Here is a 56,609-nt window from a genome sequence, read left to right on the forward strand (position 1 = left end):
CAGTTCCGCGAATCCATCGTTGCTCTTTGCTGCTGGCATCGCCTTATCTCCCGACGCGGTTGGTTCGTCTCTCGAAGAACACAACAGCCGGGTCTCGCGATCTATTCCTTCTTCGTGAAGTAAAAAAATCGGCGCGCGCGGCGGGGGACGCTGGTTGTATGTGGGCGACTTGCGGCTCGAGCGTCAAAGCCAGTCGTGGAAGTAGCTGTCTCTGACCTTGTACATGGGGAAATACCAGTTGTCGCGCATGAAGATCTTGTTCTCCAGACTCTGCTCTGGAAGCTGCGAGCGGGCCTGGTCCTCAAACATCCGGTCGCGCAGTTTCGTGAAGCCCGAACTCTCGGCCGCGGCCGTGGGGCCGGTCATCCTGATCGTGCTGCGGCGCACGTCCTCCATGTACTCGGTGCGCAGCTCGTCGTTGGTTTTCAGCGAACGGAACCTGCTGTGTATCAGCGCTTTATACGACTTCAGGCCATTGCTGCCGGCGTGGCTTGCAATGATCGAGTTGCTGATGGGAGGCGGTTGATCTCCGCGAATATTCGCTTGCCACCAGTCCGCGCTGGTCCAGTCGTTTTCGCTTACGCCGTTGTGCCACACGGGATTCACGGCGGAAAACCGCGGATAAGACTGATGGCAGACGATGTCGCCGAGCGGACTCACGCAACTGACGTCCGTATCCGCATAAATGCCGCCGTACTGAAGAAGAATCTCGATGCGCAGAATGTCGCTGGCCGAACCGAAGTTGGCGCCGCGATTGACGAGTTCCCTGCGATAAATCGCTGCGTTCTTGCCCATTTTCAGGTCGCGCTGCACTTCGCGAAGCTTGATCCTGTTCTCCTCGCAAAAGTTGATGATCGAGTTGACCTGCGTCGCGCGCATGCCTCGGAGGGTCTCGCCGCGCTGATTCAGATACTCTTCCAGATAGCGGATCGTGGCTGCATCGCCTCCTTTTTTTCCCAGCACCTGTGCGACTTCCTGCCATTGCGCCGCGGAAACGCGCCCAAGGCCTTGCGCTCCGTTCTGGTCGCTGATCTGCCGGCGGCGTTCGCCGGTCAGCAACTGGTTGGCGTCGATCCAGAGATTGACTTCCCAGTCGGGATTCAACCTTGGAAACGTGACGATGCAATCGCGATTCCGTTGCGGGATATCGCCGCCGATCCAGATGATATGAATGACCTTTGGAATGGTTCTCAACTTTCAAACCTCCTCATAGAGACCAGGTTGATCGAGGCGCGCAGCGGAGTCGAACGAATACGCAAAATCCCCCTGCTCCACGCTCACGCGAACCTGCCGCACTTCGCCGCCGTCGATCAACCGCGCAAGGAACTCGCGGCTGATTGCGGGCAGCATCGTGTTGGTGAGAATTGCGTCGATCATCCGGCCGCCGGATTCGCTCTCGGTACAGCGTCCGACGATCAGGCGAACGACCGCGTCGTCATAGTCGAACGGCACGCGGTAGCGCTCCTCCACGCGCCGCTTGATGCGGTTCAACTGCAGCGTGACGATTCGCGCCAGCATGTCCGCGCTGAGCGGGAAGTACGGAATGGCCACGAGCCGGCCGAGCAGCGCGGGGGGAAACGCGTCCAGTAACGGCTCGCGCAGCGCCTTCGCGAGCCCGTCGGCATCCGGCATGGCGGCCGGGCGGCTGCAGAGTTGCGCTATCAGTTCGGTGCCGATGTTCGTCGTCAGCAGAATCAGCGTGTTGCGGAAGTTGATCGAGCGGCCCTCGCCGTCTTCCATCACGCCCTTGTCGAAAACCTGAAAGAACACTTCGTGCACGTCGGGATGCGCCTTCTCGATCTCGTCGAGCAGCACGACCGAATACGGCTTGCGACGCACCGCTTCTGTCAGCACGCCGCCCTCGCCATAGCCGACATAGCCCGGCGGCGCACCCTTGAGCGTGGATACCGTATGCGCCTCCTGGAACTCGCTCATGTTGATCGTGATGAGGTTCTGCTCGCCGCCGTACAGCGCTTCGGCCAGTGCCAGCGCGGTCTCGGTCTTGCCGACGCCCGAGGTGCCCGCGAGCATGAACACGCCAACCGGACGATCGGGATTGTCGAGGCCGGCGCGCGAGGTTTGAATCCGCTTCGCGATCGCTTCCATCGCATGATCCTGGCCGATCACGCGCTCGCCCAGCACGGTCGCCAGATTCATCACGGTCTTCAGTTCGCTGCGCACCATGCGCCCCACGGGAATGCCCGTCCAATCGGAGACGACCGACGCGACCGCTTGGTAGTCGACGCTCGGCAGGATCAACGGAGCCTCGCCCTGGAGTTCGGCGAGTTCGGCTTGCAGGCGCTTGAGACGCCCAAGCATGTCCGCGCGCGCGGAAGGGTCGGGCGCAGAGGCCGCGCCCGTCTGCGTCATCCGATCCGGCTCGGCCTCTGCCGGCTGCGCGACGTCGTCACTCGCCCCATCGACCACCGCGCTATCGCCACGCAGTTGCGCACGCAGCGTCAGAATCCGCTCAACCAGCGCTTTCTCTCTCGCCCACTCCGACTCGCGTTGCGAGCGGCGCGCGCGTGCCGTGTCGAGCGAAACAGCGACCCGCGCTTCGCGGGCCGTCACGTCGATGCCCACGCTCTTTTCGCGCTCGATGATGTTCCGTTCGGTCTCCAGCGCCTCGATCCGCTTCGACATGTCGTCGATTTCAGCGGGCGTCGCATGCTGGCTGATCGCCACCCGCGCGCAAGCGGTGTCGAGCAGGCTCACCGACTTGTCCGGCAACTGGCGCGCAGGGATATAACGATGCGACAGCCTGACGGCCGTTTCGAGCGCCTCGTCGAGAATCTGCACGCGGTGATGCTGCTCCATCACGCTCGCGACACCGCGCATCATCAGAATGGCCTTTTCTTCATCCGGTTCGTCGACGGGCACCGTCTGGAACCGCCGCGTCAATGCCGGGTCCTTTTCGATGTGCTTGCGATACTCGGCCCACGTCGTCGCGCCGATCGTGCGCAGCGTGCCTCGCGCGAGCGCCGGCTTGAGCAGGTTTGCGGCGTCTCCGGTGCCGGCCGCGCCGCCCGCGCCAACCAGTGTGTGAGCCTCGTCGATAAAGAGAATCACCGGCCTGGGCGACGCCTGCACTTCGTCGATCACCTGGCGCAGCCGGTTCTCGAATTCGCCTTTCATGCTGGCGCCGGCCTGCAACAGACCGACATCCAGCGTGCGCACCACCACGTCCTTCAGCGCCGGAGGCACATCGCCGCGCGCGATCCGCAGCGCAAAGCCCTCGACGACGGCGGTCTTGCCGACGCCCGCCTCGCCGACCAGCATCGGATTGTTCTGCCGGCGGCGCATGAGTATGTCGACGACCTGGCGAATCTCGCCGTCGCGGCCAACGATAGGATCGAGACTGCCGTCGCGAGCCTGCGCCGTCAGATCGACCGTGAATTGCTGCAACGCCTGCTGTCTTCCCATCTGCGCCGGCGCAATGGAGCCGCTGCTTTCGCCAGGCGCGGGCGCCGCGCCCAACCGGAAGCCGTCGGTCGCCTCCAGGCGGTCTTCCGGCGATCCCGCGACGATCTCACCGAACGCGTCGGCAAGCGCCTCCGCCTTCACTTTCGCAAACTCAGCCGACAACGCGAGCAACGCGTTACGCAGATGGCGCGTGCGCAGCGCGCCGACGAGCAGATACCCCGTGCGAACCTGGGCCTCGCCGAACATCAGCGTGGCGAAGACCCAGGCGCGCTCGACCATTTCCTCGACGTCGGCCGACAGATCGCTGATCGTCGTATTGCCGGGCGGCAGACGCTCGAGCGCTGCGGTGAGATCGCGAGCGAGACTCGACGGGTTGACGTCGAAGCGCCTGACGATCCGGTGCAGATCGGAGTCCTGCAATTGCAGGATCTGATGCACCCAATGCGCGATTTCGACGTACGGGTTGCCGCGCAGTTTGCAAAACACGGTGGCGCTTTCGATGCTCCGGTAGGCAAGCGAATTGAGCTTGCCGAACAGCGCGCCGCGACTGATCTCGGCCATGATGGCGATCCTTTGAAATGGGGTGATCGGCGTGATGCCGCCGGTTGGAATTCAGGACGCGAGCGCGTCGGTGCGATGCATTCGCATGGCCTCAGTCGACTGGCGTCAGCACGACGTCGTCGGCATCGACGGGCTTCGTGTAGTGACCCATCCATGTACTGAAACCCATGCGACCCATCTGGCCGAGATGCGTCGCCGGCACTTCTTCTTTCATGAGCACGATCTGCACGTCCCAGCGTTTTTCTCCGCCCACGTAGAGCTTGACCGCGGCGACCAGTTCGGCGAGCGCATCGCCGCCCGGCAAAAAACGCTTGAACTCGCCAAGCGGCAACGGCCCGATTCGCAAGCGAAAGCGCTGCTGCGCGCCGCGCACGTGCGCACCGAGCGTCGCGTCGCGGCCCAATGACGCCACCGCAATGCCCATTCGCAGATGGGCGTCGCGCGGCAACTGCATCCAGCCGGTCATGAACTCGAGCACCGCCACCGGCACGCCGAAGTAATGCGCGAGAAAGCTCTGAGCCCCTCGGCATTGCGCGCTGCGGCACCAGCCGGCCGGCGAAGAAGCGCTTGTACCGATCCGGCAGCGCATCGCGTCCTTCCAGTTGCGGCGCGGCCATTCCAATCAACGCGCCGACATACGTGCGAAAGCGGTCTTCGTCGGGACGATCGAGTTGAACCGTGGGCTGTGCATCGGCCCACGCGCGGTAAAAAAGGCTTAGCATCCGGTGATGAAAGATGTCGGCGAACGCCACCAGGGACGTGTCCTTCGCGTTGCGCTGACGCTCGACCGCATGCTCGGTCAGATGCAATGGCAACGGACCGTTCGGTCCGAACAGGCCGAGAAACAGCCCGTATAGCTTGCCAGGCGAACCCGCCGCTCCGCGCTCGAAGCGCTCGATGCCGCGCGGCGCAAACTCGAGCGTCGCCGCATGCGCAAGCCGCACGGGATCGTCGGCCGGCTTCGTCGAATGTCCGAGCCGCGGACGGTCCGGATACACGCATTCGAGCCGGCGCATTGCCTCGAAAAACTCGAAGTCGAACGGCCGCTCGCTGAGCGCGGCTTCCAGTGCCAGAGGATCGGGCGCTAGAGGATCGGACGCTTGCCGGGTGTGGCGGGCCATCGGGCTACCTCGTTACGTTCGAAGGTGCGCAAGACGGTCTCCGTGAACGAATTCAGCGAGACGTAGCGCGCGAAAAAATGCTGAAGAACCGACGCGAGCAAAAACGCGCTGCTGCCCTCGAAGGCCGCGTCGCTGCACGTCAGTGTGATTTCGAGCCCGCGCCCGTAGGTGATCGGTCCGGGCACCGGCACGCGGCGCGTGGCGGCTCTCGCGGCGACCTGCTTGATGCCTTCGATTCTCCGCCGCGCCGCCGCGTCGAACTCGTCGCGATAGAGGCCGAGCATCTCGCGCAATGCGGCGGCGTTCTGCTCGCCTTCGTCGTTGCCATCCTTGCTGCCATCGTCGTCGCGGCTCTCGTTGAACAGCGACAGGTAATTCAATTGCAGATGACTGATGAGCCGCCATGCGGTCTCGCCGGTGGCCGTCGGCGCGCGCGGCCGGGTCGGACCGGCGATGCAGCGAATCGATGCGACCGGCGCGTCGGTGTCCAGCGTGAAATCGGTGTACGACTTGCCGACCGGCATATGCAACGGCAGATCGCGATTGGTGCATAACACCCGCAAGCCGAGTTGACGCAGCGTGGTCGGGTACGGCGCGTCGTTTGCGTCGACGAGCGCAATGAACGTCTCGCTGCCCACATAGCTGGAGCGCGCGCCGTTCTGCAATTGCCGGCCCGAAAGAAGACGCGGCTCGCGGCGCAACGTATAGAACGCCGACTGCACGTGATGCCAGGTGCGCGACGTGCCGCCATAGAACGGCAAAAAGCTTTGCTGCGGTTCCTGACTGTCGCCGTAGCCTTGCACGTCGAGCACACTATGCACCTCGAAATCCATCGGACGGGTGCGATCGCCGATCACGTGATACTCGGTCTTGCCTTGCTGAAGATGAATCCGGTCGGCCCGCTGCTCGAACAGATTGACCGCGGGCGTGCAGAACAGCCTGAAGTTGCCGGCGTCGAGCGCGTTATGCAGCCTGGCAGCACCGCGGTCGAGCCACACCACGATCTCGAACTCATTGCCCTGAGCCCGAGCGAGCACGGAGCGCAGTCCTGTGAATTCGACGAAGCGAAAGCGCTCCGGGCACGCGAAATATTCCTGTAGCAGTCTGTAGCCGCTAAACGAACGGTCGCCGTACGGCAGCATCGCCTCTTGTTCGCCGAAGCCGATCGCGCGCAGCGCCGCCGCGTCGTGATGGTCGCTGACGAATTGGCCTTCCTGCGCGCCTCGCGCTCTGACCGTGTAGCCCTCACCGTTTGCGAGCATCTGCTCGTACACGACGTTGGGCAGTTCGTCTGCTCCGGCCAGGTAAACGGGCAGGCTGTCGAGCGCCAGCATGTTCGCCTGCACCCCGGAGAGGGTGGAGAAGCGCAGCCGCAACCCCGCCCGGACCTCGCGCCCTGGCGGCGGCACGAGACCGGCGGCGGCAAGCGCGGCCGGCGTGTCGAAATAGCGCGCCTCGGCGAGTTCGAGCGGCCACAGCGTGACCTCGTGCGCGCTCCGGTACTCACACGCGGTGCGGTCGCCGAAACCCTTCAGGCTGCGCATTACCGTGTGGCGCGCGACCGTGTGGCCGCCAGCGGGCAGATCTTGCGTCGCGTCCGGATGCATCTGCACCACCGCCATCGACGGAATCGGCAGCAGATAGTGCGGATAAATCATTTCCAGCAGATGCTGGGTGAACACCGGGTATTGCGCGTCGAGCTTCAATTGCACGCGTGCGGCGAGAAACGCGAAGCCTTCCAGCAGCCGCTCCACGTAGGGATCGGCGCATTCGAAGCCCTCCATGCCGAGGCGCCCCGCGATCTTCGGATAGGCGCTCGCGAATTCCGCGCCCATCTCGCGAACATGCTGCAGTTCGCGGTTGTAGTAGCTGAGAAGACGTGGGTCCATGATAGTCAACCGAAATGTTGCGAGACCCGGAATTCACCGGTCTCGAGATCGACGTCGGTATGCAGATAGAGCGCAAGCGGCATGGGTTGCGCCCACATCTGCGACTCGATCCGAAAACTCAGCGAGCGTGCGTCCATTACCGCGTCGTCGATATTCACGGCCACTTGCACCGTGTCCGCAATCAGGCGCGGCTCGAAGTCGATGAGCGCTGTGCGGATACGCTCCTGCAACATGCCTGCGTCGATGCCGGACAACGGTGCGCCCGCCAGATCCGGAATACCGAAGTTCAGCACGGAGTTAGCGACGTGATCGAGTCCCGGAAGACCGTCGCTGTCCCACTGCCGCGTGCAGTTCAGCAGCGCGGCAATGTCACGCGTCACATACTCGCGCAGGCGCGCCGCCGTGATCACGCGCTGCTCGCGGCTCTCGTCGGGCTCGTCCGGCGCCATATCGGTGAGCCGGTCGAGCAACGAGGGCTGCAAGCGCTCCTGAGGGGTCAGCTCCGCCATCCGTTCGGTATCCTGATCGTAAGAATCACCTTGTCGTCGCGCACCTCAGCTTGCTTACTGTTTCGCGACCTGCTGGATGTCGAACGTGAAGTCCTTCGTGCCGCCGCTTGCCTTGCCTTCGTCGTCCTGGGGCTGGAACGAATACTTGAACTTGCCGAAGTGCAGCGTGATGTTTTCGGTCAGACGCTCATCGCCGCCGCTGCCGCCGGTCGCCACCGACGTAATCAGCACGCCTTCGCTCAATTCGATTGTCAGGAAGTCCGTTTGCTGACCGGTCGCATTGGTCACGTACAGATAGGCCGTGTCGAGGCGCGCGCCCGTGCAGCAGGCGTTGAGAATCGCGTTCGAACAGCTGTCGACGTATTTGGTGATGGTGATGTCCTGAATGTTCGCCTTGCCGCCGGACGCGTAGCCTGCGCCTGTGTGAAGGTTGCCGGTGTTGCTGACGCCCCAGGACCACGCGATGATCGGCACTTCGTTCTTGTGCTTCGAATGGTTGGACGCGCCCTGGATCGTGACCGAACCAGCGCCGAATTTCAGGTGCATATCGAATGCCATATTGACCTCTTCCCGTTGCTAATGAGTGTGCTCGCCGGTGCGGCGAACGTGGAGCCCGTGGCGTTTGCGCCGCGGACGGGTTTTCTGCATGGTGACGTGGTGCGGGACGCCTACGCCGCGAGCGCGGACGGCAGGCGGGACACGAGCCGCAGCGACACGGTCAGGCCTTCCAACTGGTAATGCGGCTTGAGGAAGAACTTCGACGTGTAGTAGCCGGGATTGCCCTCCACTTCCTCCACCACGACCTGCGCGGCGGCGAGCGGCTTGCGTGCTTTGGTTTCTTCGCTCGAATTCACCGGGTCGCCGTCGACGTAATTCATCACCCAGTTCGACAACCAGCTCTCCATCTGCTCACGCGTGCTGAACGAACCGATCTTGTCGCGCACGATGCACTTCAGGTAGTGCGCAAAGCGGCAGCACGCGAACATGTACGGGAGCCGCGCCGAGAGATTGGAATTCGCGGTCGCCGACGGATCGTCGTACTCTTCCGGCTTCGCCACCGACTGCGCGCCGATGAACGCGGCGACATCCGAGTTCTTGCGGTGCACGAGCGGCATCAAGCCCATCTTGTCGAGTTCGGCCGAGCGCCTGTCGGTGATCGCAATTTCAGTCGGGCACTTCATATCCACGCCGCCGTCGTCGCTCGGGAAAGTGTGAACCGGCAGATTCTCGACCGCACCGCCCGACTCCACGCCACGAATGCGCGTGCACCAGCCATATAGCTTGAATGAGCGGTTGATATTCACCGCCATCGAATACGCCGCGTTCTGCCATGTGTATTTCGACGAATCGGCGCCTTCCGTGTCTTCTTCGAAATCGAACTCGTCGACAGGGTCGGTCTTTGCGCCGTAAGGCAGTCGCGCAAGCGTGCGGGGCATCGTCAGCGCGAGGTAGCGCGCGTCGTCCATTTCACGCAGCGAGCGCCAGCCCGCGTAGTCCGGCGTCGTGAAGATCATCGACAGATCGCGCGGGTTGGCGAGCTCACTCCAGTTCTCCATGCCGAGCAAGGTGGAATCGGCGGCGGAGATAAACGGTGCGTGGGCCGCGGCGGCCACCTGTGAGATGCCGCGCAACAGTTCGATATCCTGCGGACTGTGATCGAAGTAGTAATCGCCGATCAGGCAGCCGTACGGTTCGCCGCCGAGCTGACCATACTCTTCTTCGTAAACGCGCTTGAACACCGGGCTCTGATCCCATGCAACGCCTTTGAAGCGCTTGAGGTTCTTGCCCAACTCCTTCTTCGACACATTCAGCACGCGGATCTTGAGCATCGGATCGGTCTCCGAGTTCGTGACCAGATGATGCAGACCACGCCACGCGCCTTCCAGCTTCTGGAATTCCTCGTGATGCATGATGCGGTTCAACTGCTCGCTGAGCTTGCGGTCGATCTCCGCGACATACGCATTGATGGTTTGCGTGACGTCGTCGGAGACGATGTTCGAATCCTGCAGCACCTGCTCGGCGAGCGTGCGCACCGCCGCCTCGACTTCCTCTCTCGCGCGTTCGTTCTTCGGGCGAAACTCCTTGTTGAGCAGCGCGGCGAAGTCGCTGGTTTCGCTCAGGGTGCCTTGCGCGGCTGTGTCCAACTGCTTCTGACTTTCCATGATCGCGCTCACTCCTGTCCGGGTTCGGTGTCAACGGGCTTCGGAGCGGCGCTTAGCGATTGCAGCAGCGCCGGGTCCTTGAGCGCCTCGGCAATCAGTTTTTCCGCGCCGGCCTTGCCGTCGAGATAAGTGCCCAGGTTCGCCAGTTGCGTGCGTGCCTGCAGCAGCTTGGCGAGCGCATCGACCTTGCGCGCGACTGCCGCGGGCGAAAAGTCGTCCATGCTTTCGAACGTCATGTCCACTTCGAGATTGCCTTCGCCAGTCAGCGTATTCGGAACGTTGAAGTTCACTCGCGGCTTCATCGACTGCATGCGGTTGTCGAAGTTATCGACATCCACCTCCAATGCCTTGCGCTCTTCTATTGGCGGAAGATCGCCGCTGTTCGCGCCGGAGAGGTCCGACATCACGCCCATCACAAACGGTATCTGCACTTTCTTCTGCGCACCGTACAGCTCGACGTCATATTCGATCTGTACGCGCGGCGCACGATTTCGCGCAATGAATTTCTGACTGCTCTGTCTCGTTGCCATACGCTCGTTCCTCTGGATGCATTCAGGTTCGGGATTCGAATGAGCGGGTGCTGGTGCCCGGCCGTCGTCCACGCTCACACAACAGCGCAGACTCGCGATCTATTCCGTGATTTGTGAATCGATCTGCTAGAGCTTTCGTCCATCGACGCAACCGCATTCCGCAACCAGAACATCTGGGCCGGCGTGAATATTCCGTCGCTCGAATGATTGCTTTGAAAATTCGCGGGAACGCACGCGAGCGCGCGACGTCGCGACATTCGTCGTGACGTGCCGGAATAAATCCGGGCAGCCGGCTGTTCAGTCAGCAACAGTGGTTATCGAACAGTGGCTTCAGTACACGGCACGCAATGACATCATCCGAAGATCCCACACGCTTGTGCCCGATCGCAATTGCACCGATGCGGCTCTTACCCCTCTGCCTGCTCGCGCTCGCACCGTATGCGCACGCCGGCTGGACGATCGTGCAAACCGGCGCACCGGTGACGACGATCCACGAAAGCACTGTGTATCGGGCTGGCTCAGGCCAACGGCTCGCGCCAGACGATATCGTCGAAACGCCGCCCGATTCCAATGGCATCGTTCAGATGCAGGACGAAACGGGCAATGTGCTTGCGATGGGAAGTGACACTCGGGTGTTGCTCGCGCGCGATGGCCATGTCGCGCTGCTACGCGGCTGGCTGAAGGTGCAGCATGTTTGCGCCGCGGCCAATTGCGCGGTGCCTGTCGTTGAGACTGAGCGTATGCGTGTCACGCCGGCCGACCCCAGCGCGCTCGTGATTGCCGCGTCCACGCCGGCTTATGCCGGCGACGACGCGCACGCTGTGTTCTGCGAAAGCGGGTCCGCACAACTGGTCACGCTCGGCAAGCCGCATGACAAGCCGGCGCAGACGGCGATATCAACTCATCAGTTCGCGCGGCTTTCCAAAACCAACGCACGCGTTATCGTTTCGGCACGCCTTGACCCCGCATTCGTGGCCGCGATGCCGCTCGCGTTCCGCGACGCATTGCGCCCGCTGCCGCTGCGACCCGAGCCGGCCGCGCCGGCCGCGCCGCGCCCGGCGAGCCCATCGGCAGCCGGCTCCCGCCCCGTGACCTACGCGGACGTGTCCGACTGGCTCGGCAGCGCGCTTGCGGTGCGAACAGACCCGGCCACGCGCTTTACTCAACGCTTCGGCGCACGCCTGTCAGATCCGGCGTTCCGCCGCGACATCCGCCAACACCTGCACGATCTGCCGGACTGGCGGCCGCTCCTGCAGCCACATCCGCGACCTGCGTGGCGGGCCGGCACAGCCGCTCCCGTTTCTGCCTACTCGTCCTACTCATCCGCACGGGCTCGACCATGAAGCTGTCCCTCGCCATCAAGTTCAATCTCGTGTTCATCGCAATCTTCGCGATTGGACTGAGCGCGGCGGGCATCGTCGCAAATCATGTGCTGCAGCAGCAGTCGCTCGACGAAACCCGGCACGACGCCAATGTGCTGATGAGCGCCGCCGAGGCGATGCAGAATTACACGGCTCAGCACATCACGCCGTTACTCTCGACACAGATTCAATACTCGTTCGTGCCCGAGTCCGTGCCCGCGTTCTCCGCGATTGAAATGCTGAATACGTTGCAGGGCGCGTTCCCGAACTTCTCGTATCGTTCGACGATGCTCAATCCGACCAACCTACGCGATCGCCCAACCGATTGGGAAACCGAAGTGATTGCGCATCTGCACGACAAGCCCGCGCTGAAAGAGGTGACTGGCGAGCGGCGCACTCCCGGCGGCGAACATCTGCTGTTTCTGGCGCGTCCCAGCCGGATCACGGACGCCGCCTGCATGCAGTGTCACAGCACGCCGTCGGCGGCGCCGCGCACCATGCTCGACAAGTACGGGCCGGCGAACGGTTTTGGCTGGACCATGAACGACGTGATCGGCGCAGAGTTCGTGTCGGTGCCGATGTCGGAATCGATCGCGCGCGGCCGGGCGCTGTGGCGCAGCTTCATGACCGCCCTGAGCGTCGTGTTCGCGGTCGTGCTGGTGGTCCTGAACGTGATGGTGCATGTGCTCGTCACGCGGCGCCTGCAGGCTCTCTCGCGTGCCGCCGACGAAGTCAGCCTCGGCAAACTCGGCGAAGTGGAATTGCCCACACGCGGTAGCGACGAGATCGCTTCGCTCGCGGTGTCGTTCGGAAGAATGCGCACCAGTCTCGTGACGGCCTTCGAGATACTCGACGAGACCGGTGCGGCCGCAACCGTGCCGCACGGCTTGCAACCATGACCGCGACGAGCGGAGCGCCGCGGCAGATCGGCCGTTATCTGGTCGATGGCGTGCTTGGCCGCGGCGCGATGGGCACCGTTTATCTCGCCACCGACCCGCATATCCAGCGGCAAGTCGCCCTCAAGACGATCAACCCCGAGTTGCTGCGCGACTCGCAGCAAGGGAGCAGCGCGGCCGATGCGGAACTGCCCGCGCGCTTTATCAACGAGGCGCGCGCGGCCGGGCGGCTCGTGCACCCGCATATCGTCGGTGTGTTCGACTATGGCGAGGCCGACGGCGTCCCGTTTATCGCACTCGAATATGTGCGCGGAGAAACGCTCGCCGCGCGGCTCGCGAAAGAGGCCCTGCATGGCACGAGATTGCCGCTCGTGCGCACGCTCGCGTGGTTCGCGCAGTTGCTGGACGCGCTGGCGTATGCGCACGAGGCTGGCGTGATCCATCGCGACATCAAGCCCGCCAATCTGCTGATCGCGCCGCGTGGCGAATGCAAGATCGCCGACTTCGGCATCGCGCAACTGGACACGGGCCGTCTGACGCAGATAGGCGTGATGATCGGCACGCCTGCGTATATGTCGCCCGAGCAGTACACGGGCGCACCGATCGACGCACGCAGCGATCTGTTTTCCGCGGGCGTCGTGCTGTACGAGATGCTGACCGGCAAGTGCCCGTTTTCCGGCTCATCGGCGGCTGTCATGCAACAGGTGTTGAACGGCATGCCGCCCGCGCCGTCGAGCGAAACGCCTGGCCTTCCCGCCTCGCTCGATGCGATGGTGCGCAAGGCGCTTGCAAAAGAGCCCGAGGCACGCTACCTGTCCGCGCAAAGCTGGCGCGCGGAGTTGCTGAGCCTGCTGGATACGCTCGCGGCAGAACGCGATCCGGACCGGACGGTGGTCGCGGCGCCGGTGAATCGCGAGGCGCTTGCACCACCGCTTTCACCAGGGGCCGCCACCGCTACTGCTCACGCGGTATCCGCCGATTCTATCGGCTGGCCTCCGGAATTGCTGGCGCAGCTCGAAGAGCGGCTCGCGCACCACGTTGGGCCGGTTGCGTCGCTGCTCGTGCGGCGGGCGGCGGCACACGCAACGAACCCGCGCATGCTGGCGGCACAACTCGCGCGTCATCTTCCCGACGAAGCGACACGTCATCAATTCGACACGCTGTTGCAACGGCATACTGCCGGGCAGGGAAGCGCGTCTTCGCGGCCGGTGAGCGAGAGCATTCAACCTGCGGCACGCGTCGCTTCCACCCAGGCACGCGTGCCCGATGCCGCGCATATCGAAGCAGCCGCACGGCAGCTTGCAACGCATATTGGGCCCGTCGCCCGCATCGTCGCGCAGCGGGCTGCGCTGGGCGTCGACACCGCGACCTTTCACAACCGGCTCGCCGATGCACTTCCCGCCACCGTCGACAGAACCGCGTTTCTTCGTGCGCTGAGCGAGCGGCTTGCTAACGCTTGCGGGCCGTGAACGGGCGGCGTGGGCATTGGCATTGGCGTTCGTAATCACGTTCGCGCGCAAACGGCTAGAGCACGCGTGTTCAGTCCTTGTCATCCCGCATCGCTTGCCGCGATGGAATAGATCACCGGCTGTGCGTGTTTATGTGATGTCGACTAGCCAGCGCATCCGCATCGTTCCATGGAAACAGACCAGACATCGCAGCCGGCCGCATACGGCACGCACGAATCGAAACGCAGTGCGGCGCGGCCGCGACCCGCAGTGCGAACGAAGATCGCGTGCCTGCCTGAACATACCGCGCGTACGCATGCGCCAGCGGACGGCGGCCGCATGACATCCGGCGATGGACCGATTCGATGACCGCAGCAGATCTGTCCGCCCTGCTTCCGTCGATGCTTCCACGCCTGTGGACATTCGCGCTGCGCATTTCCGGCGACCGGCACGACGCCGAAGACCTCGTGCAGCGCGCCTGCGTGCGGGCGCTCGAACGCGCGCATCAGCTTCAGCCGGACACCGCGCCGCTTAGCTGGATGTTTTCGATCGTGCAGTCCACATGGATAAACGAGTTGCGTGCGCGCAGCGTGCGCAGTCGCTCGGGCATGGATTGGGACGACGAATTTCTCGAAACAGTCGCCGACCCCGCCGCGCGCACGCCTGAACAACACGCGATGGACGGACAGATTGTCGAAGCCGTGCAGCGGCTACCCGACGCGCAACGCGTGGTGATGCTGCTGGTAGCGGTCGAGGGCCTCAGCTATCAGGAAGCGGCGCAAACCCTGGGAGTCCCTATCGGGACCGTCATGAGCCGCCTCTCGCGGGCCCGGCAAACCATCGGGGCCCTGTTCAGCGAAAAACAAAAAAGCGTGGCTCGCGCGAGTAATGAGTAATAGCAGAGACCAGGGGGCTTGACTATGGACGACATCCTGCTCATGGCGTACGTCGACGGCAATTTGCAGCCGCGCGAGCGCAAGGAAGTCGAACGCACAATCGTCGTCTCGGCCGATGTCGCCGAACGCGTCGCATTGCTCAGGGCGTCGGCGTTGCCGTATCGGCGGGCGTTCCAGCATCAGCAACTGCCACCGGTTCCGGAAAGCCTCACGCGCAACGTTGCGCAGTTGATAGAAGCGCAAACGCCGGCTCCTGGCATGAGAGCCGTGGGCAGGAACGATCGTGCCGCGGCGTGGGCTTCGCGCGCCAGCGGCCGCAGCCCGTGGTCCTTGCGTATGCGCGGGCCGTCCGGGGCTTCAGGCTCCGACACAGGTATTCAGTGGGCCCGGCCGGTGCGCGCACGCATTCGCGCCGCGGCTCCGTGGGCCGCGCTCGCATTCGTAAGCGGTGCGTTCTGTTGCGCCGTCGTGCTGCGCCTGGCGGGAAGCAGCGCCCCCGGCGGTGTCGGGCAGACGCTTTCACAACAGGCTATCCCGGCAGGCGTATCGCCGTGGATCATCGCAGCGGTCAATTATCAACGGCTCTATACGCGGGAAACCGTTGCGTCCGACTTGCCGATTACCGGCCTTGCGCACATCGTCGACGACATTCGCCGCGACGACGGACTGTCGATCCACGTGCCGGACCTGCGTTCGCTCGGACTGACGTTCAAGCGCGTGCAACGGCTGCGCTTTAACGACAAGCCGTTGGTGCAGATCGTCTACCTGCCGGAGAAAGGCTTGCCGGTTTCGCTATGCGTGATGACAGATGACAAGCCGGATGCCGCGCTCGCGCAGCAGGACGTCAACACGATGCAGGTGGTGACCTGGAGACAGGCGAAGCAGAGCTACGCGTTGATCGCCACCTCCGGCGACACCGACCTCGCGGCAATCGGCCGGCACATTGCACAAAGCAGGGCCGGCGAGATTCTCGGTCAGGCGCTGGCAGCGTATCAGGCACCGGTAAGCTAACCGACGCATACGCTCGCACAGCCGGCAACCGCCGCCTGTGCGCTTCATGCAAGCCCTGCGATGCCGGCTCAGACGCGCGGCGTAAGCGACGTAAGCGGAGTGACCGGCATAACCGGAGAGAGCGGTGTGCCGCGTGCTTCGATCGCTTCACCCGCGAGCAGACACAAGTCCTCGCGGTAATGCGCGGCCACGATCTGCACACCCACCGGCACGCCGTTCACCAGTTGCGTCGTGACGGCAAGACCCGGCAAACCCATCGCAGGCAGCGCACGCATTGTGAGTTGCGCTTCCCATACGCGGTCGAAGCCCGCCGCGCCTTGCTGATCGAGATCGTCCGGGAACGGAAGCTCCGCCGACACCGGCATCAGCACGACCGCATACTGATCGAGAAACAGCCGCCATTCACGTAGCAAGCTCGTGCGGCGCACCAGCGACCGGCTGATTACGTCGGCCGGCAGGTCTTTCACTTTCAGGCGCGCCGCGTTCACCACCGCTTGCGCGCCGGGGTCGCCGTCGCGCGCCACCGAGTCGGCCAGCGCCTCGAAACCGTCGCCGAGCCACAGACGTTCCTGCAATTGCGCGGCTTCGCGCATCGACGGTGTGTCGTCGATCTCGTCGACGCGCCAGCCTGCGTCGCGAAGGCGTTGGGCCGCGTCCAGCAACGCGTGCTCGACTTCCTTGACGATCTGCAGGCCGCCCGGACGCAGGCAAAGCGCGGCACGCAACGGCACCGCGCGTCCTTCGAGCGGCATCGGCAGATACCAGGGATCGCGCAAGTCGGGCGCGGCCAGTGCAACGAGGCCGAGGCGAAGATCCGGCACCGTGCGCGCCATCGGACCCGTGGCCGACATCAATTGCGCACCGATCGGGCGTTCGGGCGACGACGCGTTGAACGCGGGCACGCGTCCGAACGTCGGCCTGAGTCCGTGGATGCCGCATGCGTAAGCCGGATAGCGTATCGAGCCGCCGATATCCGTGCCGAGCGCAATCTGCCCGATACCCGCGGTGACTGCCGCTGCTCCGCCGCCCGACGACCCGCCCGGCGTGAGCGATGGGTCGCGCGGATTGAGCGTGCGTCCATGAACCTGGTTGGAGGTGAACCAGCGCAGAGCGAAAGTCGGCGAATTGCTGCGGCCGAGCAGCACGGCGCCGGCCTTTTGCAGATTATCGACAGCGGGACTATTCACCTCGGCCACCAGGTTTTCCTGCAAACGCGTGCCGTTGGTGGTGGCGAAACCCGCGTGGTCGGTATTGATCTTGGTCGTGACAGGCACGCCCGCCAGCGGCCCCGGATCTTCACCGCGAGCAATCGCGCGGTCGACGCTGTCCGCCTGCTCCAGCACCCAGTCGGGCCGGTGCGCCACGACCGCGTTGATGAGCGGATTGACCGCATCGAGACGTAGAAGCGCGGACTGCGCCGCTTCGCGAGCGGACACTTCACGCGTTCTCACACGCCTCGCCAGTTCAGTTGCGGACAATTGCCATAGTTCACTCATGTAGCCTCCAGTGTCGATGCCAACCGTATGCAGGCATGCATCCAGTCGCACGTGTAGCGGTTCAAAACGGCCAGCCGGCAGCGCCTTCTATTGGCAGATCGGTGCGCTGTCCGATCGCCTCCGCGAGGATCACCTGATCGCGATTGCCGGGCACCCGCATCTGCCGGATACGCGGGCGGAATATCCGGTCGCCGCGTCTGACTGCGCGGCCTGTCAGCGCGCATACGGAACCGACCCGCGCGAGTCCGCTGCACCATATCTGCTCGGCGTAGCGCCCGATGCACGAGTCGCTCCACGATACGCTGATGGTCGCCGGCGACAACCATTCCACTACCGCAATCCGGGCCGGCCGGCTCGCGCGATGGTGGGATGCGTCGGCCATCGGCGAACGCGTGCCTATGCGGCACCGCTTGAGCGGCAAAGGCTTCTTCCGCGCGCAGGCGTCCAGTTGTTCCGCGGAAGGATCGAGGACATTCAGCAATGTGCGAACCACGATGTCGTCGTCGGATAGCACTCTCATCGACTGATCTCCAGAAGCCGGTATGTTCGTAGCGGGAAGAGCAAAAGCTGGTGCTTAACGCCGCCTTGCTCGCGCAGCGTCGGTTTGCTGCTCATCGACGTGACGCCGCGCACCTGCTTCGCCGCAGCGACTGCGACGCCTTTCGCTGCGCCGTTGCGCCGCTGCGCCGCTGCGAATCAGGGGTGTTTCAATTTGAACTGCGCAATGTATCGGCGGTGTTTCGGCGACGTATCGAAATGTATCCGGCCCATCGAACGCTTGCGGCCATCGTCAGCGATGGTCGCTTCATGCGGCATACCAATCAGCTACAGCAGAAGTCGCGCGGCGCGCCACGAGCAAGCCGAGCTCCGTCACGCATTGGACAACGGCGCAATCGCGTGCCTGTCGCGCATGACCGCGAGGACAAGCGCGCCGACACCGCAGGCCGCCATCAATCCGATCAACGCGGGCGTGCCTATATGAACCAGCACCCAGCTAGCCACTGCCGGGAAACCGAACGTGCCGATGAAGTACGCCACGACGAACCACGTGAGCGCGGGCTGCCGGTGCGTCGCCGCGCAGTCGTTCACGGCCTGCGCCTGGATGGTCGGATAGACGAGCCCGTAGCCGATGCCCAGCAGTACTGCGCTTATCGAATGAAAAGCCGGCTGGTACGGCACGACGAACATGGCCGCGGTGCCGAGCACCATGATCGCCAGCAGAAGCCTGGTCGCGACTCCGTGATATAGCCTGACTACGACGCGCGTGAGCAGCCATCGCGCAACGACGACCGTCACCGCATAGAGGCTGAAGAACGTGCCGGCTTGCGCATGCGTGCCGCGAATGATGGACATCTGAAACGTCATCGACCCCGAAAAGACGCACGCGCACAGCGAAATCATCACGATCGGATACGCGGCGCGCGTTCGCCAGACAGCACCCGACTCGCGCAGCCAGTCCTGCTGCACCGGCGCTTCGTCCCGGTGCGGCGATACCCGCCCGAACGCTTCGAGCATCAGCGCGGCGACCGCGCATAAGCCGCCGACCACGTAGAACACGCTGGTGAGCGGCCAGTGCCACGAACGGATCGCCATTGCGGCCACGGCGGGACAGCCGCCAATGCCCGCCATCTGGATCGTACCGAAGCGCATGAACCAGAATCCGCGATCGGCGTCGCTCGTGCGTTCCGTCAACGACATGGGCGCGGCGAGACAGAACGCTCCCCAGCCGAAGCCCACGAGAAAGCCGGGGAGAATGCCAGGTGCGCTCATCCGGTCGACCGCAGCAAAGCCGATCACGCCGAGGCCAATGCACAGGGCCGCTAGCGCGGTGGTGCGCGCGCTGCCGATACGCCGGGCGAACCGGCCCACCACGAGCACGCCTACCAGTGTGCCAACCGTGGCTTCCGCCAGCGCGAGTCCGGTATCCAGATCGTTGCCCCCGAGAGACCGGAAATGCATCGACAGGAAAAACGTCGCCCCGTACCCGCTCGCCGTGAGCAAGGTGCCGATGAGCACGAAGAAGGCGCTGAATGGGCCCATGGCGAAATCAGGATCGGAGATGAACGACGACGGTGAGCGGTCTCGCGGATCGCGGCCGTATCAATCCGCGCCGCCGGCTTGCGTGGCTTGCGCGACGTGTGCAGTGTCAGCAGGCGGGTATGCAACGGATTCGCTGACCGCGCGCCATTCGGCGTCCTCCTGGGCGCGAAACCTCGCGGCATCGGCGGCTACCGCTACCGCGTCGCTGCCGACCAGCAGGCGCAACGGCGGCGCCGGCACTTCGGCGATATTGAGCAGCACCTGGGCAATGCGCGCCGGGTCGCCCGGCTGATTGCCGTCACTGCGGCGCAGGCGCTCCGCCACCGGACCGATGACCGGCAGGTAGGCTTCGCTGATCTCGGGAATGGTCATCGACGAACCGGCCCAGTTCGTCCGCATCGACCCTGGCTCGATCACCGTGACCTTGATGCCGAAGTCGCGGACCTCTTTGGCGAGCACTTCGGAGAAGCCGCCTACCGCCCACTTCGCCGCCTGATAGGCCGCGAGCCCCGGTCCTCCGACGCGTCCGCCGACAGACGAAATCTGCATGATGTGACCGGCGCGCTGCTTGCGCATCACCGGCAACGCTGCGCGGCTGAGATTGCAAACACCGAAGAAGTTGACGTCCATCTGTTCGCGCAGCGCCTGATCGGTCGCGTCTTCGATTGAAGCCAGGTCGGCGTAGCCCGCGTTGTTCACAAGCACGTCCAGACGGCCGAACTGCTCGACGGCGAGACTGACCGCGTCCCGCGCCGCGACCGGATCGGTCACGTCGAGCGCGATCACGCGAACGCGATCCCCGTACCTGTCGGCCAGAGCCCGCAGCCGTGCCGTGTCCCGCGCCGTAGCGGTGAGCCGATGACCGCTCGCGAGCACGGCTTCGGCAAGCTCGCGCCCCAGCCCCGCGGAACAGCCGGTGATAAACCACACTTTGTCGCCAGTCATTTGCGAGCTTCCTTATCGTTTGCAATTGATCTATCGACGGGACTCTGACGACACGTGTTCAATGTCCTTCAGGCGAGCTGACAACGCTCGCGCCCGGCGCCATGCAGCGATTAGAAGCGCGCTATGTATCCCACGTGTGTCGGCGAGGTATCGGAATGTATCGCGGCCTGGGCGAGGCGTGAAGCGGTGCGGGTTCGACAGGCTTCGTCGGCGGAATCGCAGTAGTCGATTGCGAGCAGATGCTAAGCTATCCGGCCGTTACCACCCACGGCGCAGCTCTTCGGGGGCATAAGACTATGCGGCCGCGTCGAACCAGTCGGTTCGTTCCGACAGCGCCGTGCCCCCGGCAAACAACTACGGAATCGTCATGCTCGATAAGCTGCTAAGCGACATTCGCAGTTGCACGCTTTGCGCGTCGAAGCTGCCCCATGCACCGCGGCCGGTACTGGCCGCGTCGGCACAGGCGCGCATTCTCATCGTGGGTCAGGCGCCCGGTGCACGGGTGCACGCGTCGGGGATACCCTGGAGCGATGCGAGCGGCACGCGCCTGCGCGCATGGCTCGGCGTCGACGACGCCACCTTCTACGACGATTCGAAATTTGCCATCGTTCCCGTGGGGTTCTGCTATCCAGGCCGCGGCCGCAGCGGTGATTTGCCGCCACGGCCAGAGTGCGCGCCCCGGTGGCACCAGGAGCTGCTCCAACACCTCGGTGCGGTCAGGCTCACACTGCTGGTCGGACAATACGCGCAACAATTCGGACTCGGTGACGCACGCGGACCAACCTTGACGGACACGCTCACCCGGTGGCAGGAATACGGGCCGCGCGTGATGCCGCTGCCGCATCCGTCGCCGCGCAACATCGCATGGTTCAAGCGCAATCCCTGGTTCGAAGCCGATGTTTTGCCCGCGTTGCGAGCGCGCGTGTCAACGGCGCTGACGTCGCCCGCTTAGTCCCCGCATACATATCGATGCCACAATTCCTTCGTGGTCGCGACCGCCGCGCTCATCGACAATGATCGAATCGGTCAGCACGTTCGTTGCTGACTTCTCCCGCATTCGACACGACCATGAGAACCGATCCGCCTCGCCAGCTTCATCTGAACGTCAACATCCTCCACTCCGGCTTTGTCCCTTCCGCATGGCGCACGCGCGAGGCCGATCCGCGCGCGTTCGTCGATGTCGCTCACTACGTTCGCGTCGCGCAGATCGCCGAGGCCGCGAAGTTCGATGCGGTGTTTCTCGCGGATAACGCGTCGATTGCCGATCAGATCGACTTCCGCCCGATCACCGCACTCGAGCCGACCGTGTTGCTCGCCGCCATTGCCGCGGCCACCACGCATATCGGCATCATCGGCACGGCGTCGACGAGTTATAACGAGCCGTACAACATCGCGCGCCGCTTCGCCACGCTCGATCAGCTCAGCGCGGGCCGCGCCGGCTGGAACATCGTGACGACCGCCGATCTCGGCTCGGCGCGCAACTTCGGGCGCGACGCCGTGCCCGATCACGCGCAACGCTACGAGCGCGCGGCCGAATTCACGGAGGTCGTGAAGGCGCTGTGGGATAGCTGGGAAGACGACGCTTTTATCGGCGACAAGGAGAGCGGCCGCTTCATCGATACGGCGAAGGTGCACCGCATCGAGCATCGCGGCAAATACTTCAGTGTCGACGGCCCGTTCAATCTGCCGCGCAGCGAACAGGGTCATCCCGTGCTGATCCAGGCCGGCGGCTCGGCTGACGGACGCGAGTTCGCGGCCCGCCATGCCGAAGCCGTGTTTTCCGCATCGCAATCATTCGACGAAGCCGCCGCCTACGCGCATGAACTGAAATCGCGAGCGGCAGCATGGGGCCGCGGCAGCGATGCGATTCGCGTGCTGCCGGGGCTCACGACGATCATCGGCGCAACCGAAGCCGAGGCTTTGCGCCGTCGCGATGAACTGGTCGATCTGATTCCGTGGACGTATAGCCTCACGCGACTGGCCGGCATACTGGGCATCGCTGTCGAGCGCCTGAAACTCGACGAACGCCTGCCCGACGATCTCGCATTGCCCGGCGGCGGCAATGGTAATCACACGTTCTTCCACGCCACGCTCGCGCAGGCGCGCACGCATGGCTACACGGCGCGTCAATTGATTCGCGCGCTGGCGGGCGGCGGCGGACATCGTGTCGTCGTCGGCACGCCGGAACAGATCGCCGACGACATCGAGCACTGGTTCAAAGGCGGCGCCGCCGACGGCTTCAATCTGATGCCGGATGTTCTGCCGGGCGGGCTTCAAGACTTCACCGACGGCGTGGTTCCGCTGCTGCAGCAACGCGGCATTTTCCGCACCGATTACGAAGGACGTACGCTGCGCGACCACTTCGCGCTGCCGCGTCCGTTCAGCCGCCATCTGTTGCGGCGTGAAGCGGCCGCAACGGCGTAGTTCGAGCCGACCGCCGGGGCGATGCGATGCGATGCCATCGCATCGTCGTCCCGCACGTCGCCTCGACGTAGACGCGATCACTCCAACCACACGCCTTCGAAGCGATGACTGCCGAGCGGCGAAAACACCATCCCCTTCACACGCTTCGACACAGGCAGAGAGACGATGGAATGCGCAATCGGCGTATAAGGCACCTGCTGCTTGAAGATGACCTGCGCCTGCTGATAAAGCGCCGTGCGCTCGTCGACGTTCGCGGCTGCGCGCGCCTTGTCGATCAACGCGTTGAACGCCGGATCGCACCACTTGGACACGTTACTGCCGTGCACCGCATCGCACCCGAGCAACGTGCCGAGCCAGTTGTCGGGATCGCCGTTATCGCCTGACCAGCCGTAGAGCATCGCGTCGTGTTCGCCGCCCTGCTTCGCGCGGCGGTTATATTCGCCCCACTCGTAGCTCACGATCTTCGCGCGCACGCCGATCTTCGCCCAGTCCTGCTGGATCAGTTGCGCCATCAATTGCGCATTCGGATTGTAGGGGCGCTGCACCGGCATCGCCCATAGCGAAATCTCGAAGCCGTTCGGAAAGCCGGCCTGCGCAAGCAGCGCTTTGGCTTTTGCGGGATCGTAAGGTGCGTCCTTCAACTGCTTGTTGTACGACCATTGCGCGGGCGGCATCGGATTCGACGCAATGGTTGCATTGCCCGAGAAGACCGATTGAATGATCGCGGGTTTGTCGATGGCCATATCGAGTGCGCGGCGCACTTCCACGCGATTGAGCGGCGCATGTTGCGTGTTGTAGGCGACGAAGCCCACATTGAAGCCGACGCCCGAAACTGCGGTAAGCGCGGCGTTTCGCTTCACAACCTCGAGATCGGCGGGACGTGGAAACACGGACACCTGACATTCGCCGCTTGCCAGCTTCTGCATGCGTACCGCCGGATCAGGCGTGATCGCAAAGATCAGATGCGCGAGCTTGACGTCGTCCGGGCGCCAGTAGACGGGATTGGCGTCGTAACGGATCAGCGCGTCCTTCTGGTACGAGCGGAACACGAACGGCCCGGTTCCGACCGGCAACTGATTGATGTCCGCCTCGCGATGCGCGGCGCTCAGCTTCTCCGCATATTCCGCCGACAGAATCGACGCGAAGCTCATCGCGAGATTGCGCACGAAAATCACGTCCGGCTCCTTGAGCCGAAAGCGCACGGTCAGAGCATCGATCTTCTCTATGCTCTCGATGTTCCTGTCGAAGCCCAAGTCGCTGAAATACGGAAAGCTGCTTGGATACGCCTTGCGGAACGGATCGTCGGCATGCAGCATCCGGTTGAACGTAAACAGCACGTCGTCGGCGTTGAAGTCGCGCGTCGGTCGAAACCATGCGGTCGTATGAAACTTCACACCGCCGCGCAGATGAAACGTGTACGTGCGCTGATCCGCTGAAATGTCCCAGCTCGTCGCCAGCGCGGGTTCGAGATCGAGCGTGCCGCGGCGGAACTGCACGAGTCCGTTGTAGACGGTATTGGTGCTCGCGTCGAAATCGGTGCTGGTCGTATGCTGGCCCGGATCGAAGCCGGCGGGGCTGCCTTCGGAGCAGAACACGAGTGTGCCGGTGGGCGCGGCGTGGACAGAAGCGCCGTTCATCAGCAGCGCGCCGGTTAGCACCATCGACACGCCAAGGCGCGAACCACGAAACAGGGCGTGCCGCAGCGACGCGCCGGGAAAAACGGAACGGAAGGTCATTGGAATTGGATCAGAATTTTGGCAGGCCCGGCGGGTTGCTTTCGGAGCGGTTCAGCGCTTCCGCCTGAATCCCCCAGCGCGCGAGCGCGCGCGCGTACGTGCCGTCGGCGATCACGCCATTGGTGGCAAGTGTCAGGCCGTCGACAAGTCCGCTGCCCTTGCGCGTTGCAATCGCCACGTCCGCTCTCGCGGGCCAGCCCGCATTCACGGTTCCCACCTGGCGAATCGCGCCGCTTCGCGCGGCGTCGTAGGCAAGCGGCGCATTGGGATTGAACTCCAAGTCCGCCCGGCCGGAGAGCAGCGCAACGCGGCTTGCCGCATCGTCGTCGAAATACTGGAGCTCGACGGGTTTCAGTCCTTTCGCGATGTTCTGCCGGTTCCATTCGAGGATGATCTTTTCCTGGATCGTCCCCGAGCCGGTAATCACGCGCAGGCCCGCAATGTCTTTCGGCTCCGCGATGTGGCGTATCGGGCTGGCGGTTCGCACATAGAAGCCGTGCAAGCCCTGACGGTAAGTGGTGAAGTCGAACTTCTCCTTGCGCTGCTCCGTCACGCCGACGTTCGAGATCACCGCGTCGTATTTCCCCGACGTCAAGCCCAGGGGCCAGTCGGCCCACGTGATCGGCACGATGTCGAGCTTCAGTCCCAGGGCGTCGGCGATCAGTTGCGCGTAGTCCGCATCCGAACCGACGACGGTCCGCGCATCCGTCGCGTAAGTCGCGGTCGGCGGACCATGCGGCGAGATGGCGACTGTGAAAAGCCCTTCCCTCACGAACCGGTAGCGATTCGCGATTGCCGCAATCGCCTGCTCGTTTTTGCCGGTACGTATGCGTCCGGGCTGTTGCGGACTGAGGTCGATGCCGGTCTGCGCGCCATATGCGCGGCCGATCGTCGCCAACGCCGCCGCGATGCCCGTCATGACGAATCTGCGCCTGTTGATCATCGTGTTGCGAAGAAGGAGTGGTCAGAGCACACGCGACAGGAATTCGCGCGTGCGGGAATGTTGCGGTTGATTCAGCACGCTCGCTGGCGGACCGGCTTCGATCACCCGGCCGCGATCCATGAACACGATGGTGTCGGCCACTTCCCGCGCAAAGCCGATCTCGTGCGTGACGATGACCATCGTGGTGCCGGAGCGCGCCAGTTCCTTGATGACGTCGAGCACTTCGTTCACCAGTTCGGGATCGAGAGCGGATGTCGGCTCGTCGAACAACAGAACCTTTGGCCTCAACGCCAACGCGCGCGCAATCGCGACGCGTTGCTGCTGTCCGCCCGATAATTGCCGCGGCCACGCGTGCGCCTTGTCCGCGAGTCCGACACGCGCAAGCAGATCCTGCGCGAGCTGCTCCGCTTCCTTGCGCGGCAAGCGGCCAAGCGCGACCGGCGCCTCGACGATGTTGTCCAGCACGCTCAGATGCGGGAACAGATTGAAGTTCTGAAACACCATGCCGACGTCGCCGCGACGCCGCAGCACGTCGCGCTCCTTTAGTTCGTAGAGCGTCATGCCGTCGCGGCGATAGCCGATCAGTTCGCCGTCGATATCGATCAGACCGTCGTCGACGCGTTCAAGATGATTGATCGTGCGCAGCAACGTCGACTTGCCGGAGCCGGATTGACCGAGGATCACCGTGACGCTGCCGGGACGCATGGTGAGCGAGACGTTGTCGAGCACCTTGAGTGCGCCGAAGCTCTTCGAGACCTTCTGGATGACGATCTCGCCGCCTGTGCGCTGGTCGATCCACGGATTCGCAGCGCCGGGGATTTTCGACTCGCTCGGCGCGATGGCGTCGGCAAGCCGCGACTCGCCGGCAAATGCAGTTTCGCGCCGGCGCAGCACGAATCCTGCAAGCGCCTTGATCGCCTCTTCGAATGGCGACGGCGTTGTGCTGCGCGTCGCGCCGCGCGAGAAATAGCGCTCCACGTACACCTGAATCGCGGAGAGCACCGAGAGAATGATCAGATACCAGACGGTTGCCACCATCAGCAGCGGAATGACCTCGAGATTGCGCCGATAGATGATCTGCACCGTGTAGAACAGCTCGGGCATGGCGAGCACATAAACCATCGCCGATCCTTTCGCGAGCGAGATGAGATCGTTGAACGCGGTCGGCACGATGGCCCGCATGGCCTGCGGCAGCACGATGCGCCGCGCCTGGCGAAGCCGCGGCAGTCCGAGCGCGGCGGCCGCTTCGAGCTGCCCCTGATCGACGGACTGAATGCCGCCGCGAATCACTTCCGCCGAAAAAGCGGCGTGATGCAGCGTCAGGCCGAGAACGGCTGCGCAAAAAGGACTGACGACTTCAGTAGTCGGCCAGTTACCGAATGCGATGCCGGTAAAGGGAATGCCGATGCTGATCGTCTCGTACAGATAGCCGAGGTTGTTGAGGATCAGCAGCAGAACGATAAGCGGGATCGAGCGGAACAACCACACGAACACCCACGCGCTGCCTGCAAGAAGCGGAGAACGCGAGACCCTTGCGAGCGCGATAAGCATGCCGAGCGCGAAGCCGATCGACGCACCGAGCGCCGTCAGCAGCAGTGTTCGCCCGAGTCCCGAGAGCACCGGTTCCGACAGAAACCATTCGGCAAATACGCCCCAGCCCCAGCGCGGATTGCCGAGCACGGAGTCGAGCACGAGCGCGATCAGAATAGCGGCGAGCGCGGCGCCGGCAGTGCGCGCGCGATGCTTCGCGGGCACGACGTGATAGCGGTTGCGGTCCCGTTGCGATTCTCCTTGTGCGGACCCTGGCGCCTGTACGGCGACTTTGGCGGCTTCGTTCATCGTTCGTACTCGGTCCGTTGTGGTGTCCGTTCGCGTGTGTTCATGCAGTTTCGGTCAGCGTGTAGCGGCTTTCCTTGCGCGGCAAACCTAAGTGGTCACGCAGCGTTGCGCCGCTGAGCGTCGTTTCGTAACGGCCGCGCCGCTGCAGTTCGGGAATCACGTAGCGGACAAAATCGTCGAGGCCTTGCGCCTGCACCGCGAAGCCAAGAATGAATCCGTCGGCGGCGCCCGCTTCTATCCAGCGGACCAGTTCATCGACCACGTGTTCGGCCGTTCCGAGAAAATGCGTCTTCGGCGTCGCGACTTCGAGTGCGACTTCGCGCAAGGTTTGTCCGTTGCTGCGGGCATTGGCCTTGATGCGGTCCGTCGTCGAGCGGAAGCTGTTGCGGCCAAGATCGCCGAGTTCGGGGAACGGGGCATCGAGCGGGTACTGCGTAAAGTCGTGATGATCGAAAAAGCGGCCGAGATACGCGAGCGCTTCGTCGATATTGAGCAGATCGCGAATCGCGCGGTACTTCGCTTCGGCTTCTTCATGCGTGGCGCCGACAATCGGGCCGATACCGGGGAATATCTTCACGTCGTCGCGGCTACGCCCATGCGCCTCGGCGCTGTCCTTCACGCGCTGCGCGAAAAGCCGCGTCTCTTCGACCGAGACCGAATGCGTGAACACGGCATCCGCATATTTGCCGGCCAATGCAATGCCCGCATCCGACGAGCCGGCCTGGAAGATCACCGGCTGACCTTGCGGCGAGCGCTGGATATTGAGCGGCCCCGCTACCTGAAAAAATTTCCCCTGGTGATTGAGCGGATGCAACTTGTCGCGATCGAAAAACACGCCGCGCTCGCGGTCGCGCACGAATGCATCGTCGTCCCAACTATCCCATAGCCCTTGCGTCACGCTCAGGTATTCATCCGCGATTTCGTAGCGCAACGCATGCTCGGGATGCGATCCGCCGTAGTTCTTCGCGGTGCCTTCGAGCGGCGTCGTGACGACGTTCCAGCCGGCGCGGCCGCCGCTGATCAGATCCAGCGACGCGAACTGCCGTGCGACCGTGAACGGATCGCTATACGACGTCGAGACCGTACCCGCGAGACCGATTTTCGACGTGACCGTGGCGAGTGCCGACAGGATCGAAATGGGCTCGAAGCGATTCAAAAAGTGCGGAATCGATTTCTCGTTGATGTAGAGACCGTCCGCGACGAACGCGAACGCAATGCCGTTCGCTTCCGCTTTTTGCGCCGTGCGGATCATGAAGTCCAGATTGACGCTGGCATCCGCCGGTCCCGCCGGATGCTTCCACGCGTTCATGTGGCTGCCGGCACCTTGCAGCATGATGCCGAATGGGATGTGCTTCTTGCTCATGATGTCGTTCGCCAGACAGAAGGAAAGATCGAAGCCGGTGATGCGTTTTCGACCGCCGCGTCACGACTTCGGCAAGCCCGGCGGATTGGTCGCCGCCTTCGCGATCGCTTCGGACTCGAGATGCCAGCGCGCGAGCACCGAGCGATACTGTCCGTTCTGGATCAGATTGTTCAGCGCGATGGTGAGCGGCTCGGCAAGACCGCTGCCCTTGCGCGACGTCACCGCGACCTCCGCCGTGCGCGGCCAGCCGCCGCTCAAGGTGCCGACCTGGCGCGTCTTGCCTTGTCTCGCGGCATCGTAGGCAAGCGCGGCATTCACGCTCAAGATCGCGTCCGCGCGCCCCGACTGCAACGCCACCGACCTCACCGCATCGTCGTCGTAGTACTGCACGGAAACCGGCTTGAGCCCACGCGCAACGTTCTGCCGGTCCCACTCGAGCAGGATCTTTTCCTGATTGGTCCCGGCGTCGGTGATGATCCGCAGACCGGCGATATCTTTCGGCTCGGCGATTTGCCTGATCGGACTATCGGTCCTCACATAGAAGCCGATCTGATCCTGCCGGTAGGTCGAGAAGTCGAACTTCGCCTTGCGCTCTTCCGTCACCGTGACGTTGGAAATCACCGCGTCGACCTTGCCGGACGCAAGGGACAGCGGCCAGTCCGGCCACGCGAGAATCACGACATTCAGATGCTTGCCGAGACTGTCCGCAATCAGTTGCGCGAGGTCCGGGTCGAATCCGACTACCGTTCTCGCATCGCTCGCATAGGTGCTGATCGGCGGATGACCGACAACGATGCCCACCGTCAACGCATTCTTCGCGACGAAGGCGAAGTTCGAAGGTATGGCCTTGATGGCGGCCGGGTCCTCCGCGCCGCGAATGCGGTTCTGTTGCGCCGGGCTAAGATCGAAGCCCGGGGCCGCCGCGAGCGCCGGGGCACTGCCGGCCGTCATGCCGGCCATGCTCGCCAATAGAAGCGTTGCAAGATGCGCGCGCAATCTCATCGTCATGTGTTCCGTTGGAATGTCAGGTGGGCTTAGCGGATCGCGAGATCGGTTTGTTTCGCGCGAAGGTCTTCGAGGGTATCGATGCGGCCCGGATCGAGCAGGTCCTTCCCGTAGCGCAGATGAACATGCACCTCGGGAGGCAACGACGTATCGAACAGGCTGGCGTAGCCGCTATTCGCATACAACGCCCAGGCTTCGGGCTGCCGAAACCCGGTGGTTAGATAAACGCGCGTATAACCCTGGGCGAGCGCACGCTGTTCTAGTTCCTGCACGACGCGGCGCGCGAGGCCCTGACGGCGCACATCGTCGCGTGTCCAGACACGTTTGAGTTCCGCGGTGCGCGCGTCGTAGCGCTTGAACGCGCCGCCGCCGATCGCCACGCCGTCCCGCAGCAGCAGAATGAATGCGCCCTCCGGCGGAGCGAACGCCTCGGCCGGATAACGCGCGATTTCCTGCGCGGCCGACTCGCCGTTGTCCTTGTGAAACGATGCGTAACGCGTCGTATATTCGCGCTGCAATGCGCTTAGCAGAGGTTGGGCAAGCGGATCGAGCGGAGTGGTATCGACAACGCTAAAGCTCATGATGATCGACCGGAACGCGCCGGCTCGTCTTGTGGAATTCACACGATAGCGCGCAGTCGTTCGACGGCTAAACAAGCAATTGGTATATGAATATGGTGCCGCTGCGGCGAACGTTTTTTGTTGTCCGTTCGATTGCTCGCGCATCGCATTGCGTTATTCGCGCAGCGTATCCGTCAATAGAACATCGTCAGCGCGCGAGCTGCGTAAAGAACGTTGGATCGTCCTCTGCAAGATGAAACAGACAATCGCCTCTTCGGACCAACGCGGGCACGCGCTTGCAAACGACTTCTCCGTCGCTGTCGAAATGGCGAATCACCGGCTCGCGCCACGGCGTATCGGGGAAATGGATTCGCGCAGCGGGTTGCCCCTGACTTACCCGGTCGCCGAGTTCGACAAGCGGCTCGTAAACGCCGCTGTCGTAGGCATAAACGTAGTGCCGCGCACCGGCGACGCGTCTGAAACGCACGCTTGCAGGCGGCGATTCGGGGACGAGCGGGCCATGCAGCAAACCGACGTGCCCAAGGAAATGCAGCAGCCCCTGGCGCGCTTCGCGAATCAGCGCGGAGCTGACCGTGCCCGCACCGCCGAGTTCGGTCGTGATGGACACCGCGCCTTGGCGGCGCGCCGCCGCTGCCGCATGCACCGGGTTCTCGCGATGAATGAATGCGTTCGGCAAACCGAATGCATTCAGCAAATCGATTAGCCGCGCTTTCTCGGCCTCGTCGCGCGGCTCGATCGCGAGCATGTTGCCGCCGTGATAGAGCAGTGAACTGCCGCCCGAATGCAGATCGATCAGATAGTCGGCACGCGCGAGCAATTCATGCTCGATGTAATGCGCGGCGATCTGCGTGGGCGAGCCTCGCGGGTCGCCGGGAAACGCGCGATTGAGATTGCCGTCGTCTATCGGCGAAGCCCGTAGACCCTGCTCGACCGCGGGCGCATTCGCGGCCGGCAACACGATGATTTGCCCCGTTAGATGGGCCGGATCGATCTCGCGCGCGAGTTGCGCGGCGAGAATTTGTCCTTCGTATTCGTCGCCGTGATTGCCGGCCATCACGAGCACGACAGGCCCGCTGCCGTTTCGTATCGACACGACGGGGAACGGCAGCCAGCCGTATGCGGAACGATGCACGGAGTGCGGCAGACGCAGATAACCGGTGTGCCGGCCGGCCAGGTCGAAGTCGACTTCGCTGACGATTGGATTCAGGTGCATATGACAGTTCTCTGGAAAGTGCCGGCAATTCGAGGCGTTGGCCTCATTAAACATCGGCCGGCGTCTTCGCATCGAACAAATCTTTTTGCCTTTACTTATTCTTCTAGATTGTTTGACCGCGCCGTTCATCGAGAAATACCATCGCCGTACTAATGATCGGCTCGTCGCGCCGCGCAAGCCCGATATATGCCGTACTTCCAGAACCTCACATGACCGCCTACGCTTTAAGCCTGCTGGACAAAAGCCCGATCGCACGAGGCGAGACTCCGACCGAGGCGCTCAGGCGCACGGTCGAACTGGCGCGCCATGCGGAGTCATGGGGATACCGGCGCTACTGGCTCGCTGAACATCACAACACGAGTCAGCTCGCCTGCCCTTCGCCGGAAATCCTGATCGCTTATATCCTTGCACGCACCAATCGCATACGTGTCGGTTCGGGCGGCGTGATGCTGCAGCACTACAGTCCCTACAAGGTCGCGGAAAATTTCAATCTGCTGGCCTCGCTCGCGCCCGGCCGCGTCGATCTCGGCATCGGCAAGGCGCCTGGCGGTTTGCCGCTTTCGACGCGCGCGCTGCAATCGGCGCGCGACCCTGCGCACAAGCCCGATTTCGCTGCGCTCGCGTTCGAGCTGGACCGCTATCTCGCCGATGCTCTCGCCGCGAATCGCGAACACGATGCTGCCGACGGCGACGAGCAGTTCGGTTCCGTGCTGCGAGCCACGCCGCTGCCGCCTTCGCCTGCGCGCCCTTTTCTGCTCGGAGCAAGCGTCGAGAGCGCGGCGCTTGCGGCGCGGCTTGGCTGGGACTTCGTGTACGCGGCTCACATCAACGGCGCGCCGGACGAGATCGAGCGCGCGTTGGAGCGCTATCGCGCGGCATCGAACGGACGCAAGGCATTGCTGGCCCTCTCCGTCATAGCAGCAGAAAGCGCTGACGAAGCAGCGCGGCTCGCATCGGACACGCGGCGTTTTCGCGTGCAGGTCGGCGATCAGCAGCCGGTCACGGTGGGCAGCATCGCGCAGGCCGAAGAGTTCGTTCGTCAGGCAGGCGGCGGCGCTCATCGCATCGACGAACGCGAGAACCACATCGTGCATGGCACATCCGACGCGGTGCACGATGCGCTCAGTGAACTGCAAGACCGCTATGGCGTGGATGAATTCATCATCGATAATCCGGTGACGGAAGCCGCGCAACGTGTCGCCTCGGTGCGTTTGCTGGCGCGCGGGCTTCAGCACGGCAAGACGCGCGAAGCCGCCGAAGCGGCGCGCGGCTGAAACGACTCAGCAACTCAATCACGTATCGCGTATCGCGTATAAGCCACGACGGCATGCATGCGCCATGCCGTCGCGGCCTCCGGTCAGAACTTCACGCGCAAGCCTGAAAGCACGGCGACCTGACGGTTCGTCGACGAAGCCGTGCCGGCATCGGCAATCGCCGCGATGGTGCGGTAGCCCGAGCCGACCCGCGTCGATGCATCGCCGACGGCAAGCTGATACACGCCGGACAGATACACGTCGGTGCGCTTCGACAATGCATAGTCGACACCGAGCGTGAACTGATGCCAGCGCGGCTTCAGATTCGCGCCGCTGGTTCCCGGCAGATTCGTCGCGCGGCCATCCGTATAGGTGTAGACGCCGATCAGCGTCAGCGCAGGCGTGAACAGGTAGCGTGCATTCAGGTCGTAGTTGTTGAACTTGCGCGACGAGCCGTCGCTGTAGTCGAGCTGCGTGTGACTCCATGCAAAGCCGACCGTCGCGCGGCCGAATGCGTAGTTGGTGCCCGCCACCGCGATCTGCTGGCGCACCACGCCGCCGTTCAATCCGTAGAAGAGCGCGCCGCTGTAATCGTCGCCGCTCGTGGTCGACGCGCCTCCGACCGCACCGCTCGTATTCGACGTCGTATCCGGATGATTGAGCACTACGTAGCCGCCGCCGATCGACAACGGTCCATTGACGTAGTTCGCCGAGATGCCCCATGCGCGGTTGTTGCCGAACCCTGTTCCGCTGCCGCCGCTGGCCTGATTGCTGAACGCATATAGGCCGTCCACCGTGAATCCGGCAATCGTGTCGCTGCGGAACTTGACGGCGTTATTGACGCGGAAAGTCTGGTTCAGATTGTCGTTATCGCCGATGTGGGTCGACGGCGACCAGAAACCGGAGCCCGCGTATTGCGCCGCGAGATCGGCGAGCGGCTCGTACTGGCGTCCAAGCGTCAATGTGCCGATGCCGGTTTTCTGGACGCCGACAAACGCCTGCCGTCCGAACTCGCGACCGCCCTGAGCCAGCGTACCGTCGTTGGGACGGAAGCCGCCCTCGATCGTGAACACGGCCTTCCAGCCGTCGCCCAGGTCCTCGTTGCCTTTGAGGCCCCATCGGCTGCCGCTTAGCTTGCCGCTCGTCTGCTGGAAGTTGCTCGCGCCCTTCTGATTGTTCGTGTAGGTGATGCCCGCATCCACGAGCCCGTACAACGTGACCGAGCTTTCCGCCTGAGCGGCGAGTGGAGCGATTGCAAGCAGACCGGCGGCGCTGGTGAGAGCGACTCGTTTCATCTTTACCCCTTGTTGTCGTGGTTAACATCATCGGCTGAAAGGGGTCCAATCTTAGGATCGCGAAATGCGGGAGACAAACATCGAAGTCGGGTTTGCTACGGATTGCTCCGTGCATTTGAAATTCAGGGGAACTTTAAATTGCAATTTCCCGGCAGTTTTATCGCGCCTTGCATGCGAGTGAGAACTCGCAATTGATAAGCAGAATTAGTTGTTTGGCGTTCGAAACGGCGCGTGATCTACTGCTTCGAATTCAAAGTTCTCTAGCAACGCTGCACGGTTGCCGGTGCGATCGCCACTACTTTCATCGTCATGTTCCGAACAATCACTATCCCGTCACCCTTCAAAAAACGCGCAGCCGGCGCGCTGCTGCTCGCCACCACGCTCAGCGCTCTCACCGCGCTAACGTCCATTAGCGCGCATGCCGCCGATAGCAAGAACACCGCGCAGGAATTGCGCGTCGGCTTCGTGCCTGGTCCTTACGCGGACGAATTCAAAGCGGGTGTCGAACCGCAACTGCGCAAGAAAGGCTATGCGATCAAGTACGTCGAGTTCAGTACAGGGCTCGAAGCAAATCAGGCCGTATATCGCGGCGAGATTGTCGCCGACGTGATGCAGCACGAGGTCTATCTGAAGTCGTATAACGAGCGCAATGGGACCGACCTCGTCGGCGTGGTGCAGGTGCCGACGCCGCCGATGGGTCTCTATTCGAAGAAGCACCGAACGCTGGCTGAAGTGAAACCCGGCGCGCGCGTCGCGGTGCCGAATGATCCGGTGAATCTCGAACGCGCGCTGAAGATTCTGCAGCGCATCGGCTGGATCAGGATCAAGCCAAACCCGAATCCCGTCGACGTCACCGAGCGCGACGTGATCGCCAATCCGGCCGGCATCAAGATCGTTCCGCTCGAATCGGCGCAAGCGCCGCGCGCGCTCGACGATGTGGATTTCGCCGCAATTCAGGGCAATTTCGCGATTTTCAGCGGCCACAAACTGGCCGATGCGCTCGCGCTGGAAGAGATGACGCCGCCGTATATCAACCAGGTCGTCGTGAAGGCCGGCAACCGCAATGCGCGCGCGACGCAGGACATCGTTGACGCGTATCGGTCGGTGGAGTTTCAGCAGGCGATTCGCGGCAACCGCTTCTATGACGGCTGCAGGTTGCCAGCGTATTTCGCTAATGAGTGAGCGCGCTTATCGCAACCCGCAGCCTTGTCACGGCGCGATTTCCTCGAGGCTTCGTTCGCGCGTCTCTGTCATCCTGAGTGCGCAAATCGCGCCGACCACCGCCACCACGGCGAACATCACGAACACCGAGCCGATGCCCCGCTTATGCAGCAGCAGTCCCGCAAGCGACGGTCCGACCGCGGACGCAAGACGCAGCCAGGAAGTGGCGAGCCCGGTGCTCGTTGCACGCATTCTGGTGGGATAAACCTCGGGCGTGTACAGGTACAGCACCGCCGCGATCGAACCGATCAGTCCATAACTCAGCGTGCCGAGCACCATTGCGCTCCATACGTCGTGCGCGGCAAAGAGCCCGAGGCATGCGAACAGAATCGCCGCCAGACAGAAAGCGGACACCGTCCAGTTGCGGCGGCCAACGCGATCGATCACATACGCGCAGATCAGCAGCAGCGCGACTTGTGCGACGTTGGTCATCGACGCAGCTCGCAGCGCGGTTTGCAGCGGCAGGTGATAAACCGAGCGATACAAGGTCGGCAGCCAGTTGTTCAAACTGTTCGCGATGAAAAACGCGGTCGCCCACAGCACCCACACGACGAGCGTGCGGCCGCGATAGAACGGCGAAAGCAGTTCGCGCCAGCCCGCGCGCGCATTCATCACGCCTTTGTTCGGCTGCTGGCGCCGGCCGGGTTCGATGCGGCGATCCGTGCTCGCTTCCATGTCGCGGACCACGGCTTCCGCTTCGTCGAATCGTCCTTTGGAAATCAGCCAGCGCGGCGATTCGGGCAAGCGCGCGATCAGCAGCGCGATCAGAAGCCCAGGCACCGCGCCGATCCAGAACATGATCTTCCAGCCGATGAGCGGCACGAGCCATGCGCCGATCTGTCCGGTCGCCATCAAACCGACCGGGAAAATCAGTTCGTATAGCAGAAAGTATTTGCCGCGGCCGTGAGCGTTGGACAACTCGCTGATGTACGTCGCTGCGACCGGCATTTCACCGCCCACGCCGATTCCCTGAATGAATCTGCACACCAGCAGCACCGCGAAACTGCCGCTTAGCGCACAGCCCATGCTCATCACGGACATGATCGCAATGGCGATCGTCACGCTGCGAATTCGGCCGCGCCGTTCCGCGTACCAGCCGAACGTCAGCGCGCCGATGAATTGACCGATGTAGCTCGCGCCGATCAGCACGCCGATCTCCAGCGGCTCGATATGCCACAGGCCGATCAGCACCGGAAGCACGAAGGCGATCGAGAGCGCGTCGAACGCATCGAAGAACGTCGCGCTGCCGACGATGATCCGCGCCTTCGTATGCCAGCGCGAAAACGGCACGCTCTCTATCCGGCGAATCAGCGCCGCGCTTGCAGCGTCGACAGCCGCTTCGACGGCCGCCGTCTGCGTGTCGTCGCGTGTGACTGCGCCCTGTAGCGTATTGCCATCCTGCATCGTCGTCTCCTGTTGCGGGTGCCGCGAGCGGCGTTCGGGCTGCGGCGCCCGATACGTCGTTCACGCATCCCGTCGTTGTTATCAATGCAATGCGTACACCGCGACGAGCGCAAGGACGACCACCACGCCCAGTGCCCACATCCAGTTTCTTGCGCTCGTGCCTGCCGCTGTCTGCGAAGTGGCGAGCGTGCCTGCGTGAGCGTCGGCAGAAGCGGTCGCCGGGCGTGCTTCATCTTCCGCCGTCTGCTGCGGCCCAATCACAGCCGCCGTGAAGCGCCCAAAAAAGTCCTCGGCCATTTTTCGCGCGACACCGTCGATCAGTCTCGCGCCCACTTGCGCGAGACGCCCCCCAACCTGCGCATGCGAGCGGTACACGAGCCGCGTGCCGCCGTTGTCGGCAAGCAGATCGACGTGCGCGCCGCCCTTGCCGAAGCCCGCCGCGCCGCCCGATCCTTCGAACGTCATCGAATACGACTGCGGCGGTTGTAAATCAGTCAGCACCATCTTGCCTTTGAAGCGCGCCTTGATCGGGCCGACGCTTGCAGCCATCACCATCTGAAACTGGTTGTCGTCGACGCGTTCGAACGACTCGCAGCCGGGCACCGAAGCCTTGAGGATTTCGGGGTCGTTCAATGCGGCCCATACGCGTTCGCGCGGCAGCGGCAAAATCTGTTCGCCTGTCAGTTCCATGTGCAACTCTCCTTGTCGTCCGTCAGCCGAGAATGTGTTCCCATTTCGCGCGCGTCTTGTCCTGCAGTTCCTTGCTCGCCTCGGCAACCTGCGGAAACTCCGCGAGAAAATCGAACGGACGGCACGCGTCGATAATCGCCTTCGAGTTGAAGGGCGCCTTGTACGGATTCGCAATCGACATCGGATCGTTCTTCGACCCCATGCCGCGTTTGACGATGTCGATATCGATGTCCGGATCGGTACGCGTCGCGACTGCCCACATCACCTCCTGAAGATTCGCCGGATCGATGTCCTCGTCGACCACGATCGAATAGCGCGACATGTATGCGCCCACGCCGCACTGGCTGAGAATGTGTCCCGCCTGCCGCGCGTGTCCCGCATAGCGCTGACGGATCGACACCACGTTGAACATGCGCGCGCCGCCGATCTCATGCGCCCACACGCCGGCGACATCGGGCACGCCGGCCGCCTGAAGCGCATCGACGAGCAACGCCGAGCGCATCACGGCCTTCGAATACGAGTAGTCGTTCGGCGGCTTCGCGGGCGGGCTGCCCATGATGATCGGGTTGTTGCGATAGTAGATGCGCTCGATGGTCACCACCGGCGCGGTCTCCGCCTTGCCGGGGTAATAGCCGTGGAATTCGCCGAACGGCCCTTCGATCCTGACGTCGCCCGGATGCGCATAGCCTTCGATCACGATCTCCGATGCGCTCGGGAACGGCAGATCCGTCAACTGCCCTTTCACCACGGAGACCGGCTTCTTCAGGATCGCGCCGATATAGTTGTACTCGCACATGCCGAACGGCACTTCGATACCTGAAATCAGGTAGCCGAGCGGATCGCAGCCGATCACGATCGCCACCGGAAACGGCTTGCCCGCCTTCATGTGCTTGTCGTACTGGATCGCGCCGTGCTTGCCTGGAATCATGTCGAGGCCCACATGGTTGCGGTCGTGAATCATCACGCGGTACGTGCCGACATTGATCCACTCCGAGTCGAGATCTTTCGTCACCACCATGCAGCCGGTGCCGATATAACGGCCGCCGTCTTTCTCATGCCACAACGGCGCGGGAAACGAAAAGAGATCGACGTCGCCGCCGGTCTGCACGTTGTCGAATACGGGGCCGCTCGCCGCTGTGACCGGGTCGTATTCATGCGCATGCGCCTGCCATTGCTTCGGCTTGCCGCGCAACGTCTCGACCAGCGCGCGATGCGTCGGCTGATGTCCGACGCGCAGGATCGACGACAATCGCGCCGGGCTCGCGGTGCTGCATGTCAGCACGCGATGTCCTTGCGGATAGTCGGGGATATCGTCGAAAAGCAGCGCGGCGGGCCGCTCCTTCTTCACGTTCAACTCGCTGATCGCTCCGAGTTCCAGATTCCAGTCCGCGCCCGAAACGTCGGTCAGTTCGCCGAGCGCGCGCGCCTCGTCGAGCCATGCCCGCAGATCGAGCGGATGGGAAGTCGAGCTGTCTGTCACGTCGTGTGTCTCCGATAGTTTGGCGATTTGTATTCGTATTCGTATGCGGGATTGCGAACGCCGTCGTCACGTGGCGCCGCTTCACTTGTTGATCGCCACAATGAGGCAATGCGGCGGCACACGCAAACGACCATCCTTCATGACAGGGATGAGAAGGATTCATGCGATGGTTGCGAATGCGATCGTGCGAATGGGACCGCGGCGCTGCGGCCCGCCGCATGTCAGTTAGGTTCAGTCGAGTTCGCCAGGCGGGGCGCTCGACGGCTCGCGCCGGCCGTAACCGCCCGCATATTTGAAGGTGCCCTGCGCGGTGGCGATGAGCGTCTTCGAATCGATCCACGCCTCGCCGCGCGCGAAATAAACCGACCGCCCCTTGCGCTCGAGAAAGCCCTTGCCGATCAAGGTCTCGCCCACTCCCTTATCGAGGAAGTTGAGCGTCAGCGACAGCGTCACCGCGTGTATCGGCCGCAGCGGATCGGCGCTATACAGCCCCGCATAACCGCAGGCCGCATCGAGCAGCGTCGCCACCACGCCGCCTTGCAGCACGCGTTGCCGGTTCAGCAATTCGGGCTGCAAGCTCAGGCGAAACTCCGCATAGCCATCGCGCCAGGCCGTGCGCGTCAAGCCGAGGCTGGCAAGAAACGGATTTTCCAGCACATCGATATCCACTGTTGTTCTCTCCCTATCCGCGCGTGAACGGGCCTGACTGCCCAACGTTTCGGTTCTTCGCGCGCGGCCCGGCACATTGACGTTCCGGGTTTGTAACGATTGATTAATGTGCGCCGATAGACGACGCTTCGCTCGACCGGACCAAGAGTGCATGAGCGCTTTCCACGCGCGCAAACTAACTTTTCTCATGCCTGCATGAAAAAGTTTCATTTCCTCGGGGTCCGTAACCAGCCGATCATCCAGGCATCGGTGCGGCTTTCCGCGGGGCGGCCTTCCGCGGGGCGGCTCTCCGCAGGGCGGCCTTCCGCAGGGCGGCTTTTCGCGGGGCGGCTTTCCGCAGGGCCGCCGACACGTATTCCCGCGCCCGTGCGAGGCGCCTCGCGCGCCGATGAAACCCGCTAAGATCCACTACCCAGGCGTTCCTGCATTGCGCTGACAACAGATGAGACCCTATATCCCTTCGCTTCAGAGCCTGCTCGCATTCGAAGCTGCCTCGCGGCATTTGAGCTTCACCCGCGCGGCACAGGAACTCGAGTTGACGCAGACGGCCATCAGCCACCAGATCAAGACGCTCGAAGACCGGCTCGAAGTCAAGCTTTTCGTGCGGCGCCGAAACGTGCTCACACTCACGCCGGCGGCACGCGAGTATCTCGATTCGGTGCATGAGGCGATCAATCTGCTGTCCATCGCCACGGCGCACGCGCGCAAGAAAAAGCCCAGCACCGTGCTCACGGTGACGTGCCTGCCCACCTACGCAGTCAAATGCCTGATCCCCGCGCTGCCCGAATTCCAGCGTGCTCATCCGGACATCACCGTGCACGTCGCAACCAGTTCGACGTTTAACGAGTTCGATCGCAACAGCTACGACGTCGCGATCCGTTACGGCTCCGGGCGCTGGGCGTCGGCGCGCTCGGACCGTCTGCATGGCGAGGAGTTTTTCCCCGTGTGCTCGCCCGCGGTGCTCGAAGAAGCGGGCAAGTTCGGATCGGTCGCGGAAGTGCTCGCACGCATGCGGCAGATTCGCACGTACTTTTATTCGATGTATCAGGACGATTGGCCCGCGTGGCTCGAAGCGGCCGTGCATGAGCCCGTCGAATTCGCCGGCGAATCCGTTTTCCATTTGCAGCTCACGTCGCTCGCGGCGGCCGTGGACGGCGTCGGCATTGCAATCGGCCGCACGCCGCTTGTGAACGGCGATCTGGCGAGCGGCAAACTCGTGGCGCCGTTCGACGTGCGTGTGCCGTCGAATTCCGCGTATTTCGTTTCGTCGCCGACCGACAAGGCACGCACGAAGAAAGTGGAAGCCTTCCGTGAATGGGCGCTCGCGCGGCTCGGCGAAAACCGCGATCGCGGCGAGACCGCGGCGCAATGCGAGGCCGCCTCGCCTTCCGTGCCCGAGCCCTGCTGAGCTCATGGTCAGCACGCATCCGCCCACGAACGATCCGCCTTTTCGCACTGTCGCGGCCCTGCTCGAACAGCATCGGCGCGCGACGCCCAACAAGCCTGCCATCGTCGATGTCGAGCGGCGCGTGAGCATGAGCTTCGAGCAACTCGCGCAATCGGTCGAGACGATCGCCAGACAATTCGCGCGGCGTGGCGTGACGAGAGGCACGCGCGTCGTGCTCGCCGACTGCGATGCGCCCGACAAGCTGCTGCTGTGGCTCGGCGCGTGGCGGCTCGGTGCAATCGTGTGTCCGCTCGACGTGCCCTTCGTCGGCGTAAAGATCGCACGGCAGTTGCTCGACACAATCAGGCCGAAGCTGATCGTGTTTCCCGTCGACGCCGTGGACCCCGCCGACACCGCCGTCGCCGCAGCGAACGTGCAGGTCGTGCGCTTCGCTTCGTGGGCCTCGGCCGGCCGCGAGAACATCGGCTGCTATGGCGACATCATCTCGCTCGAAGCAGGCGCGCACGACGGCACGCCGCTGCCCGACGGCGCAACCGTATGCACGCATCGCGACATTGCGTCGATGTGCTGCACGTCGGGCACGACAGGCATTCCGAAGATCGTCGTCTACGATCACCAGTCGTACTGGCTCAACGGCCTCGACAGTATCGACCTGCTCGGTTCGAGCCGCGACGACCGCATGCTCGAATACCGTTCGTTCGACTGGTACTCGGCGCAGATACTGAGCTTCATTCCGTTTCTGCAACTCGGTTCGACACTATGCGTCGCGCGCCGCTTTTCGCGCAGCAGCTTCGGCGACTGGATCCGCGATCAGCGCATTACCGTTTGCGCGGGCGTGCCCACGGTGCTCAACATGCTTCTCGAAGCACCGCTCGAGGTGAGCGCCGAAACGTTCTCGTCGCTGCGCGCGATGACCTGCAGCACAGCGCCGCTATCGCCCGTTCAATGGATGCGCTTCGAAAAGCGCTACGGCATTCGCATCCTCAACCTGTATGGGTCGTCGGAAGCGGGATGGATGTGCGGCAACCGGCTCGAGCATCGCAAGCTCGGAACGGTCGGTTATCCGGCCGCGCATATCCGCTTCGGGATCGTGGACGCCGACGGTATGCCGTGCGCTGCCGGCGTCGAAGGCCAGGTTGTCGTCGACGGTGACAAGCTCGCGCTCGGCGTGCTTCAGCAAGACGGCTCGCTGCTGCCGATTCGCGGCGCGCCGCTCTTCACGCGGGATATCGCCGCACGCGACACGGACGGCTTCGTGCGCATGGCGGCTCGCATGGACGATCTCATCATTCGTGGTGGCGTGAAGATCGTGCCGCAGGAGATAGAGGATGTGATGCGTACGCATCCTCATGTGCAGGACGTCGCGGCGCTCGGTGTGCCCGACCCGGTGTATGGACAGGAAACGGTCTGCTTCGTGGTGCTGCAGCCGGACATGGCGCCGAACGTGGAGGCGCTGCGTGCGCATTGCCGGCGGCATCTGCCGCGCGAAAAGATGCCGATGAATATCTATCCGGTTGCAGCGCTGCCGCGCAGCGCGCGCGGCAAAATCTTGCGCGACGCACTGCGTCAGCAATGGTGGGGGATCGTCAGCTCAGGGCCGCAGTTGCCGGAAGCGGATCAAGACCAGGAGTAGGTCGTCGTCGCGCATCGCGAGCATCGCGCCGACGGGGCGCGGACTCGAACCCCACGTGCGCGTCACCGTGACGGGTACGACGCGGCGGCCCGGCGCGAGCCAGTCGACGGCATTGCGCAGCACGCTCACGTCGATGCTGTCCATCGTGTCCTCCGTAAAGCAGCGCGTTTATGCGCCGCGATGCGCGACCATCTGCAACTCGACGAGAAAGCCATGATGCAGCTCGGGCACCGGCACCACCGCGCGCGCCGGCTTGTGAGCGCCGAAATACTCCGCGTAGAGCCGGTTGAACTCCGGCCAGTTCTTTACATCGACGATGTACGCGGTGCATTGCACGACGTCGGTCAGCGCGCAGCCCGCCGCGGCCAGCACCTGCTCGCAATGAGCGAGCGTGGCGCGCACCTGGCGCTCGAAGTTGTCGGGGCCGTCGGTGGCCACGCCGGGGCCCGGCAGCATGCCCGAGACGAACGTGAAGCCACCCGCCTGCACGGCCTGCGAATAGTGGCCGCCCGGAGACGGCGCATTGTCGGTGAAAATGAAATTCATGGTTCAAACCTCTTCTGGTAAGGGTTGGCCGCGCGTTTCCGGCAGCCACGGCGCGAGCGCGAGGCCGACCAGATAGATGAAGCCGACTATGACCGCCGCATGACCGTAGCCGCCGAAGCGGGTGATCAGTGTGCCGGCGACGAGCGGCCCCGTCCACGCAAGAAAGCGCGGAACATTGAAGCACAGCGCGATAGCGGTGCCGCGCACGCGCGTCGGATAAAGCTCGGGCAGCCACGTGGGCATCCACGTATATTGACCGAGGCTGAAAAAGCCTGCCACGCAGGCGACCGCCAGCAGCAGGCCGACATCATGCGTCCACATGAAGAGCACCGGCGTCAGCACGAACGCCATCGCGAAGAATAGACAGGTGATGCGCTTGCGGCCATAGGCGTCGGCGAGAAAGCCGAGGCCAATATAACCGCTGATCGCGCCGACGTTGTAGGCCATGCCGGCAAAGCTCGCCCACGAGGCCGCAGAAAGCCCGGCATGCGCCGCGACCGAACCGATGTAGGGCGGCACCCACGTCGAGATGCCCCACCAGCCGAGCGTCGTGCTGAGCGACATCAGCACGGCAATCCACGTGCGGCGGCGCAGCTTCGCATCGGCCAGCAGATCGACGAGCGTAAAGCGCGCGAGCGACTGTTCGCGCGCGTCGAGCGTCACGCCCGACTTCCTGCGCGCGAGCGTCGCCTTGCGCTCCGTGTTCACGCGCTGCCATTGCTCGGACTCGGGAATGCCCGCGCGCATCCACAGCGTCGCGAGACCGGGCAGCACGCCGATCAGATACATGTAGCGCCATGCATGCTCGCCTGCGCCGCTCATGAAAAGCCATATCAGCGACGCGACGAAAAAGCCCGTGCCGAGGCCGCACTGCATGAGCCCCGCGCCTTTGCCGCGATGCCGGTCCGGCCAGATTTCCGCAGTCATTGCGGTGCCCGTCGCCCACTCCGATCCCATCGCGAGACCGACGATGAAGCGCAGCGCCGCGAACGATGTCCAGTCCCACGACAGCGCGCTCAAACCGGTGGTCAGCGAATACGCGAGAATCGCGAACATCATCATCCGTTTGCGGCCGATATAGTCGGTCAGAATGCCGCCGATCAATCCGCCGATGCCCCAGCCGAGCAGCGTCAACGCGATCACGAGTCCCGCGTAGAACGGAATCTGCGCGTGGCCCGACGCCGGCAGCAACTGGCCGAGCGCGCCGCCCACGGTCAGAACCAGTGCGTAAGTTTCGTAGCCGTCGAAGAACCAGCCGAGATTGGACGCGATCAATGCGCTCCATTGCTGGCGGTTGATCGAGCGATACCAGACGGCATGGGTTGCGTCGTCCAGGGCGACCCGCGGCTCGCCGCCCAGGCTGCCGCGCGTGCCGCTGCCGGAGCTTTCCTCCAGAGGGTGCTGCATCGACTGTCTCCTCGATGTCGTTATCGCGCGCCATGCCGTCTGTTGTTCTTCAGACGCGCGTCACTGCGTTGATTTGCCGTTGTTTGCAGGCGCGCTACGCGGCCACGACGGCCACCGTCGCCTTCGACTTGCGCATTTGCGCGGCGAGCTTGACGGCCTCGATGATCTCCGGATACGCGGCGCAACGGCAAAGATTGCCCGACAGGAAATTACGGATCTCGGCTTCGCTCGGGTCCGGATTGCGGTCGAGCAACTGGCGGCTCATCAGTATGAAGCCTGACGTGCAAAAGCCGCATTGAAACGCGCCGCACTCGATGAACGCCTGCTGCACCGGATCGAGCTCTCCATTGGCGTCCAGGTTTTCGATCGTGCTGACCTCGCCGCCGTCGGCCATTGCGGCGAGATAGAGACAGCCCGACACGCTCTCGCCGTTGACGATCACCGTGCAGCATCCGCACAAGCCCTGACCGCAGCTTTCGCGGGCGCCATATAGCGCGAACTGCTGACGCAGCACGTCGAGAATCGTGTGATGCGGTTCGACCTCGGCGCTCACGCGCTCGCCGTTCAGCGTGAATTGAATGTTGATGGAAGTAGCGCTCATGTTTATTCCTCGGATAGCGGTTCATTGCGCGCGGCGCACAACGCACGGTACACACGCTCGGGCGTGAGCGGCAGCGACTTCAGACGCACGCCGACCGCGTCTTCGATGGCCTCGGCAATCGCCGACGCGACGCCGAATGTCGAACTCTCGCCGACGCCTTTCGCGCCGAACGGCCCGTTGCTCTGCACCGAGTCGACAGTCTCGCGCCCGATGACCGGCGGAATATCGTGGATGCCCGGAATCTTGTACTCGGCGAACGACGCATTGCGAAGCTGCCCGACCTCGTCGAACTCCATGCGCTCGAACAGCGAAATGCCGAGCTGCATGATGGCCGCGCCGGAGATCTGCGTGTCGACCACCTTCGGATTGATCGGCGTGCCGCAATCCACCACATGCTCGAAGCGCAACAGCTTGAAGTGGCCCGTCTCCGTATCCACTTCGACTTCGACGCCGCAGCCGCCCACCATCCAGTTCGGTGTGATGTTCTCCGACTGCCCGGTCTCGTGTTCCGGCGACTTGTACGGCGGAATAAAGCTGCCTATGCCGACGATGTTGCCCGCCTGCATGCCGTACTTGCGCCGCAGCAGTTCGCCCGCTCGGCTCGCGGGCGCGGCCGGCACGCCAAGTTCATCGGCGAGTTCGGTGAGTTTGCGGTTCACGTCTTCAGCGGCGAGACGCACCGCGTGTCCCATGTGGAATGTCGAGCGCGAGCCGAGCGTCGCCATGTCGTAGGGCGTCACGTCCGTATCGGGCCGCATCACGCGGATGCGTTCGGCGGGAATGCCGAGCACTTCACCGGCCATCAGCGCAATCGCGGTTTCCGACGCCTGGCCCATGTCGACCGTGCTCGAATAAACCGTGCAACTGCCGTCGCCCGCGAGGCTCACCATCGCCATCGACGTGGTGGGCGCCACCAGCGCCTTGAAACCGACGCCGATTCCGCGGCCGCGCCGCAGCGTGCCTGTGCCGTGCTCGAACGGTGCCGCCCAGTTCATTCGCTGCGCGACGCGTTCGAGCACGAGACCGATCGCCGCGTCGTGCATCGGCGTGCCGGTTGCATGCGGACGCCCTTCGCGCAGAATATTGCGGCGGCGGAATTCGAGCGGATCGATACGAAGCGCGCGCGAAATCATATCGGCGTGGCTCTCGTAAGCCCACACCATCTGCGGAATGCCGAAGCCGCGAAAGGCGCCCGCAGGCGGCAGATTCGTATAGACCTGATACGAATCGATCCACACGTTCTCGATGTCGTATGGACCCGAAGCGGTAAAGCCCGACTTCTGCGTGACGCGCGGCCCGATATCGGCATACGCGCCGCCGTTCCACCAGACCTCGCATTTGCGCGCGGTAATGCGGCCTTCTTCGTTCACCGCCGTTTTCATGCGGAACGTGGTGGCGTGCTTGGTGATCGTGAAGAACTGCTCTTCCATTGTCAGCGAGATTTTCACGTTGCGCCGCGACAGCAGCGCCAGCGCGACGACGAGTGCTTCGAGCTTGATATACAGCTTCGCGCCGAAGCCGCCGCCGAGCAGCGCCGACTTCACGCGCACGCGGTTCTCGTCCCAGCCCAGCAGACGCGCGATTTCGATGCGCACGAACGACGGGCTCTGCGACGCCGTATGCACCGTCAGCATTCCCGTGCCCATATCCGGCTCGGCAAGCGAGACCATCGGCTCGAGCGGCGTGTGCATCACCTGCTGCGTGGTGAACGTGTCGTCGAATACATGCGCGGCGCTTGCGAAGGCCGCCTCCACGTCGCCGCGCCGCAACTGGAAATCGAGCGCGACATTGGTGCCTTTGCGTCCGGCAAGATGCTTCAGGTCCGGGAACGTACCCGCTGGGCGCAGGAAGTCGTGCACGAGTACATCCGATTGCGCAGCCTCGACTTCGTTGAACACGGCCGGCAATTCCTCGTATTCGGCCATGATCAGATGCGTTGCCTCTTCTGCGATATGCGGATCGGCCGCGAGCACGACAGCAACCGGCTCGCCGATGTAGCGCACTTTATCCAGCGCGAGAATCGGCTGGTCGTGAAACGCCGGGCCATAGTAAGGCTCGGGAATCACCTTGCGAATATCCTCGCCGGTATACACGGCGAATACGCCCTCCATTTCACGCGCGGCGCTCGTGTCGATGCTGACAATCCTTGCGTGCGCCATCGTGCTGCGAAAAATCTTGCCGTACAGCATGCGCGGCAGCACGAGGTTATGAATGTACTCCGCGCGGCCCGTCACTTTCGAGCGCGCTTCGAGCCGGTTCAATGCGCGGCCCACCTGCTTTTGTGCTGGCTGTTCTTCCAGCGCCTTGTCGATCTTCATTACGCATGATCCCCGAATTGAGCGGCGCGTCCGCTCGCGGCGGCCAGCGCCGTGCGCACCGCGCGGCCCAGATAGACCTTCAGCAGTTGCTTCTTGTAACTCGCGGACCCATGAGGATCGCCGACGATATCCAGTTGCGCCGCAGCCGCTTCGCCCGCTTCACGCAGAATCGCGTCGTCGGGCGCCGCGCCGCGAAGCAGCGCCTCGGCGTGCGTGAGCCGTGTCGGCCGGTCCGTCGCCGCGCCGACAATCACGCTCGCGCGGCCGATGCGCGGCCCCTCTATATCGAGCACGACAGCCACGCCGAGCGCAGGCCAGTCATGCGCCGCGCGGGTCGTGACCTTCATGTACGCAGCGGGCCGGCCGGCTTGCGGCGGCACGATCACTTCGGAGATGAGTTCATCGCGAGCGAGCACCGTTTCGTAATAGCCCGTGCACAATTGCTCGACGGGCACCGTGCGTTCGCCGTGCGGACCCGTGATCGTCACGCGTGCGCCGAGCGCGCTCAGCACCGGCGGCATATCCATATGAGGATCGGCGTGACCGAGGTTGCCGCCGATGGTCGCCACATTGCGCACCCGCACATTCGACAGCGTGCGCAACGTGCGGGCGATGAGCGGCCATCCCTCCTTCACGACCGGCGAATGCTCGAGCGTCGCGAGCCGCGTCAATCCGCCGATACGCAACTCGCCGTTGTCGTCCAGGCGAACCTGCGCATAGTGCGGCTCGATATCGCGCAAACTGACGAGCCGCGTCGGCCGCAGCACGCCGGCCTTCATCATCAACATCACCGCGGTGCCGCCGCCCACCGGGCGAATATCCGGGTCTTCCGGGTCCAGCAGCGCAATCGCTTCCTTCAGCGACCGTGGCTTCGCGAGCTCAAACGGAATCATCCAGGCACTCCTTGTTGCGCGTATTCGTTGCAGGTTTCTTGTGCATCTAGCGGGCGCAGCCTGCGCGATCGAGCAGCGCGTGCAGTTCGCGCGCGACGATGTCGGGCGTTTCCAGCGGCGTCAGATGACGCGCCTTCGGGATCTCGGTGAAGGTCGATCCGGCGATGCCCGCGTGCAACGCGCGCGCCATCGCGGGCGTCGCCGCATAGTCCTCTTCACCGACGATCACGCACGTCGGCACTTTCACCTTCGCCATCAGCGCGCGGCCGTCGAACGAACCGAGCATGCGGCCGGTGGCGGCGAATGCGGCAACGTCGTTGCGCAGGAAGGTGTCCACGCAACGTTGCACCACTTGCGGATGCGCGGCGCGAAACGCGTCGCTGAACCAGCGCGTGGTCTGAAACTCGACCAGCGGCGCAAGGCCGCCGGTCTCGGCCTTCTGGGCGCGCGCGTCCCAGTCCTGCGGCGCCGTCTCGCCGTACCACGCGGTCGTGTCGATCAAGCCCGCGCCGATCGCATCAGGACATGTGGCCGCGAATTGCAGCGCGACGCAGCCGCCCATCGACGCGCCCGCGATCAGCACATTGCGAAAGTCCGTCGCGCGCAGCACGTCGTAGACGTCCTGCGCAAACAGCGACACCGTGTACGGACCAGCCGGCTTGCCGGACGCGCCGTGACCGCGCGCATCGATGGCGAGCACAGAAACACGCGGCAACAGCCGCTCGACGACAGGCGCCCAGAAGTGACGGTCCATCGCGAGCGAATGCACGAGCACCACGCGCACCGTGTTGTCTTTTGCGCCGTAGAGGGTGTAGCCGATTTGCGTGCCGTCACGCACGGTAACGTGCGACGACACGACATCGGGACTGATCGGTTGATTCATTGCGTGCTCCACTGGCTGTCGAATGCGTTCGAGTTCGGGTCATCGAGCCCTCAGCCGGATATTGCGGGCTCGCCGTTGGACCGGCAAACGACGATCTTTCATGTAAAGCATGAAAACAATTCATCGCTTGCGAACGGACGTTCCATCGCATCGACGACGATGCGCGTTTCGTTATTGCGCATCGCGCCGCCGCACGCAGCGGATGAATTTCTCTCATATGCGGCATGAACAATTAGCGTTTGCCCGGCGCATGGCTGGCGGTCAATCTTGCTGCCAGAGCATGCCGGCGCATGTCCGCGCGCGGTCTCTTCCAGTTCTTCCCGCTCTTCCGCTTCTCAACCATAAAGGTCGAATGCCGTGAACTTCACCAGGAAAGTCCTGAGTTCGCAGTGGGTCCGTCCGCTGCTGCTTATCGTGGTCATCGTGCTTGCGTGGGATCTCGTGATACGCATCTTCAAGATTCCGCCGTATCTGGTGCCGACGCCCGAAGCGATCCTTCATCAGATCGCGGCGCAATGGTCGATGCTGCTGGAAGAATCGTTGCCGACGCTGTACGCGACGCTCGGCGGCTTCGCGCTTTCGGTGCTGATCGGCGTGCCGATCGCGATGCTGGTCGCCGCGTCGCCGCTGATCGAGAGCTACCTGTACCCGCTCGTCGTGTTTTCGCAGAGCATTCCGAAAGTGGCGATTGCGCCGCTTTTTGTGGTCTGGTTCGGCTTCGGACTCTTTCCGCGCATACTCGTTGCGTTCCTGCTTGGCTTCTTTCCGGTGGTCGTATCGACGGTGATGGGTTTCAAATCGGTCGAGAAGGATCTGACCGATCTGGCGAAGTCGATGGGCAGTTCGCCGGTGAAAACGTTCTTCAAGATCAGCCTGCCGCACGCGCTTCCGTCGATCTTCGCAAGCATGAAGGTGTCGATCACGCTCGCTGTCGTCGGCGCGGTGGTCGGCGAATTCGTCGGCGCGAATTCGGGACTCGGCTTCGTGCTGCAACGTGCAAACGGCAACTTCGACCAGCCGCTGATCTTCTCGGCGCTGGTCGTGCTGTCGGTGATCGGCGCGCTGCTGTTCGTCGCCATCGACATGCTGGAGCGCATCGCGATTCCGTGGCATGCGTCGCATCGCTCGCGGCTGCTTGGACGCGCTTAACGCGTTCGCGGCGCTCGCGGCGTTCGCGGCGTTCGCGCGGTTCCACCGCATTCGCTTTGACTACCCCACATCAAGAAGCAGACAGCACCCATTTCAGATGGGGCCACAGGAAGGAGACACCATGAAGTCACGAAAGCCGACGCGCATGGCAGCCGCGCTCGCGTTTGCAGCGGTTTGTTGCACGAGCCACGCCGCTTACGCGAAAGACTCGCTGACATTGATGCTCAACTACACGGTCAACGGCGCGGTCGCACCGTTTTATCTCGGCAAGGTGAAGGGCTACTACGACGCCGAAGGCATCGATCTCAAGCTGATGGAAGGACACGGCTCGGGCCCGACCGTGCAGGCCGTCGCGACGCACAACGTGGACATTGGCTACGCGGACTTCAGCACGATGGTCAAGGTCGCCGCGATGGGCGCACCCGTGAAAGCGATCGGCGTGCTGATGCAGGAAAATCCGACCTCCGTGGTCGGCCTCGCGGACAAGAACATCAAAACGCCGCAGGACATCAAGGGAAAAACGGTTGCGGTTGCGCCCGGCGACGCGTCGTCGCAGCTATGGACGATGTTCATGAACAAGGTCGGCCTGAAGGACTCCGACTTCAAGACCATCACCGGCAATCCGCAGACCACGATCAATGCGGTCATTACGGGTCAGGCGGATCTGCTGGTCGGCTTCGCGACGATCCCGCTGATCTCCGTCGAGCAGGCCACGAAGAAGCCTGCGCGCGCGATCCTGTTTGCCGACTACAACGTGAACGTGGCGACGCTTAGCATCATCGCGCGCGACGACATGATCAAGGACCATGCCGATCTGCTCAAACGCTTCATGCGCGCGACGGCGAAGTCCGTGAACGACAGCGAGAAAGACCCGGCCGCCGCGGTCGATGCGCTACTCAAGACGCTGCCCGCCGCCGGTTCGCGCGACACGATGATCCGCACGCTGCAGGCGACGATCCCGTTCTACCGCACGCCCGAAACCGAGAAGGCGCCGATCTTCCACGTCAGCGCGAAGAACATCGACGACTCCGTGGCCGCGATCGTGCAGTACAGCAAGCTCGATCCGTCGGCGAACGTGCCCGCGAAGTACTACACCGGCGCATTCGTTCCATGAGCCGCACTAGCGCCGCCGCGTCGTTCCTTTCCGTTCACCCGAAACCCGCCCCGCTATGACCACCGTACTCAAGCTCGACGACAAGCATCACCGGTCTTTTTCCGCGCCCGCGCCCGCCAGATCGCTGATAGAACTGCGCGGCGTGACCAAGAGTTATCGCAGCGCGCAAGGCATGATGGAAGCGCTGAAACCGCTCGATTTCGACATCCGCGAGCAGGAGTTCGTTTCGATCGTGGGGCCGTCCGGATGCGGCAAAAGCACGTTGCTGAAGATGGTCGCCGGACTCGAAGCGATCTCGTCGGGAACGATGACGTTGTCCGGCGAGCCGATTCGCGGTCCGCAAAAGAATGTGGGCATCGTGTTCCAGAGCGCCGTGCTGCTCGCGTGGCGCAACGTGCTCGACAACATCCTGTTACAGGCGGAGATGCGCCGCATGCCGAGGCGCGAAGCACGCGAGAAGGCAATGCAGCTAATCAGCATGGCCGGTCTCGAAGGCTTCGAGCAAAAGTATCCGTGGCAACTTTCCGGCGGCATGCAGCAGCGCGTGTCGATCTGCCGCGCGCTCTTGCACGAGCCGTCCGTTCTGCTGATGGACGAACCTTTCGGCGCACTCGACGCAATGACGCGCGAGAGCATGAACATGGAATTGCAGCGCATCTGGCTCGAATCGAAGAAAACCGTGCTGCTCATCACGCACAGCATTCCTGAAGCGGTATTCCTGTCGGACCGCGTACTGGTGATGTCGGAACGGCCGGGCTCGATTGCCGCGATTTACGACATCGATTTGCCGCGTCCGCGTTCCCTTGAGGTGATGGCAACGCCGGCATTTCTGCATCACACGAAGACGATTCGCGCGCACTTCAATGCGCAAGGGTCGCTCGACGATCACTGAACACTGATTGTTCAAGCAAAAAAAAACCGGTTGGAGCCTGAAGGCTTCCAACCGGTTTTTTTTGCGTGAGTTGAGATGCAGTAGAAGCTACGGCTAGAACCAGTGATTCATACCGAACGAGATACCCGTCTGTTTCGCGTGACCCGACGCGTTCAACGTTGCGTTAGTGACATAAACGCCGGTGAAATGCGTATAGTCGATGTCCGCATAAAGCTCCGTGCGCTTGGAGAGCAGATAGTCAATGCCGAGAATCGCCACGTCTTTTCTGCCGTCCACGCCGCCCGTCTTGTTCTTGTTGTCGTAATACGCGGCAGTCACGCTGAAGAACGGCGTCGCCTGATAACGCAAACCGCCCCACAAGTACTGATTGCGCGTCATGCTGCGCGCCGAAGCGGGCGTGTCCTGCAAATCGAGCGAGTAACCGGCCATCACATCGACAGGGCCCACGCTCACCGTGCCGCCTGCCGTGTACTGGTCATTGCTGAAGTATTCGCTCGACGTCGCCGCCAACGGATTGGACTTGTGCGTATAGCCCGCGCCCAGCTTGATCGTCTTGCCCCGATAGTTCAGGCCGCCGGCGAGCGTCGAGCCGTGTGCGGCGCTGCCCGGCACGCCGCCCAGCGCATATTCGCCGCGAACCACCCACGGCCCGAAAAGGCCGCGATAGTTGATGTCGTTATCGTCGCGTCCGGTGTTGCCGCCCGACACCGCCGTCGATTCCGTAATGCCGAGGTAATGGAAGTCGAACGGCTCGAAGTCCTTGATCAGAAAATGCTGGAGCGTGAATTGCCGCCCAATATCGACCTGCCCGAATGGCCCGCCTATTCCAACCGTCGACGTGCGCTGGAAGATCTGGTTGTTGGTGTTGTTATTCGCGCCGGTCGACAGCACGAAGCCTGCTTCCAGATTGAAGCGCGCATAGTAGCCGCCGCCCAGATCTTCCTTGCCCTCCAGGCCCCAGCGGTTGGAGTTGTAGACGCCGTTCGACGCCATCGTCAACGCCGCGCCGCCCGCCTTCGTGCCGTTCACGAGATTGCGCAAGCCGCCGTCGAGCGAACCGTATAACGTGACGCTGCTTTGCGCATGCGCCGCGCCGCTCGACAGCCCAAGCAACGTGAATGCCGCGAGCGAGCGCGTCAACATACTCATTCGTACAGCCGGAACTGCTTCTCCTTTGTCGTGCATATCTCCTCCATCGATGTCGTTCTATTGATATGGTGGCCGCTATCCGCGGCGCGTTAGATGTCTTTCTTTTCGGCGAAGAACCAGTCGGAATCCTTATTGATCCACTCAGGCCCGACGCGTTGACGCGTCTGTTCCTCGCCCGTTTCGAAGTACTCGCTCTTCACGGCGCGCTGCGCCATCGCTTCGTTGCGCTCGTCCCAGTCGCCCATCGAGACGCCGTACCACGGCCATTCCGGACGCAGCGGCGGCAGCCCGAGTTCTTCCCAGATCGCTTTCGCGTTTTCCATGTACTCGCGCGTCGGCAGCGAAAGCGGCGGCAGCTTTTCCTTGCGTGTCGCGTTCATCAGGATCACGCCGTCAACCGCATCGTCGCCGCGTTGCGCGCCCGACGTGCGCGGTCCGTGTCCCGTATCGCGGCCGTGCAGGATCTGCACGTCCTTGATCGCGTTCATCCGGTAGCTCATCGACCAGAAGATCGCATCGCTGTTTTCGGGGTTGATGTCGTTGCTCACGGCAACGACCAGCTTGCCGACAGCCGGTTGCAGCGACGCCGCGCCCATCAGCGCGCGCCATATTTCGGTTTCGGTTGCCTTCTCGCTGAACACCACGATCACGAGCTTGCGCAGATTGGTCAGCGGCTCGTGCATCACGACCTTTTCGACGCTTGCGATACGCAGCGAATTCTTCAGATGGTCGAGAAACAGCGGTTCAAACGCGACTTTCTTGACGAGCGAACTTTCGCTCGGCGTGACCTGGCTGATGATCGACACGAGATGCGCGTTCTTGCGTCGCGTAATCGCCGTGACGTTCATGTACGGATTGAATTCCTGCAAATTCACGTGACCGTGCGATTCGCCGAAAGGCCCTTCCGGTTCCAGTGTGTCCGTCGGAACGAATCCTTCGATCACGATTTCAGCGTCGGCGGGCACGAGTAGATCGTTGGTCCTGCACTTCACCACGCGCAGCGGTTCGCCGAGAATCGCGCCGGCCACGCCGAGTTCGTCCACGTCGATCGGCAGCTTCTGGACCGAGCAGAACGACACGGCCGGATGGCCGCCGATCACGAGCGCGGCAGGCATCGGCTTGCCCATCGCCTTGTACTTGAGCCAATGCTGATAGATGCCTTGCCCCATTTCGATCGACGGATTGCAACCGACGCGGCGCTTACCCTTGATCTGTCCGCGATACGTGCCCATGTTCTGAATGCCGTTTTCCGGATCGACGGAAACGTACTGCGAGCACGTTGTGTACGGCGCGTTGTCGAAGCCCGGCGTCGAAATGGGAATCGGCAGATGTTCGAGACCTTGACCGTCGACATCGAGTTCATCGCCGATAAAACACACTTCCTGGCACGGCGCTTCGTTCACGAGAACGGGCGCGATCGGATTGCCCTTCGCCTGCTGCCACTTTTTGCCGATCTGATCGACGGGCACGCCCATGCCGATCGAGTAGACCTCGCGATTGATCGACAACGCGCCGACCACGACGGGCAACTCGTAGCGGCGTCCTTTGCTGTCGACGACGTTATGAAACACGAACGCCTTTCGATCCGACTCGGGAATGCCGCCGCGTAATTGCCAGCGCACGAGCGGATGGAGTTCGGTGTCCTTGTTGATTTCGCGGTGTACGTGAACGACAAGGCCCTTTTCCTCGAGGGCCTGCAAGTGGGTCTGGAACGAGGGGAAAGTTTTCATGGTTGTCCGGTGAATGATCAAGGGGAACGACGGTGAGCGCAGACTGACGCACAACGACCTCCCCTCGCAAACGCTGATTTCTCATGTACGTCATGAACGGATTTCATCCGCGGACAATGAAAAGCCCTCATGCGAGTCATGAACAGATTTCGTTTGAACGACAGGGGCCATGTCATGCAACCTGAGTGCGGAGACGGACGAACATACGAACCTACGAACCCGCCGCGCAGCGGATCGACAAGAGACGACGAACATGGACCGACGCAAACGTATCGTGGTGGGAATCAGCGGCGCTTCCGGCGTTGTCTATGGCGTGAGGCTGCTCGAGATGCTGCGCGAGCTCGACGTGGAGACTCATCTGGTGATGAGCCGCTCGGCGCAAATGACGCTCGCCTACGAAACCGACTTGCGCGCGGCCGACGTTCAGGCGCTGGCTTTCGAGCACTATCCCAATGCCGATATTGGCGCGGCGATTTCGAGCGGCTCGTTTCGCGTCGACGGCATGATCGTCGCGCCGTGTTCGATGAAAACGCTCGCGGAGATCGCGACGGGCAACACGGGTTCGTTGCTGTCTCGCGCCGCGGATGTGATGCTGAAGGAACGCAAACGCGTCGTGTTGATGGTGCGCGAGACGCCGCTGCATCTCGGGCATCTGCGCAATATGACCGCGGCGACGGAAACCGGCGCGATCATCTATCCGCCGGTGCCGGCGTTTTACGCGCGGCCCGACAGTTTGCAGTCGATGATCGATCACACGCTGGGACGCGTGCTCGATCTATTCGATATCGACGCGGGGACGGTGAAGCGCTGGACGGGCGAACACAGTCAGAAGCTCGTCAGCGTGTCGAACGGTTGAGTCACGCCGGCACATCATCGGCGTAACGTGCTTCGTCGAGATCGGCGATCAGCGTCGGGCCCGCCGGTTGCCAGCCCAAACGTGCCTGTGTCAGAGCACTCGACGCGAGCATATCGAGCGCCGCGAAGATCGCCATCCATCCGAAATACGCCTGCGTCTGCTCGCGCGCGATCGAAACGACCGGCAGCTTCAGGCCACGGCCCAACGCCTCCGCGATCTCCCGCGCGCTCACCCCCTCCTCGCCGACCGCGTGATAGCGCGCGCCGCGCTCTGCCCTTTCGATCGCGAGCCGGTACAGCTTCACGACGTCCGATAGATGTCCCGCGGGCCAGCGATTACGGCCCTCGTCGACATACGCGCAAACCCCCTTCTCGCGCGCAATCTGGATAAGCGGCGTGATCAGCCCTTGCCGGAACGGGTTGTGCACTTGCGGCAGGCGCATCACCGAGACATTCACGCCTGCCTCCAGCAGAACGTTACTCGCCAGCTCCGTTGCGAGTCGCGGATTCGGGTGCGCCGTGTTGAACACATCCTCCGTGGCGGGCTGCCCGTCGTCGCGGCTGCCCGCGCCCGTGCCCGACGTGACGAGCAACGGACGATCGGAACCGGCCAGCGCCGATCCGAGC

General features: G+C 63.2%; 49 protein-coding genes and 2 pseudogenes (2 of these 51 cut by a window edge). 16 read left to right on the top strand and 35 right to left on the bottom strand.

Translation table 11 applies throughout. The features are described 5' to 3' along the window. From BGRAMDRAFT_RS15715 to tssB, 9 genes and pseudogenes are all read right to left on the bottom strand, one after another. On the bottom strand, window positions 1-39 hold the beginning of the coding sequence (locus BGRAMDRAFT_RS15715; protein WP_006049768.1) for a hypothetical protein. Its footprint begins 642 nt before the window's first position; the window shows 39 of its 681 coding nt (coding positions 1-39); its start codon is at window positions 37-39; its stop codon lies beyond the left edge, outside the window. Window positions 40-183: 144 nt separating this feature from the next. Beyond that, a complete protein-coding gene (locus BGRAMDRAFT_RS15720; protein WP_006049769.1) occupies window positions 184-1,194 on the bottom strand; it encodes a TcdA/TcdB catalytic glycosyltransferase domain-containing protein in 1,011 nt (336 codons plus the stop codon). 3 nt (window positions 1,195-1,197) lie between these two features. Continuing rightward, window positions 1,198-3,984, bottom strand: a complete 2,787-nt coding sequence (gene tssH, locus BGRAMDRAFT_RS15725; RefSeq protein ID WP_006049770.1) for a type VI secretion system ATPase TssH — start codon at window positions 3,982-3,984, stop codon at window positions 1,198-1,200. 91 nt (window positions 3,985-4,075) lie between these two features. Further along, window positions 4,076-5,105, bottom strand: a pseudogene (tssG, locus tag BGRAMDRAFT_RS35950) (type VI secretion system baseplate subunit TssG). Beyond that, window positions 5,069-6,994: a type VI secretion system baseplate subunit TssF gene (gene tssF / locus BGRAMDRAFT_RS15735; protein WP_006049772.1), complete on the bottom strand. Its 1,926-nt coding sequence runs from the start codon at window positions 6,992-6,994 to the stop codon at window positions 5,069-5,071. Before tssF ends, tssG begins: the two are co-directional and overlap by 37 nt. Before the next feature lie 5 nt (window positions 6,995-6,999). After that, complete coding sequence (gene tssE, locus BGRAMDRAFT_RS15740; protein ID WP_006049773.1) at window positions 7,000-7,503, bottom strand: type VI secretion system baseplate subunit TssE; 504 nt, start codon at window positions 7,501-7,503, stop codon at window positions 7,000-7,002. A 54-nt stretch (window positions 7,504-7,557) separates the two neighbouring features. Then, window positions 7,558-8,061, bottom strand: a complete 504-nt coding sequence (locus BGRAMDRAFT_RS15745) for an Hcp family type VI secretion system effector (RefSeq protein WP_006049774.1) — start codon at window positions 8,059-8,061, stop codon at window positions 7,558-7,560. Between the two features lie 110 nt (window positions 8,062-8,171). Beyond that, window positions 8,172-9,665: a type VI secretion system contractile sheath large subunit gene (tssC, locus tag BGRAMDRAFT_RS15750; protein ID WP_006049776.1), complete on the bottom strand. Its 1,494-nt coding sequence runs from the start codon at window positions 9,663-9,665 to the stop codon at window positions 8,172-8,174. Window positions 9,666-9,673: 8 nt separating this feature from the next. After that, window positions 9,674-10,195 (bottom strand): type VI secretion system contractile sheath small subunit, encoded by a 522-nt coding sequence (tssB, locus tag BGRAMDRAFT_RS15755; protein WP_006049777.1) that lies wholly within the window; start codon window positions 10,193-10,195, stop codon window positions 9,674-9,676. Between the two features lie 398 nt (window positions 10,196-10,593). Here tssB and BGRAMDRAFT_RS15760 point away from each other — a divergent pair, with 398 nt between their 5' ends. From BGRAMDRAFT_RS15760 to BGRAMDRAFT_RS15785, 5 genes are all read left to right on the top strand, one after another. Next, entirely contained in the window at window positions 10,594-11,538 is a 945-nt protein-coding gene (locus BGRAMDRAFT_RS15760; protein WP_006049778.1) for a hypothetical protein, read from the top strand. After that, window positions 11,535-12,455, top strand: a complete 921-nt coding sequence (locus BGRAMDRAFT_RS15765) for a c-type heme family protein (protein ID WP_006049779.1) — start codon at window positions 11,535-11,537, stop codon at window positions 12,453-12,455. The genes BGRAMDRAFT_RS15760 and BGRAMDRAFT_RS15765 overlap by 4 nt, the downstream gene beginning before the upstream one ends. After that, a complete protein-coding gene (locus tag BGRAMDRAFT_RS15770; protein ID WP_006049780.1) occupies window positions 12,452-13,921 on the top strand; it encodes a serine/threonine-protein kinase in 1,470 nt (489 codons plus the stop codon). Before BGRAMDRAFT_RS15765 ends, BGRAMDRAFT_RS15770 begins: the two co-directional genes overlap by 4 nt. 344 nt (window positions 13,922-14,265) lie before the next feature. Then, entirely contained in the window at window positions 14,266-14,796 is a 531-nt protein-coding gene (locus BGRAMDRAFT_RS15780) for an RNA polymerase sigma factor (RefSeq protein ID WP_006049781.1), read from the top strand. A gap of 24 nt (window positions 14,797-14,820) precedes the next feature. After that, on the top strand, window positions 14,821-15,807 hold the full coding sequence (locus BGRAMDRAFT_RS15785) for an anti-sigma factor family protein (RefSeq protein ID WP_006049782.1): 987 nt from the start codon (window positions 14,821-14,823) through the stop codon (window positions 15,805-15,807). A 68-nt stretch (window positions 15,808-15,875) separates the two neighbouring features. Here BGRAMDRAFT_RS15785 and BGRAMDRAFT_RS15790 read toward each other — a convergent pair whose 3' ends face one another. From BGRAMDRAFT_RS15790 to BGRAMDRAFT_RS15805, 4 genes are all read right to left on the bottom strand, one after another. After that, window positions 15,876-17,303: an amidase family protein gene (locus BGRAMDRAFT_RS15790; RefSeq protein WP_006049783.1), complete on the bottom strand. Its 1,428-nt coding sequence runs from the start codon at window positions 17,301-17,303 to the stop codon at window positions 15,876-15,878. Window positions 17,304-17,364: 61 nt separating this feature from the next. Continuing rightward, window positions 17,365-17,823 (bottom strand): DUF3331 domain-containing protein, encoded by a 459-nt coding sequence (locus tag BGRAMDRAFT_RS15795; protein ID WP_006049784.1) that lies wholly within the window; start codon window positions 17,821-17,823, stop codon window positions 17,365-17,367. Window positions 17,824-18,173: 350 nt separating this feature from the next. Further along, window positions 18,174-19,343: an MFS transporter gene (locus BGRAMDRAFT_RS15800; RefSeq protein ID WP_006049785.1), complete on the bottom strand. Its 1,170-nt coding sequence runs from the start codon at window positions 19,341-19,343 to the stop codon at window positions 18,174-18,176. A gap of 60 nt (window positions 19,344-19,403) precedes the next feature. Beyond that, window positions 19,404-20,288 (bottom strand): oxidoreductase, encoded by an 885-nt coding sequence (locus tag BGRAMDRAFT_RS15805; RefSeq protein ID WP_006049786.1) that lies wholly within the window; start codon window positions 20,286-20,288, stop codon window positions 19,404-19,406. Between the two features lie 367 nt (window positions 20,289-20,655). Between BGRAMDRAFT_RS15805 and BGRAMDRAFT_RS15810 the strand changes: the two genes are divergently transcribed. Both BGRAMDRAFT_RS15810 and BGRAMDRAFT_RS15815 read left to right on the top strand, forming a co-directional pair. Next, the gene (locus BGRAMDRAFT_RS15810) at window positions 20,656-21,240 is read left to right on the top strand and encodes a uracil-DNA glycosylase family protein (RefSeq protein ID WP_006049787.1); all 585 of its coding nucleotides are present in this window, start codon (window positions 20,656-20,658) and stop codon (window positions 21,238-21,240) included. Between the two features lie 116 nt (window positions 21,241-21,356). Further along, window positions 21,357-22,712, top strand: coding sequence for an LLM class flavin-dependent oxidoreductase (locus BGRAMDRAFT_RS15815; RefSeq protein WP_006049788.1), 1,356 nt, complete (start codon window positions 21,357-21,359; stop codon window positions 22,710-22,712). Between the two features lie 77 nt (window positions 22,713-22,789). On the opposite strand, the gene BGRAMDRAFT_RS15820 is transcribed toward BGRAMDRAFT_RS15815, so the two are convergent. From BGRAMDRAFT_RS15820 to BGRAMDRAFT_RS15850, 7 genes are all read right to left on the bottom strand, one after another. Beyond that, a complete protein-coding gene (locus BGRAMDRAFT_RS15820; RefSeq protein WP_044021217.1) occupies window positions 22,790-24,373 on the bottom strand; it encodes an ABC transporter substrate-binding protein in 1,584 nt (527 codons plus the stop codon). A gap of 85 nt (window positions 24,374-24,458) precedes the next feature. Next, complete coding sequence (locus tag BGRAMDRAFT_RS15825; protein ID WP_044021184.1) at window positions 24,459-25,391, bottom strand: ABC transporter substrate-binding protein; 933 nt, start codon at window positions 25,389-25,391, stop codon at window positions 24,459-24,461. A 21-nt stretch (window positions 25,392-25,412) separates the two neighbouring features. Next, complete coding sequence (locus BGRAMDRAFT_RS35860; protein ID WP_006049792.1) at window positions 25,413-27,230, bottom strand: amino acid ABC transporter permease/ATP-binding protein; 1,818 nt, start codon at window positions 27,228-27,230, stop codon at window positions 25,413-25,415. Between the two features lie 40 nt (window positions 27,231-27,270). Further along, entirely contained in the window at window positions 27,271-28,593 is a 1,323-nt protein-coding gene (locus tag BGRAMDRAFT_RS15835) for an LLM class flavin-dependent oxidoreductase (RefSeq protein WP_006049793.1), read from the bottom strand. A 60-nt stretch (window positions 28,594-28,653) separates the two neighbouring features. Next, entirely contained in the window at window positions 28,654-29,595 is a 942-nt protein-coding gene (locus BGRAMDRAFT_RS15840; protein ID WP_006049794.1) for an ABC transporter substrate-binding protein, read from the bottom strand. Window positions 29,596-29,627: 32 nt separating this feature from the next. Then, window positions 29,628-30,179 carry a GNAT family N-acetyltransferase gene (locus BGRAMDRAFT_RS15845; protein ID WP_006049795.1) on the bottom strand — a complete coding sequence of 184 codons (552 nt, stop codon included), beginning with the start codon at window positions 30,177-30,179 and terminating at the stop codon, window positions 29,628-29,630. A gap of 187 nt (window positions 30,180-30,366) precedes the next feature. Then, entirely contained in the window at window positions 30,367-31,392 is a 1,026-nt protein-coding gene (locus BGRAMDRAFT_RS15850; protein ID WP_006049796.1) for a succinylglutamate desuccinylase/aspartoacylase family protein, read from the bottom strand. 209 nt (window positions 31,393-31,601) lie between these two features. Here BGRAMDRAFT_RS15850 and BGRAMDRAFT_RS15855 point away from each other — a divergent pair, with 209 nt between their 5' ends. After that, entirely contained in the window at window positions 31,602-32,666 is a 1,065-nt protein-coding gene (locus BGRAMDRAFT_RS15855) for an LLM class flavin-dependent oxidoreductase (protein ID WP_006049797.1), read from the top strand. Between the two features lie 83 nt (window positions 32,667-32,749). Here the strand turns inward: BGRAMDRAFT_RS15855 and BGRAMDRAFT_RS15860 are convergent, their stop codons facing one another. Further along, on the bottom strand, window positions 32,750-33,940 hold the full coding sequence (locus BGRAMDRAFT_RS15860; protein ID WP_006049798.1) for a porin: 1,191 nt from the start codon (window positions 33,938-33,940) through the stop codon (window positions 32,750-32,752). A gap of 309 nt (window positions 33,941-34,249) precedes the next feature. Here BGRAMDRAFT_RS15860 and BGRAMDRAFT_RS15865 point away from each other — a divergent pair, with 309 nt between their 5' ends. Beyond that, entirely contained in the window at window positions 34,250-35,122 is an 873-nt protein-coding gene (locus tag BGRAMDRAFT_RS15865) for a MetQ/NlpA family ABC transporter substrate-binding protein (RefSeq protein WP_006049799.1), read from the top strand. Between the two features lie 27 nt (window positions 35,123-35,149). On the opposite strand, the gene BGRAMDRAFT_RS15870 is transcribed toward BGRAMDRAFT_RS15865, so the two are convergent. From BGRAMDRAFT_RS15870 to BGRAMDRAFT_RS15885, 4 genes are all read right to left on the bottom strand, one after another. Next, complete coding sequence (locus BGRAMDRAFT_RS15870) at window positions 35,150-36,565, bottom strand: MFS transporter (RefSeq protein ID WP_006049800.1); 1,416 nt, start codon at window positions 36,563-36,565, stop codon at window positions 35,150-35,152. Window positions 36,566-36,646: 81 nt separating this feature from the next. Next, the gene (locus BGRAMDRAFT_RS15875) at window positions 36,647-37,255 is read right to left on the bottom strand and encodes an SRPBCC family protein (RefSeq protein ID WP_006049801.1); all 609 of its coding nucleotides are present in this window, start codon (window positions 37,253-37,255) and stop codon (window positions 36,647-36,649) included. Window positions 37,256-37,277: 22 nt separating this feature from the next. After that, the gene (locus tag BGRAMDRAFT_RS15880; RefSeq protein WP_006049802.1) at window positions 37,278-38,735 is read right to left on the bottom strand and encodes a UbiD family decarboxylase; all 1,458 of its coding nucleotides are present in this window, start codon (window positions 38,733-38,735) and stop codon (window positions 37,278-37,280) included. A 231-nt stretch (window positions 38,736-38,966) separates the two neighbouring features. After that, entirely contained in the window at window positions 38,967-39,404 is a 438-nt protein-coding gene (locus BGRAMDRAFT_RS15885) for a PaaI family thioesterase (protein ID WP_006049803.1), read from the bottom strand. Between the two features lie 245 nt (window positions 39,405-39,649). Between BGRAMDRAFT_RS15885 and BGRAMDRAFT_RS36120 the strand changes: the two genes are divergently transcribed. Genes BGRAMDRAFT_RS36120 through BGRAMDRAFT_RS15895 form a run of 3 tightly spaced genes read left to right on the top strand, consistent with a single transcriptional unit; the run spans window position 39,650 to window position 42,445 of the window. Next, on the top strand, window positions 39,650-39,796 hold the full coding sequence (locus tag BGRAMDRAFT_RS36120) for a pentapeptide repeat-containing protein (protein ID WP_157140627.1): 147 nt from the start codon (window positions 39,650-39,652) through the stop codon (window positions 39,794-39,796). A gap of 50 nt (window positions 39,797-39,846) precedes the next feature. Continuing rightward, window positions 39,847-40,812, top strand: coding sequence for a LysR substrate-binding domain-containing protein (locus BGRAMDRAFT_RS15890; RefSeq protein WP_006049804.1), 966 nt, complete (start codon window positions 39,847-39,849; stop codon window positions 40,810-40,812). A 4-nt stretch (window positions 40,813-40,816) separates the two neighbouring features. Then, window positions 40,817-42,445, top strand: a complete 1,629-nt coding sequence (locus BGRAMDRAFT_RS15895) for a class I adenylate-forming enzyme family protein (RefSeq protein ID WP_006049805.1) — start codon at window positions 40,817-40,819, stop codon at window positions 42,443-42,445. Here the strand turns inward: BGRAMDRAFT_RS15895 and BGRAMDRAFT_RS15900 are convergent. From BGRAMDRAFT_RS15900 to BGRAMDRAFT_RS15930, 7 genes and pseudogenes are all read right to left on the bottom strand, one after another. Beyond that, window positions 42,437-42,589, bottom strand: a pseudogene (locus BGRAMDRAFT_RS15900) (XdhC family protein); the annotation flags it as partial. The gene BGRAMDRAFT_RS15895 and the pseudogene BGRAMDRAFT_RS15900 sit on opposite strands and share 9 nt — an antisense overlap. Window positions 42,590-42,613: 24 nt before the next feature. Continuing rightward, window positions 42,614-42,991: a RidA family protein gene (locus BGRAMDRAFT_RS15905; RefSeq protein WP_006049807.1), complete on the bottom strand. Its 378-nt coding sequence runs from the start codon at window positions 42,989-42,991 to the stop codon at window positions 42,614-42,616. Window positions 42,992-42,994: 3 nt separating this feature from the next. Continuing rightward, entirely contained in the window at window positions 42,995-44,398 is a 1,404-nt protein-coding gene (locus tag BGRAMDRAFT_RS15910; protein ID WP_006049808.1) for an MFS transporter, read from the bottom strand. Between the two features lie 94 nt (window positions 44,399-44,492). Beyond that, window positions 44,493-44,999 carry a (2Fe-2S)-binding protein gene (locus BGRAMDRAFT_RS15915; RefSeq protein WP_006049809.1) on the bottom strand — a complete coding sequence of 169 codons (507 nt, stop codon included), beginning with the start codon at window positions 44,997-44,999 and terminating at the stop codon, window positions 44,493-44,495. Window positions 45,000-45,001: 2 nt separating this feature from the next. Beyond that, entirely contained in the window at window positions 45,002-47,317 is a 2,316-nt protein-coding gene (locus BGRAMDRAFT_RS15920) for a xanthine dehydrogenase family protein molybdopterin-binding subunit (protein ID WP_006049810.1), read from the bottom strand. Next, window positions 47,317-48,210 (bottom strand): FAD binding domain-containing protein, encoded by an 894-nt coding sequence (locus BGRAMDRAFT_RS15925; protein WP_006049811.1) that lies wholly within the window; start codon window positions 48,208-48,210, stop codon window positions 47,317-47,319. Before BGRAMDRAFT_RS15925 ends, BGRAMDRAFT_RS15920 begins: the two co-directional genes overlap by 1 nt. A 46-nt stretch (window positions 48,211-48,256) precedes the next feature. Continuing rightward, the gene (locus tag BGRAMDRAFT_RS15930; RefSeq protein ID WP_006049812.1) at window positions 48,257-49,093 is read right to left on the bottom strand and encodes an alpha/beta fold hydrolase; all 837 of its coding nucleotides are present in this window, start codon (window positions 49,091-49,093) and stop codon (window positions 48,257-48,259) included. A gap of 357 nt (window positions 49,094-49,450) precedes the next feature. On the opposite strand from BGRAMDRAFT_RS15930, the gene BGRAMDRAFT_RS15940 reads away from it, so the two are divergent. From BGRAMDRAFT_RS15940 to BGRAMDRAFT_RS15950, 3 genes are all read left to right on the top strand, one after another. Next, complete coding sequence (locus tag BGRAMDRAFT_RS15940; RefSeq protein WP_006049813.1) at window positions 49,451-50,242, top strand: ABC transporter permease; 792 nt, start codon at window positions 49,451-49,453, stop codon at window positions 50,240-50,242. Window positions 50,243-50,363: 121 nt separating this feature from the next. Beyond that, window positions 50,364-51,356 (top strand): ABC transporter substrate-binding protein, encoded by a 993-nt coding sequence (locus BGRAMDRAFT_RS15945; protein ID WP_006049814.1) that lies wholly within the window; start codon window positions 50,364-50,366, stop codon window positions 51,354-51,356. A 55-nt stretch (window positions 51,357-51,411) separates the two neighbouring features. Beyond that, complete coding sequence (locus tag BGRAMDRAFT_RS15950; RefSeq protein WP_006049815.1) at window positions 51,412-52,248, top strand: ABC transporter ATP-binding protein; 837 nt, start codon at window positions 51,412-51,414, stop codon at window positions 52,246-52,248. A gap of 93 nt (window positions 52,249-52,341) precedes the next feature. Here BGRAMDRAFT_RS15950 and BGRAMDRAFT_RS15955 read toward each other — a convergent pair whose 3' ends face one another. Both BGRAMDRAFT_RS15955 and BGRAMDRAFT_RS15960 read right to left on the bottom strand, forming a co-directional pair. After that, on the bottom strand, window positions 52,342-53,397 hold the full coding sequence (locus tag BGRAMDRAFT_RS15955; RefSeq protein WP_232292278.1) for a porin: 1,056 nt from the start codon (window positions 53,395-53,397) through the stop codon (window positions 52,342-52,344). Window positions 53,398-53,486: 89 nt separating this feature from the next. Further along, window positions 53,487-55,127, bottom strand: a complete 1,641-nt coding sequence (locus BGRAMDRAFT_RS15960) for a UbiD family decarboxylase (protein ID WP_006049817.1) — start codon at window positions 55,125-55,127, stop codon at window positions 53,487-53,489. Between the two features lie 253 nt (window positions 55,128-55,380). Here BGRAMDRAFT_RS15960 and BGRAMDRAFT_RS15965 point away from each other — a divergent pair, with 253 nt between their 5' ends. Continuing rightward, complete coding sequence (locus tag BGRAMDRAFT_RS15965; protein ID WP_006049818.1) at window positions 55,381-55,983, top strand: UbiX family flavin prenyltransferase; 603 nt, start codon at window positions 55,381-55,383, stop codon at window positions 55,981-55,983. A gap of 1 nt (window position 55,984) precedes the next feature. On the opposite strand, the gene BGRAMDRAFT_RS15970 is transcribed toward BGRAMDRAFT_RS15965, so the two are convergent. Then, window positions 55,985-56,609: the 3' portion of an SDR family oxidoreductase gene (locus tag BGRAMDRAFT_RS15970; RefSeq protein WP_006049819.1), read on the bottom strand. The gene runs 278 nt beyond the window's last position; only the last 625 of its 903 coding nucleotides appear in the window; its start codon lies off the right edge, out of view; its stop codon occupies window positions 55,985-55,987.

Origin of the sequence: Paraburkholderia graminis C4D1M, assembly GCF_000172415.1 — a bacterium.
Classification (GTDB): Bacteria; Pseudomonadota; Gammaproteobacteria; order Burkholderiales; family Burkholderiaceae; genus Paraburkholderia; species Paraburkholderia graminis.

Bases quoted from the DNA above. Each gene is read 5' to 3' on its own strand.
- BGRAMDRAFT_RS15825 (WP_044021184.1), bottom strand. From the start codon at position 25,391: ATGATCAACAGGCGCAGATTCGTCATGACGGGCATCGCGGCGGCGTTG.
- BGRAMDRAFT_RS15965 (WP_006049818.1), top strand. From the start codon at position 55,381: ATGGACCGACGCAAACGTATCGTGGTGGGAATCAGCGGCGCTTCCGGC.
- BGRAMDRAFT_RS15805 (WP_006049786.1), bottom strand. From the start codon at position 20,288: ATGACTGGCGACAAAGTGTGGTTTATCACCGGCTGTTCCGCGGGGCTG.
- BGRAMDRAFT_RS15780 (WP_006049781.1), top strand. From the start codon at position 14,266: ATGACCGCAGCAGATCTGTCCGCCCTGCTTCCGTCGATGCTTCCACGC.
- tssC (WP_006049776.1), bottom strand. From the start codon at position 9,665: ATGGAAAGTCAGAAGCAGTTGGACACAGCCGCGCAAGGCACCCTGAGC.
- BGRAMDRAFT_RS15810 (WP_006049787.1), top strand. From the start codon at position 20,656: ATGCTCGATAAGCTGCTAAGCGACATTCGCAGTTGCACGCTTTGCGCG.
- BGRAMDRAFT_RS15910 (WP_006049808.1), bottom strand. From the start codon at position 44,398: ATGCAGCACCCTCTGGAGGAAAGCTCCGGCAGCGGCACGCGCGGCAGC.
- BGRAMDRAFT_RS15875 (WP_006049801.1), bottom strand. From the start codon at position 37,255: ATGGAACTGACAGGCGAACAGATTTTGCCGCTGCCGCGCGAACGCGTA.
- tssF (WP_006049772.1), bottom strand. From the start codon at position 6,994: ATGGACCCACGTCTTCTCAGCTACTACAACCGCGAACTGCAGCATGTT.
- BGRAMDRAFT_RS15850 (WP_006049796.1), bottom strand. From the start codon at position 31,392: ATGCACCTGAATCCAATCGTCAGCGAAGTCGACTTCGACCTGGCCGGC.
- BGRAMDRAFT_RS15835 (WP_006049793.1), bottom strand. From the start codon at position 28,593: ATGAGCAAGAAGCACATCCCATTCGGCATCATGCTGCAAGGTGCCGGC.
- BGRAMDRAFT_RS15865 (WP_006049799.1), top strand. From the start codon at position 34,250: ATGTTCCGAACAATCACTATCCCGTCACCCTTCAAAAAACGCGCAGCC.
- tssH (WP_006049770.1), bottom strand. From the start codon at position 3,984: ATGGCCGAGATCAGTCGCGGCGCGCTGTTCGGCAAGCTCAATTCGCTT.
- BGRAMDRAFT_RS15860 (WP_006049798.1), bottom strand. From the start codon at position 33,940: ATGAAACGAGTCGCTCTCACCAGCGCCGCCGGTCTGCTTGCAATCGCT.
- BGRAMDRAFT_RS15920 (WP_006049810.1), bottom strand. From the start codon at position 47,317: ATGAAGATCGACAAGGCGCTGGAAGAACAGCCAGCACAAAAGCAGGTG.
- BGRAMDRAFT_RS15770 (WP_006049780.1), top strand. From the start codon at position 12,452: ATGACCGCGACGAGCGGAGCGCCGCGGCAGATCGGCCGTTATCTGGTC.
- BGRAMDRAFT_RS15915 (WP_006049809.1), bottom strand. From the start codon at position 44,999: ATGAGCGCTACTTCCATCAACATTCAATTCACGCTGAACGGCGAGCGC.
- BGRAMDRAFT_RS15905 (WP_006049807.1), bottom strand. From the start codon at position 42,991: ATGAATTTCATTTTCACCGACAATGCGCCGTCTCCGGGCGGCCACTAT.
- BGRAMDRAFT_RS15870 (WP_006049800.1), bottom strand. From the start codon at position 36,565: ATGCAGGATGGCAATACGCTACAGGGCGCAGTCACACGCGACGACACG.
- tssE (WP_006049773.1), bottom strand. From the start codon at position 7,503: ATGGCGGAGCTGACCCCTCAGGAGCGCTTGCAGCCCTCGTTGCTCGAC.
- BGRAMDRAFT_RS15760 (WP_006049778.1), top strand. From the start codon at position 10,594: ATGCGGCTCTTACCCCTCTGCCTGCTCGCGCTCGCACCGTATGCGCAC.
- BGRAMDRAFT_RS15925 (WP_006049811.1), bottom strand. From the start codon at position 48,210: ATGATTCCGTTTGAGCTCGCGAAGCCACGGTCGCTGAAGGAAGCGATT.
- BGRAMDRAFT_RS15790 (WP_006049783.1), bottom strand. From the start codon at position 17,303: ATGAGTGAACTATGGCAATTGTCCGCAACTGAACTGGCGAGGCGTGTG.
- BGRAMDRAFT_RS35860 (WP_006049792.1), bottom strand. From the start codon at position 27,230: ATGAACGAAGCCGCCAAAGTCGCCGTACAGGCGCCAGGGTCCGCACAA.
- BGRAMDRAFT_RS15855 (WP_006049797.1), top strand. From the start codon at position 31,602: ATGACCGCCTACGCTTTAAGCCTGCTGGACAAAAGCCCGATCGCACGA.
- BGRAMDRAFT_RS15815 (WP_006049788.1), top strand. From the start codon at position 21,357: ATGAGAACCGATCCGCCTCGCCAGCTTCATCTGAACGTCAACATCCTC.
- BGRAMDRAFT_RS15950 (WP_006049815.1), top strand. From the start codon at position 51,412: ATGACCACCGTACTCAAGCTCGACGACAAGCATCACCGGTCTTTTTCC.
- BGRAMDRAFT_RS15800 (WP_006049785.1), bottom strand. From the start codon at position 19,343: ATGGGCCCATTCAGCGCCTTCTTCGTGCTCATCGGCACCTTGCTCACG.
- tssB (WP_006049777.1), bottom strand. From the start codon at position 10,195: ATGGCAACGAGACAGAGCAGTCAGAAATTCATTGCGCGAAATCGTGCG.
- BGRAMDRAFT_RS15785 (WP_006049782.1), top strand. From the start codon at position 14,821: ATGGACGACATCCTGCTCATGGCGTACGTCGACGGCAATTTGCAGCCG.
- BGRAMDRAFT_RS15895 (WP_006049805.1), top strand. From the start codon at position 40,817: ATGGTCAGCACGCATCCGCCCACGAACGATCCGCCTTTTCGCACTGTC.
- BGRAMDRAFT_RS15745 (WP_006049774.1), bottom strand. From the start codon at position 8,061: ATGGCATTCGATATGCACCTGAAATTCGGCGCTGGTTCGGTCACGATC.
- BGRAMDRAFT_RS15930 (WP_006049812.1), bottom strand. From the start codon at position 49,093: ATGAATCAACCGATCAGTCCCGATGTCGTGTCGTCGCACGTTACCGTG.
- BGRAMDRAFT_RS15795 (WP_006049784.1), bottom strand. From the start codon at position 17,823: ATGAGAGTGCTATCCGACGACGACATCGTGGTTCGCACATTGCTGAAT.
- BGRAMDRAFT_RS15845 (WP_006049795.1), bottom strand. From the start codon at position 30,179: ATGAGCTTTAGCGTTGTCGATACCACTCCGCTCGATCCGCTTGCCCAA.
- BGRAMDRAFT_RS15955 (WP_232292278.1), bottom strand. From the start codon at position 53,397: ATGAGTATGTTGACGCGCTCGCTCGCGGCATTCACGTTGCTTGGGCTG.
- BGRAMDRAFT_RS15840 (WP_006049794.1), bottom strand. From the start codon at position 29,595: ATGAGATTGCGCGCGCATCTTGCAACGCTTCTATTGGCGAGCATGGCC.
- BGRAMDRAFT_RS15960 (WP_006049817.1), bottom strand. From the start codon at position 55,127: ATGAAAACTTTCCCCTCGTTCCAGACCCACTTGCAGGCCCTCGAGGAA.
- BGRAMDRAFT_RS15765 (WP_006049779.1), top strand. From the start codon at position 11,535: ATGAAGCTGTCCCTCGCCATCAAGTTCAATCTCGTGTTCATCGCAATC.
- BGRAMDRAFT_RS15820 (WP_044021217.1), bottom strand. From the start codon at position 24,373: ATGGTGCTAACCGGCGCGCTGCTGATGAACGGCGCTTCTGTCCACGCC.
- BGRAMDRAFT_RS15945 (WP_006049814.1), top strand. From the start codon at position 50,364: ATGAAGTCACGAAAGCCGACGCGCATGGCAGCCGCGCTCGCGTTTGCA.
- BGRAMDRAFT_RS15890 (WP_006049804.1), top strand. From the start codon at position 39,847: ATGAGACCCTATATCCCTTCGCTTCAGAGCCTGCTCGCATTCGAAGCT.